A 55,154-nucleotide genomic window follows, 5' to 3' on the forward strand; every position below is an offset into this window, starting at 1 on the left:
ATGGTCACGGGTGCTGGTGGCTCGATCGGCGGCGAGTTATGCCGCCAGATTCTGCGCAACGAGCCTTCGAGCCTGATCCTCATCGATCAGAACGAGTTTGCGCTTTATAATATTCATGCCGAATTGCAGAAGCTGGCCGAACTGTACAAACACGAAAATACGCAGATCGTCCCGATTCTCTGTTCTGTCCGCGATCAGGATCGCATGGAACATGTCATGCAGAGCTGGCGACCTCAGACGCTCTATCATGCAGCCGCTTACAAGCATGTTCCCCTTGTCGAACATAATGCCGTGGAAGGCATCAAGAACAATGTGATGGGTACGCTGGTCGCGGCACGCGCGGCGAATAAATGCGGCGTCTCGAATTTCGTGCTGATCAGTACAGACAAGGCCGTGCGTCCGACAAATGTGATGGGGGCCAGCAAGAGGTTGGCAGAGATGGTTCTGCAGGCGCTCGCAGCAGAATCGGCGACTGACAGAATGCGAACGAATTTTTGCATGGTCCGCTTCGGAAACGTCCTCGGCTCCTCCGGATCTGTCGTGCCGCTTTTCAGGCAGCAGATCAAGGAAGGCGGCCCCGTTACGCTGACACATCCTGATATAACCCGCTATTTCATGACCATTTCGGAAGCCTCGCAGCTCGTCATACAGGCCGGCGCGATGGCCGACGGCGGCGATGTTTTCTTGCTCGACATGGGGGAGCCCGTCCGCATCGCCGATCTCGCCCGCAAGATGGTCGAGCTTTCCGGGCTGGCCGTCCGCGACGAGAACAATCCCGAAGGCGATATCGAGCTGTCCGTTACCGGTCTTCGGCCCGGCGAGAAGCTCTACGAAGAACTTTTGATCGGCGACAACCCAGAAACAACCGAACATCCTCGCATTATGAAGGCGCGCGAGGATTTCCTCTTCTGGTCGGAGCTTTCGAAAAAGCTCAACTCGCTCAATGCGGTAATGGATCGGAACGATATGGTCGCGGCACGTGCGATGTTGGCCGAACTCGTCTCCGGCTATTCCTCAACAGGTGAGGTCTCGGATCTGGCTTTCAGCGGCGCCGAGCCAATCCGGCTGCCTCAGCCAATTCAAAGCACGTCGTAGAGTCTGCAGGCTCAAGGGATGCCAGACGTCAGCTCCGGACGACGGGGGCAAAGCGTGTGCTGCCGCGATCCGCACAAATAAGGGCGACGAGGTAAGCGAAGATCGGATCCAAAGCTTTCTGATTGAACATGATGCCAAAGCTGCCCGTGATGACGTAGCTGCTGACGAGCAGAAGAGCGAGCGCAATCGCTAAATCCCGGCCCGGTCCCGCTTCTTTTCTCAACGCGCCTATCACCGGTGTCAGCAGCATCAGCGAAAGTGCCGCAATACCGAAAACGCCGGCGTCGATTCCTGCGGTCAGAAAGCCGTTGTGGACATGCGAGTAAGGCAGCTGCGGCCTTATGTTATCGGGCAGTTCTGCCAAAACCGAACTCATCCGGTTCTGCGGGCCATAACCCGTCAACGGGTCCTTGCCAATTGCCGATAGTGCGCCTTTGTACAAGGCGAACCGGGCACTCAGCGACGTGATCTCGCCGTCGGTGCGTTCGAGCGATGTCAGATTTTCCTGAAGCGCCTGGATGCGATGGAGGATCTGGCCGCTGCCCAGGGCGATAAGTCCCGCCAACAGCAAGGAGCTGGTAATAGCCAGGCTGCGCAAACTCAGATGGAAGCTGTGCTTGCGAAAATACCAGAGGAAGATGACGATATGGATGGGAATGACCAGCCAGGCCGAGCGCGTTCCGGAAAGCAGAACGCAGCCTAGACCGGCGGCATATCCCAATATCGCAATTCTTTGCTCCACGCTTCTGGGAGATTGAACGTTGAGAAGCGCAATGCCGCCGAACAGAATACCTATCACGCCCAGGAGGGCAGCGTTGGACGTTCCAGCCTCTGCTCTCTCCATCAGAAACATGATCTGCAGTAGACTGAAAACAAAGGTGACGATCATGCCGATGCCTGCGCCGAGGATAAAGAGCGGCACGAGACGGCCATCGGGAGATTGGCGCATCCGCGGCAATATCAGCCAGACCGAGAAGAAAGGCAGGAGGCGGAATATCCAGTCCGCTACGTCGGAGTAAGGCGGATTGATGAAGATGCTGGCGATCATCACCAGCGGGTAGATTGACATGAAAATGGCAACCAGCCGGTCGGATCTCGACAGGTTCAAGGCGAGGCGGCCCGTCGCCAGACAGTAGACGCCCCACACCATCGACGCGAGGAGGATGAAGGAGTTAAAGTTCGGCGAAAGCCCTGGAAGGATTGCAAAGAGAAAGACGGCAATGCGGTTGTTTCGGTCGAGTGCGCTTCCGGCCTCATCCCCCTGACAAAGCACTGCCATCTTGAGTTGTCTAAGATAATTCACTTTGCCGGTCCTGACCGTGTCGATGCTGCCTCGCTAAGGATCGCGATCACAGCTGTCAAGCTGTGATGAGGGTGCAATCTATGGCTTTATTCGACGTGGTATTCCAGCAACAGGCGTCCGGACAGACGTGGTTCCATTCGATGATCAGTGGAAAATGGCTGCGACGGTAAGTCCGGCCTCAACAGAAAACACGTTTGAAGTGCGGGCTTGAAGGTTGATAGCAAGCAGCCGACGGGCGTTGCCGAGAGAAGAGGAGGCGGCGACATCCAGATCGGCACGGCTGGTCGAAGAACCGATGCATGCGCCTCGTTGAAGTGAAGCGGCGGCCGCTATCGCCAATATGGGCGTGTCGAACCTTCCGCCGATGATCGACCAAGGAGATATCCAAGCCCGAATGCGACAATGCCGGTGGTGAGCAGCAATGCGCTTGCAGTGCGCGGGTGCTCTCTGGCACCGAAGGCGACGGCATAAGCCTCACGCTTCATCTCTTTGGCCGCTGACTTTGCCACCTTGGTCAATCCCTCCGGCTGCTCAGTGGGCGTTCCGGTAAATCCGGCGTTCAAGTTCTGTTTGTCGACCATGTCGGGTACCTTTCTGAAATTGGCAAGAGGTCTGAGATTGGCGCGAGCCGGAAAGTTCAATCCTGCTCGCGTGTGCCGGGGGAGGCTTCGCGTTGATCGGCGTCCTCGAGATCGGTCTTGACGAGAAATGTATCCGTATGTTGGCGCGAAGCTTCTCGCAATGCTGCGAGGTTTGGAGGATTGTCGGCTTCACCCTGCTGTGCATCGAGTTCATGTTCAGCCAGGCTCCAGTGATGCCCGTGCTTGCCTTCCGGCCTCCCTTCCTTCTCCCACAGGGAATATGCCCTTTTTCGGATCTCTTCCTCGCGGCCTGCTGCCGGCGATCCGCCGCTCTGGCGGCTGACTTCCTTTGAGGCTCGCGGAGTCGCTTTCCGTCTGCCTGCCTCCGCGGCGGGTCGAACTCCCGGTCGGGCGCCATCGGTTGTATTTTCGCTCGTTTCGGGTCGTGCTGGCTTTTTCATAAAAGTCTCCTTGCGGATCTCAACCAACTTGGCCGATCTAAGTTCCAAATAAAGAGCGCCTTGGTGCAGAGATCGGGTGTCCATTTTCTGCGAGGTCTGCCGTTCACCCGGGCTTCGCACCGTAATTGCCGTTCCATGTTCTTGCCTCGAGCCTACGGCACGCGGGTGGACTTGCTCAATTCGCGAGGCGCCGAACCTTGAGTGGCATGTCTTGGCACGGCAACAAAACTGATATACTAGTATGCCACAGAAATTCAGCGTCCTGGTATATCCATGCGGCAAGCATCAGAAACTGAAGTTTTGGTCGCCCCGGCTTTGCGGGAGGTCGGGGGCAGGCTGCGCCGGATCACCACAGCCGGCGCCATCTACGATCGCCTCTATGCAGACATCGTGTCGCTGCGGGTGCCGCCCGGTATGCTGCTGCAGGAAAAGCGGATCGCCGATGATTTCGGCGTTAGCCGCACGCCGGTGCGCGAGGCGCTGCTCCGGCTTTCCGAAGGCGGACTGATCGATATCTACCCACAATCGGGCACCGTCGTGTCGCGGGTGCCGGTCTCGGCGATCCCTGAGGCAGTTGTCGTGCGCAAGGCGCTTGAAGGCACGACGGTCGAGGCTGCGGCGCTGACCGCCTCCGCCACCGATATCGCCCGTCTCGACGCCATCATTGCCCGCCAGCAGGCCCATGCCGCGACTGGCAATGCCTCGAGCTTCCATGAGGAGGATGAGGCCTTCCACGAGGCGATTGCGCAGATATCAGGTTATCCCGGCATTTGGGCAATTCTGAAAACGGTCAAGGTGCAGATCGACCGGGCACGGCGGCTGACGTTGCCGGTGCTCGGGCGTATGGATACCGTAGTGCAGGAACACATGATCATCCGCGATGCACTCGCCGCTCATGATGCGGCGGCTGCGCGCAACGCGATGATCCATCACCTAAGCGCCGTCATTCCCGATGTCGACGAACTGCGCGCGCGTTACCCCGATTATTTCTGCTGACGGCAGGCCAACACGAAACGAAAGACCACGGAAGGAAGAGAGATGCGACAGGGTTGGAGATGGTTCGGACCGGAAGCACCGGTGACGCTGGATGACGTCCGCCAGACGGGTGCGACGAATATCGTCTCTTCGCTGCATCAGGTGCCGATCGGCAGGGCCTGGACAGAGAAGGAGGTGCGCGAACGCCAGTCTCTGATCGAGACGACGCCGGGCGACCGTTCGCCGCTCGTCTGGTCGGTCGTTGAGAGCATCCCGATCCCCGACGCGGTCAAGCGCAAGGGCGGGGAGGCGAAGGCCGAAATCGAGGCGTGGATCGCCAGCCTCGAAGCGGTGGCTGCCTGCGGCATTCCGATCGTCTGCTATAATTTCATGCCTGTCGTCGACTGGACCCGCACCGACCTCGATTACGTGACGCCGACAGGCGCCACCGCCATGCGCTTCGATCACGAGCGTTTCGCAGCCTTCGATCTCTTCATCCTGGAGCGGCCGGATGCGGCCCAGCACTATTCCAGCGAAGACCGCGAACGGGCGCGTATCGTCTTCGAGGCGATGACGGACGACGAGATCGCCGACATTACCCGCATCATCACCTCGGCTCTGCCGGGGTCGACCACCGAACCGCTGACCATTCCGGCCTTCCGGGAAAAGCTGGTCGCCTATAGTGGCATCGATGCTGCTAGACTGCGCCGGCACCTGATCGAATTCCTGGAGGCGGTGACGCCGGCTGCCGAAGCGCGCGGCGTCAAGCTGACGCTGCATCCAGACGATCCCCCGCGTTCGCTGTTCGGTCTGCCGCGCATTGCCTCGACGGCGGACGACTATGCCGCTCTCTTCGATGCGGTGCCATCGGCGGCGAACGGCATGTGTTATTGCACCGGCAGCCTCGGCGTCCGCGCCGAAAACGACCTGCCGGCGATCGCCCGACGCTTTGCCTCGCGCATCCATTTCGCCCATCTGCGTGCCACGACGCGCGAGGGTGACGGCCGGACATTCCATGAAAGCGCGCACCTGGAAGGCGACGTCGATATGGTCGCGGTTCTCAGCGAACTGGTCGCGGAAGACCGCCGCCGCAGTCCCGAAGACACCATCGTGTTCCGATCGGACCATGGCCATCGCATGCTCGACGACCTCGACAAGGTCGTCACACCCGGCTACCCGGCGATCGGCCGCATGCGCGGCCTCGCCGAACTGCGCGGTATCCTGCATGCGCTCGGTGCGCCGCCGAACTGAGGTGTTGTCTCTGGCCGAGGAGGGGGCAAGACGTTGCCACTTGTCTCTTCTCCCCAGCGGGGAGAAGTGCCGGAGCGATAGCGAGGCGATGAGGGGGCTTCACGGCACACCGCTCAATATTGCCCTTCGCTTGCGCTCAGTGCACGCGCCCCCTCATCTGCCCTTCGGGCATCTTCTCCCCGCTGGGGAGAAGGGAGAGCAACTGCTCGCCCGTAAACAAAAACCATCGCGCTCTGAAGCCCGAGCGATGCTTCAGAGCGCGCAACCTTTCAGGAAAAGATCGGCGCACATCTTCGCCCGCGCCTGGATCGCCTCGATCTTCGGCGGCGGCTCCTGGCGCAGGATCGCCGCGCGCTGCGGCTCCATGGCCATCATGCCACGCAGCATGCCGCAGGCCAGATGCGGATCGTCGAGTGCAATGAGGCCGCGGTCGACCTGTAGGCGCAGCCAGTCTTCCATCAGCGCATTGGTGCGCAGGATCGCCCGTTCGTAGAAGGATGTGGCAATTTCAGGAAAACGGTCCGACTCGGCGATAACGAGGCGCATGATGGTGACCGTATCTTCCGAAAGCGTCAGCATGCCGTAAGCCATCAGCATGCGCTCCAGACCATCTCTCAGATCGGCAGCGGCAAGCATCGGGGGATCGAGCGCCAGTAGGAAGCGGCTGATACGCTCGGAGACCACGCTGGCGAAGAGATCGGCCTTGGTCGGAAACAGCCGGTAGAGCGTCTTTGTGGAAACACCAGCCTCCTGGGCGATCGTGGCGATGCTTGCCGCCGCGTAGCCGTTATCGTGAAACTGGGTGTCTGCCGCTTCGACGATCAGGTTCCTGGTGTCGTCGTCACAGCGTATCTGCGGCCGGCCTCTCGGCCTCTTCTCGATTTGTTGATTTTGGACCATGACGATTTTCCAAATTCATGTTGACATCCATTTTATAGTGCATATTTTAGAAAACATCAAGTTTCCTAAATTGTATTCACCCCATTAGAGGCCGCAGCCCTCGTGACAGCGACCGTCATCAGGAGAGAGACAATGACCATCAAGACGCTGCACGCCTTGAACAACAATACTGCCGTCGAAAACACTGCCGAAGCCGCACCGGCAAGCCTGGACGCCGGCCAGCCGCCGCGCGTCGCGGAAGCTGCCGCCACCGTTGCCGAGGAAAAGCCCGCCGGCAGGCGCGGCGGCCGCTCCCTGCTTCTCGGCGCCACCGCGCTCGTGCTGATCGCCGCCGGCGCCTATTACGGCCATGATTACTGGACGGTCGGTCGCTTCCATATATCGACCGACGATGCCTATGTGAAGGCCGACAACAGCACCATTGCCCCCAAGGTATCAGGCTATCTCGCCGAGGTCCTCGTCATGGATAACGAGACCGTCAAGGCCGGTCAGCCGCTCGCCCGTATCGACGATCGCGACTTCAAGGCAGCCCTCGATCAGGCCAGCGCCGATGTCGCTGCCGCCGAAGCCACCGTCAACGCCAAGCAGGCTTCTCTCGATATCCAGCAGTCGACGATTGCCGCCGCCCGCGCGACCGTCGATGTCGACCGCGCCAATGAGACCTTTGCCGAGCAGAACAACAAGCGTTATTCGAACCTCGCCACCAGCGGCTATGCCCCGGTTCAGACGGCGCAGCAGGCCGCCTCGCAGATCGCTGCCGCCCAGGCCTCGATCGTCCGCGACACCGCCTCGCTCGATGCCGCCGTCAAGCAGGTCGATCTGCTGAACGCCGAGCTGGCCCAGGCAAAGGCCGCCCTTGCCCGCAGCCAGGCTGTCCAGCACCAGGCCGAGCTCAACCTTTCCTATGCAACGATCACAGCCCCCGTCGACGGCACCGTCGGCAACCGGACGCTGCGCGTCGGCCAATATGTCCAGGCCGGCACCCAGCTGATGTCGGTCGTGCCGACGACGGCCGCCTATGTCATCGCCAACTACAAGGAAACCCAGCTCACCGACGTCAAGGCCGGCCAGCCTGTCGACATCGAGGTCGATATGTTCCCGGGCCGCACCTATCACGGCCATGTCGACAGCCTCGCTCCGGCAAGCGGCCAGGAATTCGCGCTGCTGCCGCCTGACAACGCCACCGGCAACTTCACCAAGGTCGTCCAGCGCATTCCCGTGAAGATCGTGCTCGACGGTGACGCCGCCGCCAACGGCGACCTGCGCCCCGGCATGTCCGTCCAGCCTGATATCAATACCAAGAACGACCGCAGCTAGGGCCGGGGGACAAGGAGTTCGTGTCATGTCCACCATCGCAGCAACATCAATCGCCGTTCCGCAGCCGAAAACCGGCGCCAGTACCAGGGAATGGATCGCCGTTCTCGCCGGCATGATCGGCGCCTTCATGGCGATCCTCAACATCCAGATCACCAATGCCTCGCTTCTCGACATCGAGGGAGGCATCGGAACAGGCGTCGACAACGGCGCCTGGATCTCCACCTCCTATCTGATTGGCGAGATCGTCGTTATCCCGCTGACGGCCTATTTCAGCAACGTCTTCTCTTTCCGCCGCTACATCCTCGTCAACTCAGTCCTCTTCCCGCTGTTTTCGATTGGCTGTGCCTTCGCCCATGATCTCGGCACGATGATCGTGCTGCGCGGCCTGCAGGGTTTTGCCGGCGGCGTGCTGATCCCCATGGCCTTCACCATGGTGCTGACCAAGCTGCCGAAGCACCAGCAGCCGCTCGGCCTTGCGGCCTTCGCGCTCTCGGTCACCTTCGCGCCGGCGATCGGCCCGACCATCGGCGGTTATCTCACCGAAAACTATGGCTGGCAGACGATCTTCTTCATCAACGCCATCCCCAGCGCCATCATGGCGGTCGCCCTTGCCCTGACGCTCGACAAGCAGCCGATGCAGCTCGGCCTGCTCAGGGAAGGTGACTGGGCGGGGATCATCAGCATGGCGATCGGCCTCTCGGCGCTGCAGACGGTGCTCGAAGAAGGCAACAAGGAGGACTGGTTCTCCTCGCCCTTCATCGTCAAGCTGAGCATCCTCGCCTTCGTCTTCCTCGTCGCCTTCATCTGGATCGAGCTGACGGTGGAGAAGCCGCTGGTCAAGCTGCGCCTGCTTAAGCAGCGCAATTTCGGCATCGGCGTTGCCGTCAACGTGCTGGTCGGCGTCGCCCTTTTCGGCACCGTCTATATCCTGCCGCAATATCTCGGCCAGGTGCAGCGCTATAATGCCGAGCAGATCGGCAACGTGCTGGCATGGACCGGCCTGCCGCAGCTGCTTTTGATCCCGCTCGTGCCGATGATGATGAAGCGCTTCGATGCGCGTTACATCGGCTTCCTCGGCATCTCGATCTTCGCGATCAGCTGCTTCATGAACATCACCTTGTCAGCCGATACCGCAGGCGACCAGTTCTGGATCCCGAACATCGTCCGCGCCATCGGCCAGGCGCTGGTGCTGACGCCGATCACCGCGATCACCACTGCCGGCATCGCGCCTTCGGATGCGGCCGCCGCCTCGGGCCTGACCAACATGCTGCGCAATCTCGGCGGCGCCGTCGGCACGGCAACGCTCGGCACGGTGCTGACCAAACGCGAGCAGTTTCACTCGAACATCATCGGCCAGTCGGTGACGCTCGGCCGTGACGAAGTGCGCAACCGCCTCGACCAGTTGACAGGCTACTTCCTGCAGCATGGTGTTTCCGACCATGCCGTAGCAACCCAGAAGGCTATCGTGGCGCTTGGGCAGGTCGTCAAACGCCAGGCCCTGATCCTCGGTTTTGCCGATACCTTCGCCGTCATCGGCGTGGTTCTTGCCATTGCAGCCATCGCCCTTCTGCTCACCCAAAAACCGCGGGCCGGTGGTGGCGCCGGCGCTCATTGAAGACCCCTGGCGCTCGCCCGGCTTCCCGGCGAGCGCTTCTGTCTGTCCCTATTCCGAAATTTTGACGGTGAAGGCGAAGCTCGCCACGGCGCCCGGCGCCAGGATCGTGGTCGACGGCCTCTTCGAAAGCTCGCTCGAGCCCCCCGCTTCCGCAGCCGTTCCGTGCCAGGGCTCGATGCAGAGGAAGGGCGCGCCCGGTTTGGTCCATAACGCAAGGTTGGGCGGGTTTTCGAAATGGAACTGCATGGTCGGCCCGTCTTCGGCGCCATAAGTCAGCCCTTCGCCCGCACCATCAGGGAAAATCATCGCATCCTGCTCGAACATCGAATGATCGAGCACCAGCCGGCCGGCTTTGAATGGGGAGGGCAGGGCCGCAGGGTTGATGAGGCCGCCTTCCAGCCGCACAAGCGCCGGCTCGCCTTCATTGTCGAGCGTGACGACGTGGTCGCGGCCGGAAGTACCGGGCAATGGCCAGGCGAAGGCCGAATGGAAGCCGAGACCGAAGGGCATTGCTTTCCGGTCGCGATTGGTAACCTCCGCCGTGACAGTCAACGCGTGACCCTCCACCGCATGCACGACGGCCAGCTGAAAATCGAAAGGATACACCGCCCGGGTCGCATCCGAGGCGACCAGTTCGAACCGGCACATCGTCTCGGTGGAGGCCGCAAGGGTGAATTCGCTGCGACGGGCAAAACCATGCTGGGCCATCGGATAAACCGTGCCGTCGATCGTTACCTTGTCATCCGGGGCCTTGCCGACGATCGGAAACAGGATCGGTGACCGCCCGGTCCAGAAGGCTGCGTCGCCGGTCCATAACCAAGAGCGCCCGTCGCTTGACGTGAGCGACTGCATCTCGGCGCCGAGGGAGGAGACATCGACGGTGAGATCCTGATTCCCGATCCGGATTGAGATTGGCATCGCGTTTCCTTTCGCATTGGTTCCGCATCAAGCCATACCGTTCCGCCCCGGCGATTTCCACCCAATAGCGAGGCTGGACGGCTGCCACACCAGCCGTCGCCGCGCTATTTTCGCACTGCGCCCAATCTCGCGATTACTTCGTTGGGGATGCCGTAACGCTGGATGGCGTCGCGGTTGTTGCGCAAGCCGCAGATCTCACGCTGGATGAAGAATGCCCAGACGGCGTCTGATGCTTCATTGAGAAGCCTCTCGCGTTCCTCAGCGCTCTGGCGATCGGGAGCCCAGGCCTTCAGGGCGGCAAGCGTCGCCTCCACCTTCAGTCCGTGACGTCCAAGCGAATCCGCGCGTTCCGACATCAGCTCGTATTCGAGGACGTTGAAACCGTTTTTATTCTGCTCGGATGGTCTGAAGGACTGCGGCGGACGAACGCTCATTGGCGCGAGTTCCCGTTGGTGTGAGCCGCGATATTATCCAATCCTGTTGCAAATTAAAGAAGGTGAGCATGATGTGGTTCGAAAACCGCTCAGGCTTTTCGGCATCATATTCTTGATCGAGAGGGTGGGAAACAGGGCTATCCTGCGCTTTCCCCGCATGGCATAAGCGCGCCAAAATCTCCTTCTCCAGGCGCCGCGTAAATCATGATCCGTATCGAAAATATCAGCAAGCAGCTCAGCCACCGTATCCTCTTCATCGAGGCATCCGCGGCTCTTAACAGAGGCGAGAAGATCGGCCTTGTTGGTCCGAACGGCGCCGGCAAGACAACGGTCTTCCGGATGATCAACGGCGAGGAGCAGCCCGACGAGGGGCAGGTCTCCGTCGAGAGGGGCGTCACCATCGGCTATTTCAACCAGGATGTCGGCGAGATGGCCGGCCACAGCGCCGTCGCCGAGGTGATGAACGGCGCCGGTCCGGTCAGCATCGTTGCCGGCGAATTGCGCGATCTGGAGGCGGCCATGGCCGATCCCGAACAAGCCGACAACATGGAAGAGATCATCGAGCGTTACGGCGAGGTGCAGGCGCGTTACGAGGAACTGGACGGTTATGCGCTCGAAGGCCGCGCCCGCGAAGTGCTCGCGGGGCTGAGCTTCAGCCAGGAGATGATGGACGGCGATGTCGGTGCGCTGTCGGGCGGCTGGAAGATGCGCGTGGCGCTTGCCCGCATTCTCCTCATGCGTCCCGATGTCATGCTGCTCGACGAACCGAGCAACCATCTGGATCTCGAAAGCCTGATCTGGTTGGAGGAATTCCTGAAAGGTTATGAGGGCGCGCTGCTGATGACCTCGCACGACCGCGAGTTCATGAACCGCATCGTCACCAAGATCATCGAGATCGATGCGGGCACGCTGACGGCCTATTCCGGCGACTATGAATTCTACGAGCAGCAGCGGGCGCAGAACGAGAAGCAGCAGCAGGCCCAGTTCGAACGCCAGCAGGCGATGCTCGCCAAGGAAATCAAGTTCATCGAGCGGTTCAAGGCGCGCGCCTCGCATGCCTCGCAGGTGCAGAGCCGGGTGAAGAAGCTGGAGAAGATCGACCGGGTGGAGCCGCCCAAGCGCCGCCAAATCGTTTCCTTCGAGTTCCAGCCGGCGCCGCGCTCCGGCGAAGACGTGGTCAACCTGAAGAACGTTCACAAGAAATACGGCAGCCGAAGCATCTATGAGGGGTTCGACTTCGTCGTGCGGCGCCGGGAGCGCTGGTGCATCATGGGCATCAACGGCGCCGGCAAGTCGACGCTGCTGAAGCTGGTAACGGGCTCGACCGCGCCTGATCAGGGCAGCGTTGCGCTGGGCGCCAGCGTCAAGATGGGTTATTTCGCCCAGCACGCCATGGATATTCTCGACGGCGAGCGGACCGTCTTCCAGATGCTGGAAGACCAGTTTCCCCAGGCCGGGCAGGGGCCTTTGCGCGCGCTGGCCGGATGCTTCGGTTTCTCCGGCGACGATGTCGAGAAGCGGTGCCGGGTCCTGTCAGGCGGCGAGAAGGCGCGGCTGGTCATGGCGATCATGCTGTTCGACCCGCCGAACCTGCTCGTGCTCGACGAACCGACGAACCATCTCGACCTCGACACCAAGGAGATGCTGATCAAGGCACTGTCGCAATATGAGGGCACGATGCTGTTCGTTTCGCACGATCGGCATTTCCTGGCAGCACTCTCCAACCGGGTGCTGGAACTGACGCCCGAGGGTGTCCACCAATATGGCGGCGGCTACACCGAATATGTAGCGCGCACCGGCCACGAGGCGCCCGGCCTGCGAAGCTGACGGTTTTTTGCGCAGCATGTCGAAACCGTCAGCGTCGAATCGACAAGCGGAGAGCAGGCCAGCGATATCGGTTGGCCGCTCGAAGCAACGGAGGAGAAAATGCGCATGCTGTTGGATCGGATCGAGGTCGTCACCCTGTTCGTCGATGATATCGACGAGGCCAAAGCGTTCTACCAAAAGGTCTTTGCGCTCGACGTCGTTTATGAAGACGCGGTATCCTCTGTCCTGAAATTCTCGGGAACGATGATCAACTTGCTCGATGCAGCGCAGGCGCCTCAGCTGGTCGAGCCATCCGCCGTGTCAGCCCCCGGTTCGGGCGCACGCATCCTGCTGACGATCAAGGTCGATGACGTCGATTCGGTTTGCGCGGAGCTGCAGAAACTCGGGGTTGCGCTGCTCAATGGTCCGATCGATCGTCCATGGGGCCGCCGCACCGCGGCCTTTGCGGATCCGTCAGGCCATGTCTGGGAGGTCGCGCACGAATTGCGCTAACCCCTCTCGTGCGATTTAAGTTTTGCCGTCATCGGCCTTACGGACGGGCCGCTTCTTCCAAGCGAAGAGCGGATTCGACGGCTATTGCCACGATGATGACCAAATTCCGTGGTGTTCGGAGGCCTCTTCATGCAATCGGGGACGGGCGCATCGGCATGGACTGGATCAATCGTTATATCGATCAGCCGCTACTGCACGGCGCGGCGGGTTTGTTGCGGAGTTGGCATCTCCGCACGCGGCAACCGCCGGAGCTGCTGGAGCCGACATGGAATCTCGTCGTGCTCTCCTTTCTGCTGATCGCGAGCGGGCAGGTTATGGCCGGCAAACCTTTTGCGCTCAGTGTCGCCGCGCTGATCATGCTGGCGCTGCCGTCTGCGCGAAAGCTGCTTTCGGCTGTGAAGGCAGGGCAAGGCGGGTACGGCGCCCGGGAGTACAAGTCGCTGAGAGCGCGCGCCATCGCCAAACGTGAGGCGGAGTGGTCGGTGCGGATCATCGTCCTCTTTGCATCGGCCTGCCTTCCGTTCATCGCCCGCATCGACGATCCGGTGGGAGCCTGTTTCATGTTGGGAGCCAGCATCTGGTTCGTGCTGACCGGGCCGCTCAAGGCCTATCTCGATGCAGCCGAACCTCCCGAGCCGAATGAAGGCGACCGGACGTACAGCGGCGCCTTTCATTTCGGCTGAAGGGAGCCGATGCGACGCCGCATGTCCCGGCCATCAGACGGACGGGAACCAAATGCGGCCGTCTCCGTTATCTCCGCAGCAACGTACAAGGAGATTGCGATGCTTTACTACGCTCTGGTGTTTCTCGTGGTGGCCTTGATTGCCGGCGTCCTCGGATTTGGCGGCATCGCAGGGGCGTCAGCTTCCATTGCCCAGGTTCTGTTCTTCATTTTCCTGGTGCTGTTCGTCGTATCGCTCGTCATGCGACTGATGCGAAAAGTATAACGCGGACAGATTAAAGTATAAAAACCCGGCGAAGCACATCGCCGGGTTTTTCTTTATTGCCACATTCGGTTTCATGTCTCCGTCACTGAAGGCTTCCGTCCCGGTCGTGGTCGGCTGTCGCGAAATCCGCCATCACCCGCTGCATGAATTCGCTTCGGCTGATCCGGCCGTTATGGTTCGCGTCGGTCAAAGTGAATTGCTCGACCGTCAGGATCTGCACCGTCTCGTCGGACTGCAGGCTGCCGTCCTTGTTCTTGTCGAGACTTCCGAAAGCTGAGCCCATGAAGGTCTCGTATTCCGATCGGTCGACGGTCTTGCTGGTATTTGCGTCAAGCCGATCCATCTGGCCCTGATACATCGATCCGGGCTGTTGCTGTTGTTGCGCAACTGCCCCAACGCATTGGCACAGTATGAATGTGGTCACCAAAGCCAAAGTTTTCATCGCTTGATATCCCTCCCCAATTATCGGCAAGCCAGGCGGTTACCCACGAAGCCGCCGCCGCCTATGCCGGCGCCGACAGCAAGCACCTGCCCGGTTCCGGCGCCGATCGTGCTGCCGATCAAGCCACCGACAATCGCGCCGCCGACGGTTCCGGCGATGCAGCCGAATTCGGAATTACGATCCGAGACGGCCTGCGACGTCGGGCCGGACTGGCAGGCGGAGACGGCAAGGCATCCCGCCAGTATGATGTTTATCCTGCGTATGCGCATCTTTCCCTCCCGATAAAATTACCCGTTATCTCCAATAGAGATCGGCGGGCGTACGATTGTCCGGCCCCCGCGAAAATATCGCCTGATTATATTTCTTAAATTCAGACTTAGTTTCTGTTCGAGCAGAAGCAGAAATCCGGAAAACAAGCGGAAATGCTGCGGCAATGCCAAGCAATCATGCTGTTTTCTCTCCAGTTGCACTGCTGCATGGAGAGTATCTTCGATACAGTACAGCTATCTATACGGCATGGCAACCTGCGCGATCATCGATGCTTATCCAAATAGGGGCGCCTGCGATGTGCATGATACCGCTCGTCGAGAGTTGACGGCGACCAGGATCGTGCCTTTCCGGCAACCATCCCTGACAACATCGTGAAATAACCGGATGACGCGAAAAGATGCCTTCGAAATGTCCCAATGGGAGCTGAACCGTAAGCGTGTTTATCGCTTGCGCCCTCCCAGGCGCTTTGACATGCGATGCGTAAATGATGCCGGTTCGGGATCGTTTTGCGGTTCCGTCCGTTATCTGTTGCCGAATCTGGTGGCGAGTAGCCGGGTATGCTCCCGTCACGATTTGAGAAGGAGAGACTTATGAACAAAATTCTTGCGACGGCTTTTGCCGCGGTATCGTTGACGTTTGTCGGCGCTGGGGCGGTCAATGCCGCCGATCTCGGCACCAGGACATATGAGGAGCCGGACCTCCGCAATGGCGTGAAGATCGGTTACCTCACCTGCGATATCGGTGGCGGCACGGGTTACGTGCTCGGTTCCTCCAAAGAGGCCGACTGCATCTTCCAGTCGACCGTCGGCAACGAACTTTCGGATCGTTATACGGGTGAAATGAGAAAGCTGGGCATCGACCTTGGCTTCACCACGCGCAGCCGCCTGATCTGGGCCGTGTTCGCGCCGACGGCCGGCTATCACCGCGGATCGCTCGCCGGCCTCTACGTCGGCGCCACCGCCGAAGCGACGCTCGGCGCCGGTGTCGGCGCCAATCTCCTGGTTGGCGGCACCTCCGGCTCGATCCATCTGCAGACGGTCAGCCTGACCGGTCAGCTCGGCCTCAACGTTGCGGCCGGCAGCGCCTCGATGACGCTTACACCAGCGAATTGATATGGCCTTGTGACGTCCCCTGCCGCGTCGCAGCAGGGGACGTCATCTCGTCCGAGGCACGATTTTGCACCCTCGCATGCCCAAGCCGGATCACGACATGATGGATATTCGAATGTCAACGCCCAGCGAGGACGAGATCCTGGTTGGGCACTATCTGAAGATCTGGGACAGCTACGGCACACCACCGGAACATTACAGGCCTGATGCGGCGGCGCGGATTTTATCTTTCATCAGAAGCGGTCGCGAAGAGCGCCGCCTGACCTCGTTCCTTGCCATCGTCGACGGCGACATCGCCGGTTCCGCATCCTGCCAGCTGCACCAATCGCCGTTTCCGGAGGTTATTCAGCCGGAACAGCGGCTGCACGGTTACATCTGGTCCGTCTATGTTGCCGACGCCTTCCGCCGGCGCGGCATCGCACTGGCGTTGACCAACAAGGCTGTCGACTATCTAAAATCGATCGGCTGCACGACCGCTGTCATCCATGCCTCGGATGCCGGCGAGCACGTCTATCGGGCCACTGGTTTCGAACTGGCTAAGGAAATGCGCCTGAAGTTTTCGGCGGAATAGCGACCGGCGATCGCCGGGGCCGCCGCCAGCTTTCCGCCTACGCTTTCGCTCGGCCGGGTGCGATAAAAGTAGCGATCGTCGCCTCGTCGTGGCGGGCCTCGCGCAGGAAGCGGCTGGCGAATTCGATAGCAGGGCTTCTCAGTGCCTCGTCCGGTCTAATCAGATGAAAGGCCACATGATAGTCGAGCGTCCGCTCCGATACAGCGACGACGCGTCCGGTGGCCATCGCGGCATCCGATAGCGGTGGCCGCGCGAGCGCGATCCCGAGGCCTTGCGCGCAGGCATCGATCACAAGATTGTAGTCCTCGAAGCGCCGATCGTGGCCGCGCGGTATATAGTCGACGCCCTCACGAGAGAGCCAGCGCCGCCAGCCTTCAATATTCGAATCGTGCAGGATCGGCAGATCGAGCAGCGCCGAGGCATCGGAGCGCTGCCCGAGCCGCTCCGCCAACGCCGGGGCGGCGATCGGAAACGATTTCTCCTGCCAGAGCGGTAGGGCGCGCACGCCGGCCCACGGTCCCTTGCCGCAGCGAATGGCAAGATCCGTGCCTTCGCCGAAATCCGCCAGCCGGTGTTCGAGCGTCAGCTCGACATGCAGCTCGTTTCCTTCGAGCTTCGGCAGGCGCTGAAACAACCATAGAGAGGCGACAGAGGGCGTCACCGAAAGGCGAACCACCGCCTTGTTGCGGCGAGGCAGCCAGCGTTCGCCGCTATTGCCGAGCAGCGTAAGTGCTTCTTCGGCCCGCGCGAAAAACCGCATGCCTTCCGGCGTCAGGCGCACGCCCCGGGCTTCGCGCGCAAACAGGCGCACGCCCATCCAGCGTTCCAGGCGCGAGACCTGCCGCGACACCGCGCCGTGGGTGATGCCGCTTTCCTCAGCGGCGGCCGAAAACGATCCGAGCCGGGCGGCGCGGGCAAAGGTCTCGAGCGTATCGAGCGGCGGAAGCACTGGCGAGCTGTGAACCATACGCACATTTGATCATCGATTGCGATGCTTTTCAAGCACGCATCGAAGGCCTACTCACTGTCGCAGGAACATATGGAGGTGAAAATGAGCATGGCGGCAAGCGCACCGGTTTCGACGAAACAGCAAGGCGGGTTCGATCTGGTGGCCTTTGCGGCGATCGTGGTCACCATCCTCTCCTGGGCTTCCTCCTTCGTGGTGATCCGCATCTGTCTTGGACCACTGACGCCGATCGAACTGGCGACGGCGCGTTATGTGGCAGCCGGCGCCATCGCCCTCGTCTATCTCGTCATCTATCGGCCGACGCCGGAAAAACGCGATTTTTTCCGCCTCTCCGTTGCCGCCGTGCTCTTCATCGCCGCCTATGCGGTTCTGCTGAACACCGGCGAGCAGACCGTTGCGGCAGGACCGGCGAGCTTCATCATCAACACCATGCCCGTCTTCACCGCCCTCATCGCCACATTCGCGCTCGGCGAGCGCTTCGGCCGCTGGGGCTGGGCGGGCACCGCGGTTTCGTTCGGCGGCGTGGCGCTGATTGCGGTCGCCTCCGACGGCGGCTTCAAGCTCGATCCGAACGCTGTCCTCATCCTTGGCGCAGCGCTCTGCTCGGCGATTGCCAGCGTGCTGCAGAAGCCGCTGCTCGGACGGTTGCCGGCACTTGCTGTCACTGCCTGGATCTTGCTCATCGGTTCCGTGCCACTGTTTCCGGCCGTCCCGGCGACGATTCAGGCGCTGGCCGCCGCACCGGCGGAGGTGAACTGGGGCGTTGCCTATCTCGTTATCTTCCCCACCGCGATCGGCTACCTCACCTGGGCGATCGCCCTGAAGCGGCTGACGGCGGCCCGCGCCTCGAATTTTCTTTACGGCGTTCCGCCGGTCGCCACGCTGATCGGGTTTGTCTGGCTGGGCGAAACGCCGACGGCGCTCGGCGCGGTTGGTGGCGTCATGGCAATCCTCGGCGTGCTGATCGTCAACGTGATGCGGAAGCGGTAGCGGCAAATTCGGGCCGTGAAGGCGGCCCGGCAAACAGTTAGGCATTGCGCCGCCGTTCGCTTTCTTTAAAACGAAAGCAGATCGAAAGGCACACGCTCATGTTCTTGACCGACCGGCAAACCGAAATCGTCGCGATTGCGAAAACGAGCGGAAGGGTGCTGGTCGAAGAGCTCGCCTCCCGCTTTTCGGTGACGCCGCAGACGATCCGCAAGGACCTGAACGATCTCTGCGATGCGCAGGTGCTGACCCGCATCCATGGCGGCGCCACCTTCCCGAGCGGGACAGAGAACGTCAAATACGAGGCGCGGCGGCAGATCGCCGCTTCCGAGAAACAGGCGATCGGCATTGCCGCGGTCGAACTGATCCCGAGCGGGGCCTCACTCTTCATCAATATCGGAACGACGACCGAGGCGGTAGGCGAGGCGCTCGCCGACCATCACGAGCTGATGGTGATCACCAACAATATCACTGTTGCCAATCGCTTGCGTCTTTTTCCGGCGATCGAGGTCGTCATTGCCGGCGGGGTGGTGCGCGGCTCGGACGGCGGGATCGTCGGTGAGGCGGCCGTCGATTTCATCCGCCAGTTCAAGGTCGATTACGCCGTGATCGGCGCTTCGGCGATCGATATCGACGGCGCGCTTCTCGACTATGATTTTCGCGAAGTGAAGGTTGCCCAAGCCATCATCGCCAATGCCCGACATGTCATTCTCGTTGCCGATTCGACGAAATTCGAACGCACCGCACCGGTCAGGATCGGCCAGCTTTCCCAGGTTCATACCTTCATCACCGATCACTGTCCGGTGCCCTCGATCCGCAATCTATGCCTCGAAAACAATGTGAAACTGATCGAAACGAACGGCAGATTTCGCTAGACAACGACCCTCACAAACATTCGTTTGACATTCGTATTCCTTTCGTTTTAACTGATGTTACTTTCGCAATTGCGCAAGTTTTGTGCGATGCGAAATCAATGGCAGTCTCGGAGGGGGAATGAGCCGGGAGATTCACGACATATTCGTCATCGGCGGCGGCATCAACGGCTGCGGGATCGCGCGTGATGCTGTGGGGCGGGGTTATTCCGTCGCATTGGCCGAGATGAACGATTTTGCTTCGGGTACCTCGTCGGGCGCCACCAAGTTGATCCATGGCGGCCTGCGTTACCTCGAGCATTACGAATTTCGCCTGGTGCGTGAATCGCTGATGGAGCGCGAGATTCTCTGGGCGATGGCGCCGCACATCATCTGGCCGCTGCGTTTCGTGCTGCCCTACCACAAGGGCGGCATCCGTCCGGCCTGGCTGATCCGGCTCGGCCTCTTCCTCTACGACCATCTCGGCGGCCGTAAGCTGCTGCCGCCGACATCCGTTCTCGACATGCGCAGCGATCCGGCCGGCAGGCCGCTGAAGGCGCTGTTTTCCAAGGCCTTCGAATATTCCGACGGCTGGGTCGACGATGCCCGCATGGTTGTGCTGAACGCCCGCGACGCCGCCGACAAAGGCGCGACCATCATGCCGCGCACCAAGGTGGTGTCGGCAAGGCGCGAGAATGGCCTGTGGCATATAGAGACCACCGATACCGTCACTAGCCGCAATGACAGCCATCAGGCCCGCATGCTGGTCAATGCCGCCGGTCCTTGGGTCGACCATGTCATCCGTTCCGCCTTCGGCCAGAACGAAGCCCACCACGTCCGCCTCGTCCAGGGCAGCCATATCGTCGTGAAGAAGAAGTTCGACGATGCGAGAGCCTATTTCTTCCAGAATCCTGACAACCGCATCATCTTCGCCATCCCCTACGAGGGCGACTTTACCCTGATCGGTACCACCGACCGCGACTACACCGCCGATCCGAGGGATGTCAGGATTTCGGAGGAGGAGACGGTCTACCTCTGCAATGCGGCGTCGGAATATTTCAAGGAGTCCGTCAGGCCGGAGGATATCGTCTGGACCTATTCGGCCGTCAGGCCGCTGTATGACGACGGCGCCTCGAAGGCGCAGGAGGCGACGCGCGACTATGTGCTGAAGCTGGAAGGCGAAGGTGCCGCGGCGCCGCTGCTCAACGTCTTCGGCGGCAAGCTCACCACCTATCGCCGGCTTTCCGAACATGCGCTGGAGAAGATCGGCGCTGCGATCGGCGCCAAAGGCGCCCCGTGGACGGCCAAAAGCCATCTGCCGGGTGGCGACTTCGCGGTCAAGGGTTACGAGGCGGAGGTCGCCAAGCTGAAGCGGCGTTATTCGTTCCTCGCCGATCGGCATGCCCGCAGGCTGGTGCGCCGCTATGGCACCAGGGCCGAGGCGCTGCTTGGCGATGCCAGCGGCATCGATGATCTCGGACGGCTGTTCGGTGGCGATCTCTACGAGGCAGAGGTCACCTATCTCGTCGAACATGAATGGGCCCGGCACGCCGAAGACGTGCTGTGGAGGAGAACAAAGGATGGTCTGCGCCTTTCGAAAGAGCAGGCCCAGTCACTGGAGGAGTACATGGCTGCCATGCCGGCGATGGCCGGGTAGGAGCCATGTGGTCCCCGCTGCGTGGAGGCACGGGAATCGGAATGCTGGAATTGCGAAACGCCGCCAAGATGGTGGGCGCGGATTATCATATCTATCCGACCGATCTGGTTCTCGAGCGGGGCACGCTGAACGTCCTGCTCGGGCCGACGCTCGCGGGTAAAACGTCGCTGATGCGACTGATGGCGGGGCTTGACCGTCCCACAGGCGGCTCCATCCATTTCGACGGCACTGACGTCACCGGCATGCCGGTGCAGAAGCGCAACGTCGCCATGGTCTACCAACAGTTCATCAATTATCCGGCATTGACGGTCTACGAGAATATTGCCTCGCCGCTGCGGATTGCCGGCAAGGATGCCAAGATCATCGATCTGGAGGTACGCAAGGCTGCCGAACTTCTGAAACTCGGGCCTTATCTCGATCGCACGCCGCTTAACCTCTCGGGCGGCCAGCAGCAGCGCACGGCGCTTGCCCGTGCACTCGTGAAGAATGCGAGCCTTGTTTTGATGGACGAGCCGCTGGCCAACCTCGACTACAAGCTGCGCGAGGAACTGCGGCAGGAATTGCCGCGCATTTTCGCCCAGTCCGGCGCGATCTTCGTTTATGCCACGACGGAACCCTCCGAAGCCTTGTTGCTGGGCGGCAATACGGCAACGCTCAGCGAGGGCCGGATCACCCAGTTTGGCCCGACGGTCGAGGTCTATCGCAATCCGCTCGATCTGACGACGGCGAAAACCTTTGCCGATCCGCCGCTGAATTTTATTGATCTAATCAAATCGGCAGGCAATTTCCTGCGCGACGGCGCTGTGATTTTTGCCGTGCCGCGGCATCTTCAGAATGTGCCAGACGGGCCGGCAACGATCGCGTTTCACCCCCATCATCTTGCACCAACCGCCCAGACGGCTGATTCGGCGCGGCTGACAGCACGGACACAGATTTCGGAGATCACCGGGTCGGAAAGTTTCGTGCATCTGCAATTTGCCGACACCCGCTGGGTGATGCTTGCGCACGGCATCCTCAATGTCGACCCGGACACGGATCTCTCCGTTTTCATCGATACGCGCCACCTTATGGCGTTCGGCGCGGACGGCCGGGCGATCACCACTGCTAGGCAGAGGGGCTAGGAGAAGATCATGGCACGTATCACCCTCGATCATATTCGACATGCCTATGGGCCGAACCCGAAGAGCGAGAAGGACTACGCTCTCAAGGAAGTGCACCACGAGTGGAACGATGGCGGTGCCTATGCGCTGCTCGGACCTTCAGGCTGCGGAAAGACCTCGCTGCTCAATATCATTTCGGGCCTTATTCAGCCCTCCGAAGGGCGAATTCTCTTTGACGGACAGGATGTTACGAACCTGCCGACGCAGCAGCGAAATATTGCGCAGGTATTCCAGTTTCCGGTCATCTACGACACGATGACTGTCTATGACAATCTGGCTTTCCCCTTGCGAAACCGCGGAGTCGCGGAGCCTGATGTTGATCGTCGTGTCCGCGAAATATTGGAGATGATTGATCTTGCAGACTGGGCCAAGCGTCGCGCGCGCGGTTTGACGGCGGACCAAAAGCAGAAGATTTCGCTCGGCCGCGGCCTCGTGCGCTCGGATGTGAACGCGATTCTCTTCGACGAGCCGCTCACTGTTATCGATCCGCATATGAAATGGGTACTGCGATCGCAGCTGAAGCGGCTGCATAAGCAGTTCGGTTTTACCATGGTCTATGTCACGCATGACCAGACGGAGGCGCTGACCTTCGCCGACAAAGTCGTGGTGATGTACGATGGCGAGATCGTGCAGATCGGCACGCCGGCCGAGCTCTTCGAGCGTCCGAGTCATACCTTCGTCGGCTACTTCATCGGTTCTCCGGGCATGAACTTCATGCCAGCCAAGGTGGAAGGCCGCACGGTTCGGGTCGGCGAGCATGCGCTGACGCTCGACTATGCGCCAAAGACTTCGGCAGCGGCCAAGGTAGAGCTTGGAATCCGGCCCGAGTTTATTCGGGTCGGCCGCGAGGGCATGCCTGTGACCGTCAGCAAGGTGGAAGATATCGGCCGGCAGAAGATCGTCCGCGCGCAGTTTGCCGGCCAGCCGATCGCGATCGTCGTCCCTGAGGACGAGGACATTCCGGCTGATCCGCGGGTGACCTTCGAGCCATCGGGTATCAGTATCTATGCCGACTCTTGGCGCGCCGGACCGGAGGCTTGATGATGGAAAAAACCTGGAACAACAAAGCGTGGTTTCTGGTCCTGCCGGTCCTCGTGCTGGTGGCATTCTCGGCCGTCATTCCCTTGATGACGGTTGTGAACTATTCCGTTCAGGACACTTTCGGAAACAACCAGTTCTTCTGGAACGGAACTGACTGGTTTACCGAAATCCTGCATTCCGACCGATTCTGGGCCGCTCTACAGCGAAACCTGATTTTTTCGTTGATCATTCTCGCTCTTGAGATCCCGCTTGGTATCTTCATTGCGCTCAACATGCCGAAATCGGGCATCGGCGTGCCGGTATGCCTGGTTCTGATGGCGCTACCACTGCTGATCCCGTGGAACGTTGTCGGCACGATCTGGCAGGTGTTCGGCCGCAACGACATTGGTTTGTTTGGCTATTACATCAATGCCATCGGCATCGATTACAACTATGTGCAGGATCCGTTCGACGCCTGGGTGACGATCATCATCATGGATGTCTGGCACTGGACGAGCCTGGTCGTCTTGCTTTGCTATGCAGGCCTCGTTTCCATTCCGGACGCTTTCTATCAGGCAGCCAAGATCGACGGTGCGTCTCGTTGGGCTGTGTTCCGCTATATCCAGCTGCCAAAGATGAAGCGCGTTCTTCTGATCGCCGTGCTGCTGCGTTTCATGGATAGTTTCATGATCTACACCGAGCCTTTTGTCGTCACTGGTGGCGGTCCCGGCAACGCGACCACTTTCCTGTCGATCGATCTGGTCAAGACCGCCCTCGGACAGTTTGACCTCGGTCCGGCCGCTGCCATGTCGCTGGTCTATTTCCTGATCATCCTGCTGCTTTCGTGGGTGTTCTACACCGTCATGACAAGCCACGACGCGGAGAATTGAAATGAGCGCCTCCAACGAAACGACAGCGAGCCGAAAAATCTCTGGCGCTACCAGTGTCGCAAGCGGTCTCTCCTCCGATGAAGTCAGCCGTCTGATGCGCCGGCGCGGCGAGGAATCGCGCTGGTGGTGGGTGGTTCCGACGATCTATATCATTGTGCTCCTGCTGCCGATCTATTGGCTCGTCAATATGAGCTTCAAGACCAACGCGGAAATCGTCAATTCTCTGACGCTTTATCCTCATAACCCGACGATCGCCAATTACGTGACGATCTTCACGGAGAAGGCGTGGTATTCCGGCTACATCAATTCAATCACCTATGTCGTGATCAACATGGTGATCTCGGTGGCAGCCGCGCTGCCGGCGGCCTATGCCTTTTCCCGTTATCGGTTCCTTGGTGACAAGCATCTTTTCTTCTGGTTGCTGACGAACCGGATGGCGCCGCCGGCGGTCTTTGCCCTGCCGTTCTTCCAGCTCTACTCAGCCTTTGGGCTGATCGATACGCACATCGCCGTGGCATTGGCGCATTGCCTCTTCAACGTGCCGCTTGCGGTCTGGATCCTTGAAGGCTTCATGTCCGGCGTGCCGAAGGAAATCGACGAAACGGCCTATATCGATGGCTATTCGTTCCCGCGCTTTTTCCTGAAGATCTTCACGCCGCTGATTGCGAGCGGCATAGGTGTCGCCTGCTTCTTCTGTTTCATGTTCTCTTGGGTCGAGTTGCTGATCGCACGAACGCTGACGACGACCGACGCCAAGCCGATCGCTGCCACCATGACCCGTACCGTCTCTGCATCCGGCATGGATTGGGGCTTGCTCGCCGCCGCGGGTGTTCTGACCTTGATCCCAGGGGCGCTGGTGATCTGGTTTGTGCGCAATTACATCGCCAAGGGCTTCGCCCTGGGGAGGGTTTGATGAGCTTTTCGCTTCCCGATTTTTCATGGATGGCGTGGACCTGGCCGACGGCCACTTTCTTCGTCGTTATCGCATTGCTGCTGATCGGCATGGGGGTCTGGGAATACGCCGCTCCGGGCGGCAATCCCCGGATCGGAATCCTGCGCTTCGAGACGACGCGCGGTGACCGGCTTTTCCTTTCGCTGCTCGGCAGCGCCTTTATCCATCTTGCCTGGCTTGGTCTCGCTGGATCAAGCCTCTGGTGGGCTCTCGCTCTCTCCGTTGTCTACGCCGTTGGCGTATTCCGTTACGTGTGAGGCAAACTGATGCAGATGGCCGGGGTTTTTCTGGCCGCCTGAGACGTGAAGACTGCAATCGCAAAACCCTGGGAGGATATCATGCGAAGGCATTTATTGACGACGACAGCAGCCGTGCTGCTGGCCATGACCGGGTCGGCCTATGCCGGCATGGACGAGGCAAAGACTTTTCTGGATAAAGAGATCGGCGACGTGTCGACGCTCTCTCGCGCCGACCAGGAAAAGGAAATGCAATGGTTCATCGATGCTGCGAAGCCTTTCCAGGGGATGGACATCAAGGTTGTTTCGGAAACCTTGACCACCCACAAGTATGAGTCCGAGGTTCTGGCTCCGGCCTTTACTGCGATTACCGGGATAAAGGTCACGCACGACGTCATTCAAGAGGGTGACGTTGTCGAGAAGATCCAGACGCAGATGCAGACCGGGCAGAACCTGTATGACGGCTGGGTCAACGACTCCGACTTGATCGGCACCCACTGGCGCTATCAGCAGGTGCGCAACCTGACCGACTGGATGGCCGGCGAAGGCAAGGACGTTACCAACCCCGGCCTCGATATCGACGACTTCATCGGCACCAAGTTCACGACAGCGCCGGACAAGAAGCTCTACCAGCTTCCCGACCAGCAGTTCGCCAACCTCTACTGGTTCCGTTACGACTGGTTCAACGACGAGAAGAACAAGGCCGATTTCAAGGCGAAATACGGCTACGATCTCGGCGTTCCGGTCAACTGGTCGGCCTATGAGGACATTGCCGAATTCTTTACCGGCCGTGACGTCAACGGCAAGAAGGTCTTCGGCCATATGGATTACGGCAAGAAGGACCCGTCGCTCGGCTGGCGCTTCACCGACGCCTGGCTGTCGATGGCCGGCAATGGTGACAAGGGTCTGCCGAACGGTCTTCCGGTCGATGAGTGGGGCATCAAGGTCGACGAGAATTCGCGTCCCGTCGGTTCGTGCGTCGCGCGTGGCGGCGATACCAACGGCCCTGCATCGGTCTATTCGATCCAGAAGTATCTCGATTGGTTGAAGGCTTACGCACCGCCGGAAGCTCAGGGCATGACCTTCTCGGAATCCGGTCCGGTGCCGGCGCAGGGTAACGTCGCGCAGCAGATCTTCTGGTACACCGCGTTCACCGCAGACATGGTCAAGCCTGGCCTGCCTGTCATGAACGAAGACGGTACGCCGAAATGGCGTATGGCACCGAGCCCGCATGGCGTTTACTGGAAAGACGGCATGAAGCTTGGCTATCAGGACGTCGGTTCCTGGACGCTGATGAAATCGACCCCGACGGACCGTGCAAAAGCCGCGTGGCTCTATGCACAGTTCGTGACCTCGAAGACGATTGACGTGAAGAAGAGCCAGCTCGGTCTCACCTTCATCCGCGAATCCACCATTCGCGACAAGAGCTTTACGGAGCGCGCTCCGAAGCTCGGCGGTCTGATCGAGTTCTATCGTTCGCCTGCGCGTGTTCAGTGGTCGCCAACCGGCACCAACGTCCCCGACTATCCGAAGCTGGCTCAGCTTTGGTGGCAGGCTATCGGTGACGCCGCTGCCGGCGCCAAGACGCCGCAGGAAGCCATGGATTCTCTTTGCGGCGAGCAGGAGAAGGTCATGGGACGTATCGAGAAATCGGGCGTCCAGGGCGATATCGGCCCGAAACTCGCTGAAGAGCAAGACCTCGCTTATTGGAACGCGGATGCGGTGAAGAAGGGCAACCTTGCGCCGCAGCTGAAAATCGAGAACGAGAAGGAAAAGCCGGTCACGGTCAACTACGACGAACTCGTCAAGAGCTGGCAGTCGAAGTAAGGCGGACCCGGCCGGAAGCGACGGGGCTTCCGGCCATCACTTCCTGCCACCGGCAACAAGCCGGTGGCACCCACAATCTTTCTCTCATGAAACGTCCGCGTCCTGCTGTCCTCGGCAGGAGCGGTTTCGCGCGAGCCGGAGACGGATATGAGCGGCTATATTCTTTCAATCGACCAGGGCACGACCTCCTCGCGCGCGATCGTCTTCGACAGCGACATGAAAATGGCCGGCTCGGCGCAGGCGGAGATCACTCAATATTATCCGCAGCCCGGATGGGTGGAGCACGACGCTGCCGAAATCTGGCAGTCCGTCGTCGATACTGTGCGCAAGGCGATCGCCGATGCCGGACTTGATGCCGCCGACATTGCCGCGATCGGCATTACTAATCAGCGCGAGACTGCGGTCGTCTGGGATCGCAGGTCCGGGACACCGCTTCACCACGCGATCGTCTGGCAGGACAGGCGCACGGCCGAAATGTGCGAGAGCCTGAAGGCCGATGGATACGAGAAGCTGTTCAGCGCCAAGACCGGGCTGCTGCTCGACCCTTATTTCTCCGGAACGAAGCTGCGCTGGCTGCTCGACAATGTCGATGGCCTACGTGAGAAGGCGGAAGTGGGCGATGTCTGCTTCGGCACGATCGACAGCTGGCTGATCTACAATTTGACTGATGGACGCGTGCATGCCACCGATGCGACCAATGCATCGAGGACGCTGCTCTACAATATCGATGACGGCGCCTGGGATGAGGAGCTTCTCGGCATTCTTCGCATTCCGGCCGCCATGCTTCCTGACGTCAGGGAATGTGCCGATGATTTCGGCCGCGTCGACAAGGCGCTGTTCGGTGCGGAGCTTCCGATCCTGGGTGTCGCCGGCGACCAGCAGGCGGCGGCGATGGGCAATGCCTGCTTCGAGCCCGGCATGATGAAATCCACCTATGGCACCGGCTGCTTTGCCCTGCTGAACACCGGCCGGGATCGTGTTTCCTCTTCCAACCGGATGCTGACGACGATCGCCTGCCGGCTCGACGGCGAGACGACCTATGCGCTCGAAGGCTCGATCTTCATCGCCGGTGCCGCCGTGCAATGGCTGCGCGACGGCCTCGGCATCATCGGCCAGGCATCCGAGGCGGGGGTGCTTGCCGCCAAGGCCGATCCCGGACAGCAGGTCTACATCGTTCCGGCCTTCACCGGTCTCGGCGCGCCCTATTGGGATCCGGCCGCGCGTGGCGCGATCTTCGGTCTGACACGAAACAGCGGGCCGGCGGAATTTGCCCGCGCCGTGCTTGAATCCGTCGCCTACCAGACGCTCGATCTGCTGGTGGCGATGAAGAAGGACTGGGGCGTCAACCAGCTGGAAACGGTGCTGCGCGTCGATGGCGGCATGGCGGCTTCGGATTGGACGATGCAGTGCCTGGCCGACATGACCGGAAATCCTGTCGACCGCTCGGCGATCCGCGAGACGACGGCGCTGGGCGCAGCCTGGCTCGCCGGTTCGAAAGCCGGCATCTGGCCAGGCAAGCGGGATTTTGCGCAGGCCTGGGCCTGCGACCGCCGCTTCAGCCCTTCGATGGATGAGACCGAGCGGCAGGGCAAGATCATCGGCTGGAAGAATGCCGTCTCCAGAATGATTTCGGACGCCTCCGCGGGATAGAGCCGCTTCCCGCTCTTACGCGCCGGCGGGCTTTCTATTGATGAAGCTCAGGGCGAGCACGGCGAAGATCAGCGTTCCCGTGCCGACCTGCTGCCAGTAGAAATTCAGATCGGTCAGCAGCAAGCCATTGGCGACGATGCTGAGCAGCAGCGCGCCGAGAACGGTCCCGCCGACATTCGGCCGTCCGAGTGGGCTGAGCGTGGTGCCGATGAAGGTCGCGCCGATCGCATTCAGCAGGAAGGCATTGCCCGAGGAGGGGATGTAGGTGGTGACGGTTGCGGTCAGGATCAGGCCGGCGATTGCCGCGATCAACCCGACCAGGATGAAAGTCACCGCGACATGGGCCGGCGCGGCGATGCCGGAATAGCGCACGACGCCCGGCTGGATGCCGATCGACAGGATGACGCGGCCGAAACGCGTGCGGGCAAAGACAACGGCAGCGGCCGCGATGACGACGATGGCGGCGGCAAGCGGCACCGGAATGCCGGCGATCGTGCCGTGGCCGAGAAAACGGAAGGCTTCCGGCACGCCGTTCGGCGGCAAATAGACCGGATTGCCGCCATTGGTCAGCAACTGCTGAACGCTGCGGCCGATGAACAGGGTGCCGAGCGTGGCGAGGAACGGCGACACGCCGATCCCGGAAATCAAGAGCGCGTTGAAGGCGCCTACGAACGCTCCGGCGGCCAGTCCCGCGAGGGCGGCGACTGCCACCGGCTGCCCGGCGACGACGAGCGAAACGAAGGCGAAGCTGGCAAAATCCATCGCCGTTCCCACCGAAAGATCGATGCCACCCGATGCGACGGCGAAGGTCATGGCGACCGAGACGATAGCCAGCAGCGTGAAATTGTTGACCAGAATGCTCTGCAGGTTGGCAGGCGTCAGGAAAGTCGGGGTTGCCACGGAGAAGGCGGCAAACACCGCAACCAGGGCGAGGATCAGCCCATAGCGCACCAGGCCGCCGGCGATGAGACGCGGCAAGTCGATGCTGGCGGGGGGAGGGGTCTGGAGCGACATGGTCAGGCCTCCTGCCGGCGCAGCAGCGTGGTCGCAGAAACGACGATGAGAATGAGCACGCCCTGGACGCCGCTGACCAGCGTGCTCGAAATGTTCAGCAGCTGGAAACCATTGACCAGGAAGCCGACCAAAAGGGCCGAAAGCAGCGTCCCGGTGATCGTCGGAACCAGCCGGCGCGAAAAGACCGAGCCGAGGAGGGCCGTCACGACGACGGGCAATAGCATCTCGCCGGCGCCGGTCGTGCTGCCGCTCAGATAGGAAACCGACAGGATGCCTGCGATGCCGCCCGAGACGCCGCTGGCGAGGAAGGCGCCGGCCAGCAGCCGGCGAAGCGGCAGACCGGCGGCACGCGCCGCATCCGGAAACTCACCGACGGCGTAGAGACGCAGGCCGAGCGGACTATATTGAACGATCGCCGTGGTGATGGCCGTGAAGCCGAGGAGCACATAGGCAAGAACCGGGATGCCGAAAGGATCCGAGGCGGAAAGCGCCGACAGGAATGGTGTCGAGGCGGGCAGGACGGTATTGCCGGTCAGCACCAACTCCAGGCCGGCGACGACGTTCATGACGGCAAGCGTGGCCAGCAGCGGCACGATGCCGGCATAGACAACGGCAATGGCATTGACCGTGCCGATCAGGGCACCGGTCAAGATTGTCGCGGCAATTGCCGCCGCATCGCCGTAGCCGAGCTGCGTCAGGCTCGCATAGACGGCGGCGCTGAGACCCATATTGGCAGCCAGCGACAGGTCGATGCCACCGGTGACGACATTGGAGCCGCCGGCGATCAGCACGATCGTCAGACCGATGGCAAGCACACCTGAGATGGCCGATTGGCCAAGCACATTGCCGATATTGCCGATGCTGAGGAAATAGGGTGCGGTCAGCGAGAAGATGATCAGGATGGCGGCGAATGCGATCGGCGATCCGAAGCGCAACGCGGTCGCTGCAATATTGCCGGCCCGTCGGGGAGGCCGTTCCGCAGCGGAAAAACCGGAAGGCGCGAATTCCACTTCAGCCGACATGGCGATGTCCCTCGGATGATCCGGTCGATTGAGCGAGCACCGCATCCGCCGTGGTCTCCGACGAGATGAATTCCCGCGCCACGCGGCCGCGGAAGAGCACGAGGATGCGATCTGTGATGCCGACGAGTTCGGGCAGGTCCGAAGACAGCACGATGACGCCGGCGCCGCGCGACGCGAGTTCGCCGATCAGCGTATAGATCTCGACCTTGGAGCCGATATCGACTCCAACAGTCGGCTCGTCGAGGAGATAGACCTCGGAACGGCGGCTCAGCCACTTGGCGATGGCCACCTTCTGCTGGTTGCCGCCCGAAAGCGTGCGCAGCAGGGCGTCCCGCCCATTGGTCTTCACCTGAAGCCGCGTAATCAGAGCGTCCACTTCTTGCTGTTCGCGTCTGCGATCGAGAAAGCCAAAACGCGTGAAGCGGCCAAGGCTGGAAAGACTGATATTTTCCGCGACGCTGAGGTCGAGCGCGACGCCGTGGCGACGCCGATCTTCCGGCACCAGGGCGATCTCGCGGCCGGCCGCCTGGGTGGGATTGGTGAAACGGGCAGCCTTGCCACTGATTTCGATATGGCCGGAAGCCGGGGTCTCCAGACCGAAGAGAGTGCGGACCAGCTCCTTTGCGCCGGAGCCGAGCAGGCCGGTGAGGCCAAGCACCTCGCCGCGGCGAAGCGTGAAACTGATGTCGCTATATTTCCCCGGCGCCGACAGCTGCTCGACCTTGAGGATTTCCGCGCCGGGCGTCACCTGCGGCTTCGGAAACATCTCCTTGATGTCGCGTTCGACCATCAGCCGCGCAATCGCGCCAGCCGAGGTCTCCCCGATCGGCAGGGAGGCGACGTCCAGCCCATTGCGCAGCACGGTGACGTGGTCGCAGAGCTCTTCGATTTCGTTCAGGTAATGCGAGATATAGATGATGGTGACGCCTTCGTCGCGCAGACGGCGGATCAACCGGAAGAGGATATCGGCCTCGCGGCGCACCAGTGCGGCCGTCGGCTCATCGAAGACGAGCACCTTCGGCTGATTGAGGAGCGCGCGGGTGATTTGCACGATCTGCTTTTCGGCAGTCGACAATTCGCTGATCAAGGCGGCGTTCGGCAACCGGATACCGAAATAGTCGTTGAGAATATCAGACGCGCGACGTTGCATCAGTCGCCGGTCGAGGAACGGTGTGCCCGATATCCGCGGTTCCCGGCCAAGGAACAGAGCTTCGCCGACGGTGAAGGTCGGCACCAACAGCCGGTCCTGGTGAATGAAATGGATACCGAGCTCTTCGGCAAGATGCGGTGTCAGCCTGTCGAATGTTTGCCCTTCGATCTCGATCCGGCCGCCATCCGGCTGATGAAGACCGGCCAGCAGTTTGATCAGCGTCGACTTGCCGGCGCCGTTCTGGCCGACGAGACCGTGGATGGTGCCGCGCCTGACGATCAGCGACGCACCGGCAAGCGCCTGCGCACCGCCGAAATGCTTGACGATGCCTTCAAAGCGGATGATGTCGTCGCGGGCCGTCACCGGCGGCTTCAACGAAATGGCCGTCATATCGATCTCTCCGGGCGGGCAGATTGCGAGCGATCCGGCGATGACCGGACCGCTCGTGTTCAGTGTCAGCCGATGCCGAGCTTCTTGGTGACTTCGCCGACATTGGCCTTGTTGGCGAGCAGTGCCGGAACATAGGTCTCGCGCGGCAGCGTCTGGCCGGCGAGCAGCTTGGCGACGTTGCGGATGGCGGTGCGGCCGATTTCCGCCGGCTGCTGGGCGACATCGGCACCGGCTGGCGAATTCGGATCGGCGATGAGCTGGAGCACTTCCGGGCTGCCATCGACACCGTAGGTGCGGATCTCGGTCCGCCCGGCGGCCGCCAAGGCCTGGGTCGCGCCAAGCTGCGGAATGTCCCAGGCCGACCAGATCGCCTTGATCGAACCCTTTTCCGGATACTTGTTGAGGATCGCCGTGATCTGCGTGAAGGCGTCCTGCACGGTATTCGGGATGACGTCGCGCAGTTCCGGCTGGAGGATTTTGACCTTCGGGAAATATTTGACGACATTGACCAGCTGGTCGTAGCGGATCGCGCAGGGGGTTACGCCGTAGAAGCCGTTGAAGACGACGATATTGCCTTCGCCGCCAATATCGGAGACGAGCTGCAGCGCCAGGTCCTTGCCGATGCCCCAGTTATCGGAGGTGGTGTTGTTGATCGAATTGGTCGAACCGACGTCGACGGTCAGAACCGGGATCCCGGCATCGCGCGCCTTCTTCAGCCAGGGATCGATGACGCTGAGCGTTCCAAGGATCTGAACGATCGCATCCGGCTTCTGGGCAATCAGCGTCTGCAGCTGCGAGACGAGCTTGCCGTCATTGCGTCCGGCATCGACGGCGATCGGCTCGCCACCGAGGCGCTTTACCTCCTCGATCTGGGCATTATAGGCCTGCAGGTCGAAGAAGTGATCGGTGCCGGTTGCGCTGATGGCGATGCGCTTGCCTTTCAGCGACAGTTCTTCGCCCGCGGCAAAAGCCGACTTCTGTCCGATGAGCGATGCACCGGCGACGGCGACCCCGGCCGCGGCGGACAGTTTCAGCAGCTCTCGTCTTCCGAGACCGTTTTCAGACTTTTCGATATTCATCGCAATTTCTCTCCAATTAATTATGTCTATAGATTAAATGGATTAATGCGGATGGATAGGAACGAATTTCCAAAAGAACGATCTCCGGGGGAAAGAGTGGACAAAACGAAAGCTCTTCCCTGGCCGCGGTTTCCCGCGACCAGGGATGATTCCGGAGGCCTCGGCGGTTTTCAGAGCGGTCGATGAGTCTGCAGCCACCGATCAAGAAGAACATGCACTGCATAATTCTTGCGCATGCGAGCAAATTTGCCGAAGGCGAACTCCTGCCGGGCCGCGGTGCCGTGTGGCGCGACAGCAGGCGTAAAATCACGATTTAACGGGGCACCGTCGGGTTTTATGCTGCGACGTTGATATCCAGCGCGAAGCTTCGCTCCACTTGGCGCGCAACTTGCCTCTCCCCTGCCAGGGAGAATGAAACAATGCCCGATATCGACCCGCAGATTTTCTCAATAAGCCGGCCATCCCTTGGAGGCTACAAGGCTTTCGTTCAACGCGACATGATTGTCGAGACCTATCGTAGCGCCGCGGGGCAAATGGTTTCGAGGGGCTCCCTTCATCGAATTTCGATCAACCGCACGGCGCACGGCAAATATGCCTATCGGCTTGGAAGCGGGGCATTCCGCAAAGTTGAGAGGCCGCCGTTCACCCTCGGATTTCAACCGGCCGCCACCGTCCTTGAAGTCGATGGCGATGCGGCGGATTATATCTCGATCTTCCAGTCACCTGCGCTCTACAGCAGCATTGGCGGCTCTCGCTTCGATTCCGAGCATTGGGATAGTGATGCGCTCAGCGCGACGACTGATCCGACAACGCTGCAGGTCGCGCTCTCCCTTGCATGTGCCGCCGAGAAGACCAGGCGCGACGACCCGCTTTTGATGCAGCATCTGGGGATGGCGCTCGCCTGTTGCGTTGTAAAACTGCTGGGCGCCAAACCTGAAGCCGGCGATCGTCCGCTGACATCGGAGAACCTTCGACGGGTGATCGACTACATCGAAAACCTGCTTGGCAAATCCGATCTGAGTGTGGAGGAACTGGCCGGGGTGGCCCATATGAGCCCCTTTCACTTCAGCCGGGAATTCAAACGGGCGGCTGGCATGGCGCCGCATCGCTTCGTTCTCGAACGCAGGATCGAACGAGCACGGCTTTACCTCGCCGATGGCAAGGAGACGCTCGCAAACATCGCTTATGCCACAGGCTTTTCCAGCCAGGCGCATTTCTCCAGCGTCTTTCGCCGTCTGATGGGGGCGACACCGAAGGAATACCAGCGTTCGGTCCGTCTTTGAGCCGGCTCTTGCCGATGACAGATCAGCAGCTTTGCGAAAGACAACCGCACGAATTTGAAATCTCTTGAGGCTGCGGTCTGCGAGGCTTTTCCCATCAGGAGGCCCATATGACCGCTTTTGCCCAAACCAATCCGATTACCGACATCTGCTTTTTAGTCGAGGACATCGACAAAGCATCGGCCTTCTATGTCGAGCGGCTTGGCTTCAAGCCGCGCCGCCGGGCTCCGGGCTTTGCCGATTTCAAAGGGGCGGGCGTGACGCTGGCGCTCTGGGAGATCGAGCATATCGCCGAGAATACCGGTGTCTCAAGCCGCCGTGCCCCGCAAGGTGCGCACAAGGCCTGCGCGGCCATCGAGCTCGCCTCGCCAGAGCAGGTCGATGCTGCCTATGCGGAGCTGAAAGCTGCGGGCGTGCTCTTCCACGCGCCGCCGCAGGATTATGTCTGGAACGCGCGATGCGTCTATTTCGCCGATCCTGACGACAATCTCTGGGAAATCTATGCGTGGTCCGCAGGTGGCCCGATCGGTGACATCGGCCCGCAATAGCGAGCGCAATCGGTCGGTCGTCCAACAATCCAACAAGGGGAAAGGCAAACAAATGAACGGGGAAGACAAACAAATCGTGGTCGGCAGGCGTACCGTCCTGAAGGGCGGAGCCTTTGCCCTTGCTGCAGCGACGGCAGGGATCAGCGTGTTCGTGCCGCGTCACTCCAAAGCCGCCGCATCCAAGGTCGTCATCAAATATGACTGGCTGATGAGCAACGGACAGATCGGCGATATCGTCGCAGTCAAGCGTGGGCTGTTCGAGGCCGAGGGTCTCGACGTCGAGTTTTCCCCTGGCGGTCCCAATTCGGCAACGGTGCCGCCCGTGATCACGGGTGATGCGCAGCTCGGCCAGTTCTCGGATTCGGCACAGCTTCTTCTTGCCAGGTCATCCGGCGTGCCGATCAAGATCTTCGCCTGCGGTTTCCGCATGGCGCCTTTCGCCTTCTATTCGCTGCCCAAGGCGCCGATCCGCACCGTCAAGGACATGATCGGCAAGCGCATCGGCATCCAGCCGACGGCTCGTTATGTCCTTGATGCCATCCTGCTGAAGAACAATATCGATCCCTCGAGCCTGACCATCACCAATATCGGCTTCGACATGACGCCGCTGATGACCGGTCAGGTCGATGCAGTGACCGGATGGATCACTAACACGCAAGCCCTTTCCATCATCGGCCCCGACCGCATTGATCTGATAATGAAGGACACGGGCCTGCCGTCCTACGCCAACGTCTATTTTGCCACCGACGATGCCGTGACCGGCCATGCTGAGACATTGGCAAAGGTGTTGCGTGCGGTCGCCAAGGGTTGGGCCTGGACGCATGACCATCCCGAAGAGGCGGTCAAATTGACGGTGGAGGCCTATCCGCAGCTCGACCTTGCCGTGGAGCTGAAGACGATACCGCGCATATTGTCGCTGAGCTTCGACGCAGCAACCGGTAAGGATGGCTGGGGCAGTTTCGATCCGGCGGCGCTTGCCGAACAGATTTCCGTCTACGACAAGATCGGCCAGTTCAAGAGCGGCGCGCCGAAGCTGGAGGACTGCTATACGGCCAAAATCCTGGACATGACGGCGGACGACCGCCCGAAGATTGCGTGAGAGCGGATTTGCCTGAAGCAGCGGCCATCGAAACCAAGGATCTGGCTGTCGGTTATGCCGGCGCTGTCGAGACGACCCGCATTCTGTCCGGCGTCGACCTCAGCGTCGGCAGGGGCGAGTTTCTGACCATTCTCGGTCCCTCTGGCTGCGGCAAGTCGACCTTGCTGCGTGCCGTGGCGGATCTTCTCCCGCCGCTTGACGGGCGGCTGTCGGTGCTCGGCAGGACAGCGTCGGAGGCGCGCCGGCGGCGCGAGGTCGCCTTCGTCTTTCAGGACGCAACGCTGCTGCCGTGGCGGACCGTGAAAGAGAATGTCGCGCTGCCGCTGCAGGTGGGGAAGAACAGCGTCTCGCGATCGGTCGATCCGCGGCCCGACCACTGGATCGAACTGGTCGGCCTGTCGCATCTGGCCGACCGCTATCCGCATCAACTGTCCGGGGGCCAGCGCCAGCGTGTCGCCATTGCGCGCGCGCTTCAATGCCAGCCGGATATCCTGCTCATGGACGAACCCTTCGGTGCGCTCGACGAGATCACCCGCGAACGACTGAACGACGAGCTTCTGGACGTCTGGCGCCGGACCGGCACGACCATCCTGTTCGTCACCCACAGCGTCGTCGAGGCGATCTATCTCGGCGGACGCGTGCTGGTGCTGGCGGCCAATCCGGGCCGCGTCCAGGCGTTGATCGATCTTGCGCCCCTGAAAGACGAGCGCGGCCTCTGTCGGCGCGAGAGTCTCGATGTCCAGGAGACAGCCGCCCATCTGCGCCATTTGTTGCAGCAGGGGAGTTCGGCTGCATGATGCATCGTCCGTTGTCATTCGCCGAGGCAATCGGCCTTCCTGTTATCGGCGCCCTTTCGCTGATTCTCGCTTGGCAGTGGCTGGTGCCGGCGCTCGGTATTCCGGCCTATATCGTTCCAACGCCGCTGGCGATCCTGCGCACGCTTGGCATCGAATGGCGCTTCCTTCTGTCGAATGCCGTTCCGACATGGGGTGAGGCGGGCCTCGGCTTCCTCTTGGGCAATAGTCTCGCCGTGATCCTGGCGGTTGCCTTTGTTTATAATCCGCGGTTCCAGGCCGCCTATTTTCCCGTCGTCCTGCTCTTCAACACCATCCCCGTGCTGGCGCTCGCGCCGATCATCATCCTCATCTTCGGCCTCGGCATGCTTCCGAAGGTCATCATTGCTGCTCTGATCTGCTTCTTCCCAACCCTGGTGAATACCGCCCGCGGCCTCAATCTGGCGACTGCGAGCGAGCTTGACCTGATGCATGTGCTTTCGGCGAGCCGGTGGGAGACGTTCTGGCGCCTGCGCGCCCCACGGTCTGTCCCCTTGCTCTTTGCGTCGCTGCGCATTTCGGCAACCACCTGTGTGATCGGCGCCATCGTCGGGGAGTGGATCGGCTCGAACCAGGGGCTGGGCGCAGTGATCATCCAGTCGACATTCAACTATCAGGCGGAAAGGCTTTTTGCCGCCGTCGTGCTCGCCTCTTTCTCCGGCATCGTCTTTTTTGCCGCTGTTGCCCAGATCGAGCGGATTTTCCGTCGGCTGCAGCCGGCGCGCAACTGAAAGCGTTCAATGCGGGCAGCACATCTCCATGACTGGCTCATCGCCTGGGCAAACAGGGGATGGCCAAAACGCTGACACTTTCCAGCATATGGCAAGGCCTCCCGCTTTGTCTGCGGGAGGCCTTGCTTCCGCTATTCGTCCATCGTCTCCCCGATGTCGGAGAGATCGATGCCATGGGTGTCGAACCACCAGTCGGGACTCATCTCGGAATGGCGGTCACGCAAACGCAGATATTTGGCGCGCAGTCGCTTCTGGCGTTCGACCTCTTCCGCGAAGAAGGGATGATCGAGCGTGCCGCCCATCTTGTGGATGCGGCGGAGCAGTTTTCGCAAGACGTATCCCTGCTCCTTATTGCCCGGCCGGTAGCCGCTTTCCACGATGGTCATGACCGTCTCGCACAGTGTCCCGAGCGCATCGTCTTGCGGCGCGCCGCTGACGATCATGTCGAGGCGTTCCGCGCCGAAGCCGACGTCGATGCAGGTTCCGAGCGGATTGACGATGTTTCCGATCTCGACGCCATCCTTGTAGAACTCGGTGCAGTATCCGCTGATGCCGCCATCGCTCCATATGCATTCGGGATCCGGCACGATGGGCACGCGCCCGCCATAGAGCGGCGTCCATTCCACCAGGCGGTCGGGATGGATCGTCACATGATCCGGCACGAGCCCTACCGTTTCCAGAAACTCGAGCCAGAAATCGATGGCGTTGCCGACGGTCATTTCCCTGAAGGAGAAAAGGCCGAGCATGGAGAAATGGAGAAGATGAGTTCCGTCGCCGATCTCGTCGAGGTCGCCCATGCGCAGGCAAGCCTGGCTGTTTGCGACGGTTCCACTATGGGAGGGATCGGAGAAGAGGGGCTTGTACTGCTGCATTCCAGCGCTGCAGAAGAGCGTGGTATCGTCATGCGGCCGTACGGATTCGATGCGTATGAAATTGATGCCCTTGGAAAGGCAGAAGTCTTGATATTGCTGGATCAGGCGTCCCGCGGTGACATAGGCAACCTCCTTCATTGTTCGTATGCCTTTGGTAAAGATAGCGGTCTCTCGCGCGCACGGCAATCCGCCGCTATCGAAGATAAGCCGGGATGGCACCCTTGAACATTGTTTCACTTGAGACTAAGTATAGCCTCAAGTGAAAAGGAGCCGTTGCCATGATGGGATTTGCCGGTATCGCCGATGTTCTCGGGCTGCCCGCCAGGGAGCCGGTATCGCGTTCGGCCTTCGGCCTGCTCTCCAGCATCGAGGAAGGATTGCCGGTCAAGGCGCTTGACCGCATGGCGCTGCTTCTGGCGCCTGATGATGCGCAGTTCAAATACCGGCTGGTTCCGAAGGCCACCTATGAACGGCGCAAATCCAAGCATCGGCTCTCCTCGGATGAAGGCATAAAGCTTGCCCGTCTCGCGCGTGTCTGGGGCCAGGCGCTCGATGTCTGGCAGACCGAGATCGAGGCCCGCGACTTCCTGTTTCGGCCGCATGCAATGCTTGAGGACAGGCGGCCGATCGACGTGGTCATCCAGAGCGAGATCGGCGGCGAGCTCGTGCTCGATATTCTCGGAAGCCTGAAATACGGCAGCGCTGCGTGAGCGCACAGGTTCTTGATCGTACGCTGACATCCGTCCGCATCGGAGATCCCAGTGGAACCTATCCGATCTTCGACGCCACCGGCTCGACCATTGCGCCGGGGAGGTGGAACACGTCGGGCAGCCCGATCATCTATACGAGCGAGCATTATTCGACGGCACTGCTCGAAAAGCTCGTCCATGGCAGCGGGCGGCTGCCACCCAACCAGCACTATGTCACGATCACCCTACCGCGTGGGCTAAGCTACGAGGTCTTCTCCGAGCCCGCGCTGCCCGGCTGGGACAGCATGCCGGCAAACGTCAGCAAGGCTTTCGGCGAACGCTGGTGCCAGGAAAAGCGCAGCGCCATCCTACTGGTCCCAAGTGTCGTCGCCCGCGTCGACCGCAACATGCTGATAAACCCGGCCCACCCGGAATTCCGATTGATCACAGTAAGCCTCCACCAACCGGTCTTCTGGGATCGCCGCTTGTTCGGCATGTGACGGGTTGGCGGTGCAATCAACGTTGCCGCAGAGCAGATCAAAACGCCGGACAGATGAGGCTTGGTCAGCAGATCATGAGGCTGCCACCAAACGCACCGACAAGAGCTCTCGGCCCGACGTAGCCAAGGCCTTTATCCAAAGGCACAGGAGGCCATTTTAAACGAGGAAGTGGCTGCCTCGACTGCTCACGCGTCCGTCTCCCATGGATTTATCACCGCTGCGCCGGTGTCGTCGAAATCGCCGATATTGCGAGTGACGACAATCAGATCATGGACGATTGCGGTTGCAGCGATCAGCCCGTCGATATCGCCACGCGGCCGGATGGCGGCGATGCGGCCCCATTCGACGGCGATCTCGTCGGTCACCGGCAGGATCCGGTCGCCATGATCATAACGCAGCTTGCGCAGCCATTCGGTGAGATGCGCCGAGGTCTTCGGATCCGACTTCTGTTTGAGGGCAATACCGCGCATGATCTCGCCAAGCGTCAGCGCGCTCAGGTGGATGGTGAGCGGGTCGATGGAGCACAGCCAGGAGACCGCCTGCGGCGTGCCGCGTCGCGCCTCCGAGACGATGTTGGTGTCGACCAGATACATCAGAAGGCGACGTCGCGGCTTGGCGTCTTGTTGCGTGCTTCGACCGCATCGGCGAACTCATCGTCCCAGGCGGGGCCACCGAGCAGGTCGTCGACGAGCGTCGGCCTGCCGGCGCGCAGGGCGTCGTAGTCGCGGGCGGACAGAACGACGGCCGCGCGTTCGCCGCGCACGGTAACCACCTGCGGCCCTTCTTGTCGGGCCTTCTGCACGACCTTCGAAAATTGGTTCTTGGCGTCCTGCAACTGCCATTCCATCGATTCTGCTCCTAGCTAGACTGTCTAGCTATGTAGTCTTGGAATGTCGACGCGTCAACGGCGGGACGCTCCTGAACGACAGAGTCCGGCTCTGCTATTGGATGTCATAACGAAGTTCAAAATCGTTGTGTCGGCGATGGGCGCTTGTTGGTCCTCATGGAAGCCGCGATCACGCTCTCTGCCGCGGCGAGCGGGCCATCAGCCTGGCATAGGCGATGGCCGACAGCATGTTGACGTGGTTTGCCTTGCCGGTGCCGGCGATGTCGAAGGCGGTGCCGTGATCGACCGAGACGCGGTCGATCGGCAGGCCGAGCGAGACGTTGACCGCCGTGTCGAAGGCAACGAGCTTGATCGGGATATGGCCCTGGTCGTGATACTGGGCGATGACGAGATCGAAGGCGCCGTTATAGGCGCGGGCAAACACCGTATCGGCGGAGATCGGACCGACGACGTCGATGCCCTTTGCCTGCGCCTGTTCGACGGCGGGCGCCAGGAATTCCGTATCCTCGGTGCCGAACAGGCCGTTTTCGCCGCAATGGGGATTGAGTCCGGCAACGGCGATGCGCGCTGTCTTGCCGAGCCGCAGGAAGTGCCTGTGGCCGGCTTCGATTGTCGCCAGCACCCGCTCAGTCTTGGCGCGCTCGATCGCGCCCTTCAGCGAGATATGGGTGGAGACGTGGATGGTGTTCAGCCGCTCGGAGGCAAGCAGCATGAAGGAGCTCTTCGAGCCGGTGAGATGCGCGAGCAGCCCGGTGTGGCCGTCATGGTGATGGCCGGCGAGGTTCATCGCCTCCTTGTTGATCGGCGCGGTGACGATGACGTCGGCTTGTCCCGACATGGCGAGATCGACGGCGCGGGTGATATAGCGCACCGAGGCATCGCCGGCGACGGGGCTGACCTTGCCGATCTCGGGCAGGGCGGCGGCGAGCGCGACTTCGTCGACGGCAATCCTGTCGTCACCGGGCGCATCGGCAGGCCCGAACCGCAGTCCGGTGCCGCTGACGCGGTCGGCGCGTTCCAGCGCTTCGACATTGCCGACAATGACGAAATCGCGGCGCTCTTCCCTGGGCAGAGCTGCCAAGGCCTTGACGATTACCTCGGGGCCGACGCCGGCCGGATCGCCGAGCGTCACGGCGACTTTCGCATTCCTGTCCATCGATCGAATTCCTTCTGAAAACTTTGTCGCCTAGAACGCGGCCGCGTAAATCGCGCGAATGTCGGCCCGAGAGAGATCTCGCGGATTGTTATCGAGCAGACGGCGAATGGCAAAGGCGTCGTCGGCCATGGCGTCGAGATCACTTTCCGGCACGCCGAGGCCTGAGAGCTTCATCTCGATGCCGAGTTCGGCGCAGAAAGCATAAGCCGCATCGAAGACGGAGGTGACGTTGCCGGAGGTTTCACACCCAAGCGCCTCCATCACCGCCTTGGTTTTCTCAGGCGCGGACGGTGTATTGAAGGCGAGAACATGCGGAAAGATCAGCGCATTTGCCGCGCCATGGGCCACATGCCAGCGCGTTCCGAGGGGATAGGCGAGCGCATGGCCGCCGGCGGTGTTGACCGGGCCGAGGCAGAAGCCACCGTAAAGCGAGGCGAGCGAGAGGCCGGCGCGCGCCTCGGCGTCGTTGCCGTCCTTGACGGCGCGGGCGAGATATTTGCCGACGAGCCGCGTCCCCTCGATCGCATAGATGTCGACCATCGGATGCGCCTTGCGGTTGGTGAAGGCCTCGACGCAATGGGCCATGGCATCGACGCCGGTGGCGGCCGTCGTGCGAGCCGGGACGCTGAAGGTCAAAGCAGGATCGATGACGGCGATATCGGCCAGCATATGCAGGCTTTCGACGGCAAGCTTTGCCATCGTCGCCGGATCGGTGACAAGCGCACGGATGCCGGCCTCGCTGCCGGTGCCCGATGTCGTCGGCACCTGGGCAAGCGCTACCTTGCGCGGCCCATGCACCTTGTTCGGACCGACGACCTCGTGCAGCGTCTGGGCAGAGCCGGCAAGCACGGCGGCAAGTTTTGCTAGATCCATGGCGCTGCCACCGCCGAAGCCGACAATCAGCTCGGCATCGGCGGCGTTTGCCGCCGCCAGCACCTTTGCGAGATTGGCCGTATCCGGTTCGGGCGTCACTTCGGCAAAGACGGTTACCTCGCCCTTCAGCTCCAGTACGTCAATGCGCGAGGCATTGAAGGCATCGGAGATGACGAGCGTGCGACGATAGCCCTTTTCGGCGGCCCATTTGCCGAGCTTTCCCGCCGTGCCGACGCCGAATTCGATCAGATGCGGCCGAACTATCGTGATCGGCGAATCCAAGCTGGCCATGAACCAGTCCTCCCTGCAAGATCTTGCGGCAATATCATCGTCCTCTTTAATGTAAAGTTGTAAGGTCAATGTCAAGCCAGCATTCCAGAGAGCAGAAGTTTTTATCATCTGACGTGCGCTCGAGCGCGCTTCAACGCGGCGTTGCTGTGCCAATATCGATAAAGATATCAGTGTGTTATGAAATTCGTCATGGTTATGCCGGCATTTCATGCACCGCTGGCCCATCATCTTTGCGACGGCGGTGAATAATCTGAGCCTGTTGTCAATTTCCCCGTCCGTCAACCCGCAGCCGTTGCCATCCTGCATCCTTGCGATCGGATGCAGGTTTACTATTTTCCGGCTGCCGCTTTGCTCACGGCAGGGATTGCGGGGCGAGGCGCACATATTTGATGGCGCGCCGGTAGTAGGTGTAGGCGATATGCAGCGTGCCGTCGCCGCCCTGGACGATCGAGGGGTAGGAGAACTCGCGGTTCAGCGACTCTTTCGAATTGTTGCTGAGGCAGAAGCCGTCGCCGGTATCGAGATCGATGCGATGCGGAAAGCTCTTGCCGCCATCCCTTGATATCGCCAGGCTCAGCGGCGCACGCGGAACACCCCAGACGGCCTTGCGTGCGCTGGTATCGGCAACGACGGCGGTCTCTCCAGCTTCGCCACCCTCGATTTCGTCATAGAGAGACTGGCGACGTGCATCCGACATGCCGGCATTCGAATGGTTGTAAACCATTGCGATTGCTCCATCATTCAGGATCGTGGCCTGGATCGAGGAGTTGTTGTTCGGCAGTTCGGCGGGCTCGGGCGCACTCCATGTCTCGCCGCCATCGGGTGATCGGCTGGAAAGGATGTTTTCGGCAAAACGATTGCGGTAGAAGGCGATCATCTCGTCGCCGCCAAGCGGCAGGATGTTCATGTGCACCGCGCCGATACTGTCTGGAATATCGCGCATCTGCCAACTCGCGCCGCCATCACGTGACATCAGCACCGCAGCCGTATCGGCATCGCCGCTCCAGCGCTGGCCATTCAGGCCGACGCAACGGAAGACCGGAAGCAGCCAATCGCCCCTGCCGTTGACGACGATCTGCTGGCGAACGAAAGTGCCGGGACTGTCGCAGAGAATTTGGACCGGGCCGAAAGTCTGGCCGCCATCACCTGAAATCCGGCATTTGACAACAGAACCGTCCTGATTGCCGGAAGTCTGCGAGGTATAGAGCAGCCATACGTTTCCATCTGGAGCCTTGAAAATTAACGGATTTTGTTCGGATTTCTCCGGGTCGTCGCTCATCTTTTCCGGCACGGACCATCGCCCGGAGCCCGGCGCCAGCCGCGACATGTAAATCGAGATATCGCCCATGCCCTCCATCGTGCCGCCGAACCAGACGCAGGTCAGCGTGCCGTCGGGCAGAAAGGCGAGATTTGCGGCATGGTTCTGGATGCAGGGGGAGGGCAGATAGGCATCCGCACGACCCTCGATTGTGGGGTGAGGGGCGATGGCCCCGGTCATCAGGGCCGGAATGGCTTCCGGAGGCAGGCCGGTAAAACTCATGACGGATCTCCTCAAGGCAGCTTGGCGTAGCTTTCGGCGAGTGCGGCATAGTCGGCATCGCCGAGCGGCATCAACGGCGCGCGCGTACGCTTCCAGGCGGGATTGCCGGTCTTCAGCCCAACCATCGCCTTGATGGTCGGGATCTGGACGTAGGAATTGGAAAGCGTTCGATAGGCGTTGATGCGGGCCTGCGCCGCCTCGACATCGGCGGCGCGCGCCTCGTCATGGACATGCTCGTAGACGGTGCGGAGCGAATTCGCCACGAGATTGGAGGTGGCGGTGATGCAGCCGGCGCCGCCCGCCTTCAGCAGCGGCAACAACAGCGGATCGGCGCCTGCGAGCACTGAGAAGCCGGGATAGGCGGCGATGATCGCCTGCATGTTGTTGAAATCTCCCGCAGATTCCTTGATGCCGACGACCGTCTCTGGGAAGGCCGCAATCAACCGCCCGATCAGCGGAATGGATAGCGGAACGCCTGAGACCTGCGGAATATGATAGAGGATGACCTGCAAGCGCGTGTCGGCGACCTTCTCCAGCACCTGCGAATAGGCGGCGAAGAGACCATCGTCGGAGACGCCTTTGTAGTAGAAAGGCGGCAGCATCACCACCTTGGTGACGCCAAGCGACAGCGCGTGCCGGGTCAATTCCGCAGTCTCGGGAATGGCGACGACGCCAGTGCCCGGCAAAAGCCTGTCGGCGGGAATGCCGGCCTTCAGTGCCGCTTCCAGAATGGCGCGGCGCTCGGCGCCGGAGAAGGAATTGGCCTCGCCCGTCGTGCCGAGCAGCGCCACGCCATGGCACCCCTCGGCCAGCAACTGCCGGCAATGGTCGGTGAAAAGGCCGAAATCCGGCCTGTTGTCCGCCGTCAGCGGCGTTGCGGAGGCGCTGAAAACGCCGGTAATCCTGTGATGGCTCATTCCGCCCTCCTCGGCGCGTCCTGTCTTGCCGATCCGTGTTCGAACCGGGAGGCTGCGCATTGCAATTGTCATCGGTCTGTCGCGATGGAGTGCAAAGAACTTTTATATTGCCGCGATTTTGTCAAGAAGACAAAATGCCGTGAAGCCGCCGCGAAAAGTTATCTATCTGTTATAACTTATATATTTTCAGGAGAAAATTTTGTTCGGATTGAAATCGCGATTTTTTGTTGACATATTTACAATAACGAGAGAACGATACGGAACGGATTGTGCTGCGCCTGGCAGGTGCAGGGAGAGCGCTGCCGAATTCACTCTGGGAGGAATGCCATGTCTGATCAATCGGATAAAACCAAAATATCACGTCGTAACGCGCTGAAGCTCGGCCTTGCAGCCGGTGTCGGCCTCACCGTATTCGGGATGAATGCCCGCATCGTTATGGCCGATGAAGGCCAGGTCCTGAAGGTCGCAAATCCGGCCTTCGACCAGGACTGGTCGCCGCTGCGCGGCGGCGGCAGGACGTTCCGCTGGAATTCGATCTGGTGGGCATCGCCGATGTATTTCGACAGCGAAGGCAATATCAAGCCCTACGTCTTCACCAGCTGGGAATCGGCCGACAACACAGTCTGGACCTTCAAGCTCGACCCGAAGGCCGTCTTTTCCGACGGCAGCAAGATCACCTCGGCGGATGTCAAGGGATCGTGGGAAGTCTCCTCGATGCCCAACACCAAGAACCAGCGCGCCGACCAGGTGCTGAGCAGGGTCAAGGGTTACGCCGAAATCGCCGCCGGCTCCGGCAAGGAGTTGACTGGTGTCGCGACACCCGACGAAGGGACGGTCGTGGTGACGCTTGGTGCCGCAGACCCGATCTTCTTCATGCGCCTGGCAAACCACATCGCGCCGATCACCAAGGCATCGCAGTCGCGCGGCAGCGACGGCGAGGAGATCATCGATTGGTATAAGCCCGATAGCAAGCCGGTCTTCTCCGGTCCGTTCAAGCTGACGAGCATCGACATCGACGCCGGCAAACTCTCGTTCGAGCCGAATGAGAACTTCTTCGGACCGAAGCCGAAGCTTGCCCGTATTGATATCACCTCGATCGAGGATAATGTCACTGCAACGTCGCTGATCAAATCGGGCGAGTTCAACGCCCATACCGAACTTGTCACCTCGACCATCATCCAGGATCTTGGTCCGGAATTCTCGGCCGGCCCGCTGATCCCGACCAGCCAGCATTTCTGGTTCAACATCTCCCGCGCGCCGATGGACGATCCGAAGGTCCGCCAGGCGCTGATCATGGCCGTCGATCGCGACGGCCTGTTCAAGGCGTCCTATCCCGACGGCCCGCACAAGAAAGCCGACCAGATCCTCAACTCGGTTCCGGGTGCGGAGAATTCCGGTTTCGAGCCTTATCCCTATGATCCGGCTGCTGCCAAGAAGCTGCTTGCGGAATCGACCTACGGCGGTCCGGAGCGCCTGCCGAAGATCCTGTTCGTCGGCATTTCGGCGCCGGCCATTCAGGCCGCCGCCCAGTTCATCGCCGAGCAGTGGCGTCAGAATCTCGGCATCACAGCCGTCGACATGAAGCCGCAGCAGGATTCCTATGCGGGTCCGGATCAGAATTCGGTCCAGATCTTCCGCGACGACGTCGGCACCCGCGTTCCCGATGCCGTCTCCTATCTGGCGGGCTGCATCGCCTCGACCTCGTCGAATGCGCAGAACAAGCTCGGTGGATACAAGAACGACAAGGTCGACAGTGCCCTTGCCGAGGCCACGACCAAGGCTGCGGACGATCCGAAGCGCATCGCTCTCGCCCAGGAAGCCCAGAAGGCGTTCCGCGAGGATTGGGCCTTCATTCCATGGTATTCTCAGGCGATGTCGCGCTGGGCTACCAAAGAGGTCAAGGGCCTGGAAAAGAACCTTGACTGGCAGGTCGTCGAACCCTGGAACATTTCCATCGGTTGATCCGGCGGAAACCGTTCCAATCGGCAATAACCCGCGCGAAGGCCGCAAGGCCTTCGCGCACGTATCAAAAAGAAGAGATGCGATCGCAGCCAAAAGCGGGAACGCGTCGAACAACAGGTGGGAGGTGGCCTTGCTGCGCTACGTGCTAACCCGATTTGCCATCTGGATTCCGTCCGTTTTGGTGGTGATGCTGGCGGTCTACGCGCTGGCCTTCTATGGTGCAGGCGATCCGATCAAGCTGATCTTCCTGCGCGCGCCAGGCGACGTCGCCTATAATCCGCAGCGCATCGAAGCCATTCGCGAAAGTGCCGGTCTCAACAAACCCTTCATCGTCCAGTTCGGCCTTTACATCTGGAACCTGCTGCACGGCCAGTTCGGCAATTCGTTGACCTCGGGCCGCTCCGTCTGGGCAATGGTCTCGGCCGCAGCCCCCGTCTCCTTCCAGCTTGCGATCTGTTCCATCATCCTGACCGCCGTCGTCGCGATCCCGCTCGGCATGATCGCTGCGCTCAACCAGAATTCGCGCATCGACTATGCCATTCTGGGCTCCGCACTCTTCCTCTGGGCGATCCCGGCCTATGTCGCCGGTCCGATGCTGATGGTCGGCCTCATCGTGCTGCTGCCGGGTGCAAGCGTGCCCTATGGCTGGGGCGGCATCTTCGATGTCCGTATCCTGCTGCCGTTGCTCGTCCTTTCCTTCCAGCCGATCGCGCTGATCGTGAGGCAGACGCGTGCCGCCGTCATCGAGGTACTGTCGGAGGATTTCGTCCGCACCGCCCGCGCCAAGGGCGTGCCCGAGATCATCGTGGCATTGCGCCATATCCTGCGGCCGGTGCTGACGCCCGTCGTCACGCAGCTCGGCCTGATCATGATCACCATCGTCAACGGCGCGATCTTCGTCGAACTCGTCTTCGGCCTGCCGGGCCTCGGCCGGTTGACTGTGCAGGCGCTGATCAATTCCGATTATCCGGTCATTCTGGCGATCACGCTGATCGGCTCATTCCTGGTGATGGTCTCGAACCTCCTGGTGGATGTGCTCTATCCGCTGCTCGACCCGCGCGCCAATGATTCAAGAAGGAGCCGCTGACCATGTCCGCCATCCCTCTTTCCACCACCGAAACCGTCGAAGAGCCGGTCAGCCTGTGGCGCGATGCCTGGTATCGGCTGAAGCGCAACAGGCTCGCCATCTTCGGCCTCGTCATCGTCCTGATCCTCGGCTTCACGGCGATCTTCGGCCCCTACCTCACGCCTTATGATTATTTGAGCCAGGACCTCAACGCCCGCAACGTCCTGCCGTCGATGAGCCACCTCTTCGGAACCGACGATCTCGGCCGCGACGTCTTCAGCCGCGTGGTCTTCGGCACACGCACCGCCTTCCTCGTCGCCATCATCGTCACCGTCTTCGCGGTGCTGATTGGCCTGGTGCTCGGGGCCGTCGCTGGTTTCTTCGGCAATCCATTCGATCGCGCCATCATGTGGCTGACCGACGTGACGATGTCGGTTCCCAACCTGCTGCTCGTCGTCGTCATCAACGCCTCGCTGAAATCGCCGATCAGCAAATGGATGGAGGCGCGTTATCTCGCGACCCTCAATCCCTTCTACCGCGAAACCATGTGGGTGGATTTCATTCTCGTCTTCGGCTCGATGGCGCTGATCTCCTGGCCGCCTTACGCCCGTCTCGTGCGCGCCCAGGTACTGTCGATCCGCAGCCGGCCCTATATCACCGCGGCCCAGGCGCTCGGCCTGTCGAACTGGATCATCATCAAGCGTTATGTCATTCCGAATGCGCTCGGCCCCCTGATCGTCTCGGTCAGCGCCGGCCTCGGCACGGCGATGGTGCTGGAAAGCGCCTTCAGCTTCCTCGGCGTCGGGGTCAATCCGCCAACGCCGAGCTGGGGCAACATGATCTCGGACGGCCTGCGCGTCTGGCAGCATTATCCCCACCTTCTCGCCGCTCCGGCGGCCGTGCTCGGCCTTGCCTCGGTTGCCTTCAGCTTCCTTGGCGACGGACTCAACGACGCGCTCAATCCGCGGGGCAGCAAATGATGGATACGAAAAGCACCGACCGCCTGCTCGATGTCAGGGGCCTCACCGTCGAGATCGACGGCCGCAACGGCCCGGCCGTGGTCGTCGATGGCATCGATCTCCATGTCAACAAGGGCGAGACCCTTGGCGTCGTCGGCGAATCCGGCTGCGGCAAGAGCCTGACCATGCTGAGCCTGATGCGGCTGCTGCCGAACAAGATCAAGGTCACCAAGGGATCGGCGACATTCGACGGCCGCGACCTGCAGACGATGTCGAATCGCGAGCTGCGCAAGGTGCGCGGCGGCGATATCGGCTTCGTCTTTCAGGATCCGATGACTTCGCTCAATCCGGTGATGCGCGTCGGCGACCAGATCTGTGAGCCGCTGGTCTACCATCGCGGAATGAAAAAGGCGGCGGCCCGCGCCCGCGCTGTCGAACTTCTGCGGCTTGTCGGCATCCCCGGCCCGGAAGAGCGCCTGCAGGCCTATCCGCACGAGCTCTCCGGCGGCATGCGCCAGCGCGTGATGATCGCGATCGGTCTTGCCTGCAATCCGAAGCTTTTGATTGCCGATGAGCCGACGACGGCGCTCGACGTCACCATCCAGGCTCAGATCGTCGATCTGGTGAAGGATCTCAGAGCCAAGCTCGGCATGTCGGTCGTCTGGATCACCCATGATCTGGCGCTGATCGCCGGCCTGGTCGATCGCGTCGCCGTGCTCTATGCCGGCACGGTGGTCGAGGATGCGCCGGTCGACGAGCTCTATGCCCGCCCGAGCCATCCCTATACGCGCGGCCTGCTGTCTTCTATCCCGAAGCTTTCGGACCCGCCGGCAAGCCGGCTGAGCTCGATCGGCGGCACGCCGCCGGAGCCTGGCCGCCGGCCGAAGGGTTGCCCATTTGCGCCGCGCTGCCCGCTTGCCGAAGCCATATGCCACGAGAAGGTGCCGCAGCTCGAACCGTTGAGCGGCAGCGCCAATCACCGCGCCGCCTGTTTCGTCGTCCAGAGAATGCAGGAGGCCGCGTGATGGGCGCTCAACCGCTGCTCAAGATCGAAAACCTGGTCAAGCATTTCCACGTCAAGCTCGGCGCCTTCGGCGAACGCTCGGCAACCGTCTATGCCCTCGACAATGTCAATCTCGACATCATGGAAGGCGAGACGCTGAGCCTGGTCGGCGAATCCGGCTGCGGCAAGTCGACGACCGGTTTCACCATCCTCAACCTCTACAAGGCGACCAGCGGCAAGGTCGTCTACAAGGGCCAGGATCTCGCGACGCTCGACGAGAAGCAGATGCGGCCGTTTCGCCGCGACCTGCAGATCGTCTTCCAGGATCCCTATTCGACACTCAATCCGCGCATGACGGTGGGCGAGGCGATCGGCGAGCCGATCCTCTTCCACAAGCTCTGCACCAAGGCCGAGCTGAAGGACAGGGTGACGACACTGCTCACCGATGTCGGCCTGCCGACGCGGTTTGCCCAGCGCTACCCGCACGAGCTTTCCGGCGGTCAGCGCCAGCGCGTCGTCATTGCCCGCGCGCTCGCCTGCCAGCCGAAATTCATCGTCTGCGACGAGGCGATTTCGGCGCTCGACGTGTCGATCCAGGCGCAAATCATCAACCTGCTGCTCGATCTGCAGGAAAAATACGGGCTGACCTATCTCTTCATCGCCCATGATCTCGCGGTCGTGCGCCATATCAGCACCCGTGTCGGCGTCATGTATCTCGGGCGGCTGGCCGAACTTGCCAGCCGCGAGGAACTCTTCGACAATCCGCTGCATCCCTATACCAGAGCGCTGCTGTCGGCCGTTCCGGAGACCGATCCGGAGCATGAGCGCACGCGCCAGCGCCAGATCCTGCAGGGTGATGTGCCGAGCCCGCTGAACCCGCCGACCGGCTGCCGTTTCCACACGCGCTGCCCGATCGCCATGGATGTCTGCAGCAAGGTCATCCCCGCGTGGCAGGAAGCAAAACCCGGCCATCTCGTCGCCTGTCACGCCGTCAACACCGGACAGACCGCATGACGCTGAAGGCCGTCATCATTGCCGATGACCTGACCGGCGCGCTCGATACAGGCACGCCCTTCGTCGAAGCCGGCCTTTCGATTTCGGTCGCCGTTGATGTCGAGGCCGCAGAGGATGCCATCGCCACTGGCTGTGACGTGGTCGTTATCAACACGGCCTCGCGCGCGCTCGGCGAGCGCGAAGCTGCCGAAAGGGTGCGCTTCGCGACCGAGGCACTTCGTGGCGTGAAGCCCGCAGTCGTGATGAAGAAGATCGACTCCCGTCTGAAGGGCAATGTCGCGGCGGAGAGCCTGGCGCTGGCAGATGCGCTCGGCCTGGAGACTATCCTCGTGGCGCCCGCTATTCCCGATCAGGAGCGCGTGACCTACAGAGGCTGTGTTGTCGGCCGCGGCGTCGACAAGCCGCTCCCGATCGCCGATCTGTTCGAGAGCCACGCAGGCAGCGTCACCGTTGCCGATGCGGAGAATGACAGTGATCTCGACCAGATCGTGGTTGATCAGGACTGGCGGCTGGCACTTGCGGTCGGCGCACGGGGTCTGGGTGCTGCTCTTGCCCGCCAGCTCGGCGAAACGGGGCGGCAGCCGGTGCCGGAATTTGCAGCGACCCGACGCACCCTTTTCGCTTTTGGCTCGCGCGATCCGATTACCGCTACCCAGATGGACCGGCTCGAAGCCTCGGGTGTCCTGCGCATGGTGGTAGACGCGCCGATGGGGCAGGTCGAAGTCGGGGAGGGCATGGCGCTGCCGGCGCTGCTGCGCTGCACCGGCGATATGACAGCCGATGCAGCAGAGGTCGCCCGCTGTTTTGCTGCAGGCGTTAGATCGGTCATCGACGATACCAGGCCTGACATGCTGATGGTCGGCGGCGGCGATACGGCGCTTGCCGTTTTCCAGGCGCTTGGGGTCAGAGTGCTGGCGCCGCAGGGCGAAATCGAAGCCGGTGTGCCGTGGTTCGATGTCACGGCAGCCGACGGGCGGCATTTTCGGTGCGCCGTGAAGTCGGGGGGCTTCGGCAAGCCCGATAGTTTGTTAAGACTGGTCCTTTGGAATCGGGCGGCATAGTAAGATACCGTCGGGGAGAATGACGTGGCTGAAGTGAATGGCGAATCTTTGAACGCGGAAGCCGGCCCGCCGGGCAAGCCCGAACGCGGCAAGGGCGTCAAGCTGGTCGATCGCGTCTTCGACCAGTTGCTCGAGCGTATCCGCGGCGGAAACTATCCGCCCGATTCACGCCTTCCCGGCGAGCATGAGCTTGCCTCGATGCTGGGTGTGTCGCGGCCGATCGTCCGCGATGCGCTGGCGCGCCTGCGCGATCAGGGCATGGTCTATGCCCGGCAGGGCGCCGGCACCTTTGTCAGTGCGCATGGATCGCCGACGACGCAGCTTGCCTATTCGCCGGTCAAGACGATCGCCGACATTCAGCGCTGCTACGAATTCCGCCTGACGATCGAGCCGGCGGCGGCCTATTTCGCCGCCAAGCGCCGCAATGAATCGGCCATTCAGAAGATCGCCAGCGCGCTTGCGGATCTGCGTGAGGCGACCAGCCATCAGCTTCACCGCACCGATGCCGATTTTCTCTTCCACCGCGCGGTGACGGAGGCTGCCAACAATCACTATTACACGGCCTCGATCGATGCGCTGAAGGCTCATATCGCCGTCGGCATGCATCTCCACGGCCTCTCTTTGCTCGGCCCTCGCCAAGGGTTGGAACAGGTCTATGAAGAGCATAACGCCATCTACAAGGCGATCGCCGATGGCCGGCCTGACGATGCACAAAGACTGATGAAGGCGCATCTCGAAGGCTCTCGGGACCGTCTGTTCGAGGGCAGGGTGCTCGACCTATCCTTCTGACGCGCATTCCCAAGCGGCTATCAACTCAAAAATGGCAGCGAGTTCATGCCCTCGAGGTGTTTCCTTCGTCGTCAGTTGTCAGCCGGATTTCTGCTTCTTGATGATGCTGATGCGGCAGCGCGGGCAATTTGTCTATCTTTCCCATACCCCTCCCTGTGCGTCTTGCGGAGAGCTTGGCTCGGAGGCAACCACTTTCGGCAATGAGGGGGCCGTGGCCGTATACATCGGATGGGTAGCAGTCCAGGCGTCTTCACCGATCAAGGGAACGAAGCGCACCCCGCCAAGATCTTCTTCCTCGAATACGGTGGCGCCGGTGCGCGTGAGCCGTTTCAGCCGCTGCCCTTCACCGCCGCCGACCGGGATGATCAGTCGCCCTCCGAGCCCCAGCTGTTCTTTCAAGGCGGTTGGTACCTCGGGTGCGCCCGCGGAAACGATAATGGCATCGAACGGAGCGGCTTTCGCCCAGCCCTTGCTGCCATCGCCGACGCGAACGTCGATGTTGCGGTATCCTAGCTTCTCGAACCGTTCCTTAGCCTCAAGCGCCAGCTTTTCATGGCGCTCGATAGAATAGACATACCTTGCTATCCGGCTGATGAGGGCGGAAGCATAGCCAGAGCCCGTTCCGACCTCGAGCACTTTGTCACCGGCATTCAGATTGGCCTTTTCGAGCATCAGAGCCACGATGAATGGCTGCGAAATCGTCTGGCCCTCGCCGATCGACAGCGGCGCATCCTCATAGGCGAATTCCTCGGAGCCTGGAGGAACGAATTTTTCGCGCGCCACCATGCGCATCGCCTCGATGACGTTTTGATCGCGAATGCCACGACACGTCACGTGGTGCTCCACCATGCGATCTCGAATGCGCGTCATATCCATGGATCAGCTCCACTGCCGCCGATTGCATCTGGGGGCAATTTCTGGGCGGTGCAGAATGTAAAACAAATGGGCGACCGGAGAGTTCCTGAGATGCGCAGGCGCACGTGGATGTATCCGGAAGAGCTCGCAGTCGAGATCGACCGTCGATGCGCGGTCTATGACCCGCCGCGCGTCCTCAACTCGGTAGCAACGAGTTGCGCCTGCAGTGCGGTCGCTTCGTCGCAAATCAGCACGTTTCCAAGCCCGGACAACAAAACCGCGGCAATTGCGTGAACCTTGTTCAAGCCGCCCGATGCGAAGACGACATTGGGAATGGCTCGTAACACCTCAAATTCCGGAGCAATCGCGCACCTGTTGATCGGATGCTCGATCGGGCGCCCGGTCTTATCGACAAACTGGCCAAGCACGTCACCACAGGCGCCGGCTGCGACAAGCTCTTCTATGTTGATGTTGCTCGGCAGGCCGTAGCGCATCAGCAGTGAGCGTTCGGTCATGTCGCCGATGCTGAGCACGATGACGTCATTGGCCTCGATCTGCCGGAAGGCCGCTTCAAAGACGTCTTGTCTGACGATCGCTTCGCGCGACTCGGGGCTGCCGGCGTAAATGGGCGCGGCAAGATAGGAACATTCGGCATTGAGCTGGCGGGCAAGGTCGCTTGCGATATCAAACGTGTTGATTTCGATGCCATGCGTCAGTCCGCCCATGACCGAGTTGACACAGATTTCGGGTCGCCGCTGTGAAGGCATATGACGCACCATTTCGCGCAGAGTGGCTCCCCATCCGACGCCGATGCCGCGAATGTTGCCGCCGTTCAGCAACTGAACGAGATAATCGGCTGCCGCTTGACCGAGCAGGACGGGGATGAGGTCCTCATCCTCTGGAGTCGGT

At 61.0% G+C, this 55,154-nt stretch carries 56 protein-coding genes and 1 pseudogene (1 of these 57 running past the window's edge); 35 read left to right on the forward strand and 22 right to left on the reverse strand.

The features are described from left to right. Positions 1-1,095: UDP-N-acetylglucosamine 4,6-dehydratase family protein (locus ACM5SV_RS32185; RefSeq protein WP_419425475.1), on the forward strand; the 1,095-nt coding region annotated here is incomplete at its 5' end. A gap of 28 nt (positions 1,096-1,123) precedes the next feature. Here ACM5SV_RS32185 and ACM5SV_RS32190 read toward each other — a convergent pair. The 3 genes from ACM5SV_RS32190 to ACM5SV_RS32200 form a co-directional block, all read right to left on the reverse strand. Further along, positions 1,124-2,398 carry an O-antigen ligase family protein gene (locus ACM5SV_RS32190; protein ID WP_128449621.1) on the reverse strand — a complete coding sequence of 425 codons (1,275 nt, stop codon included), beginning with the start codon at positions 2,396-2,398 and terminating at the stop codon, positions 1,124-1,126. Between the two features lie 329 nt (positions 2,399-2,727). Beyond that, positions 2,728-2,979: a hypothetical protein gene (locus ACM5SV_RS32195; RefSeq protein WP_128406053.1), complete on the reverse strand. Its 252-nt coding sequence runs from the start codon at positions 2,977-2,979 to the stop codon at positions 2,728-2,730. Between the two features lie 56 nt (positions 2,980-3,035). Continuing rightward, positions 3,036-3,440 (reverse strand): DUF2934 domain-containing protein, encoded by a 405-nt coding sequence (locus ACM5SV_RS32200; protein ID WP_113546821.1) that lies wholly within the window; start codon positions 3,438-3,440, stop codon positions 3,036-3,038. Positions 3,441-3,713: 273 nt separating this feature from the next. Between ACM5SV_RS32200 and ACM5SV_RS32205 the strand changes: the two genes are divergently transcribed. Both ACM5SV_RS32205 and uxuA read left to right on the forward strand, forming a co-directional pair. Further along, entirely contained in the window at positions 3,714-4,436 is a 723-nt protein-coding gene (locus tag ACM5SV_RS32205; RefSeq protein ID WP_222018065.1) for a GntR family transcriptional regulator, read from the forward strand. A 42-nt stretch (positions 4,437-4,478) separates the two neighbouring features. Then, on the forward strand, positions 4,479-5,666 hold the full coding sequence (gene uxuA, locus ACM5SV_RS32210) for a mannonate dehydratase (protein ID WP_128449619.1): 1,188 nt from the start codon (positions 4,479-4,481) through the stop codon (positions 5,664-5,666). 252 nt (positions 5,667-5,918) lie between these two features. Here the strand turns inward: uxuA and ACM5SV_RS32215 are convergent, their stop codons facing one another. Continuing rightward, complete coding sequence (locus ACM5SV_RS32215) at positions 5,919-6,566, reverse strand: TetR/AcrR family transcriptional regulator (protein WP_128406051.1); 648 nt, start codon at positions 6,564-6,566, stop codon at positions 5,919-5,921. Positions 6,567-6,698: 132 nt separating this feature from the next. Between ACM5SV_RS32215 and ACM5SV_RS32220 the strand changes: the two genes are divergently transcribed. Then, positions 6,699-7,883 (forward strand): HlyD family secretion protein, encoded by a 1,185-nt coding sequence (locus ACM5SV_RS32220; protein WP_012759910.1) that lies wholly within the window; start codon positions 6,699-6,701, stop codon positions 7,881-7,883. A gap of 25 nt (positions 7,884-7,908) precedes the next feature. Continuing rightward, on the forward strand, positions 7,909-9,498 hold the full coding sequence (locus tag ACM5SV_RS32225; protein WP_128449618.1) for a DHA2 family efflux MFS transporter permease subunit: 1,590 nt from the start codon (positions 7,909-7,911) through the stop codon (positions 9,496-9,498). A gap of 48 nt (positions 9,499-9,546) precedes the next feature. Here the strand turns inward: ACM5SV_RS32225 and ACM5SV_RS32230 are convergent, their stop codons facing one another. Continuing rightward, a complete protein-coding gene (locus ACM5SV_RS32230) occupies positions 9,547-10,416 on the reverse strand; it encodes an aldose 1-epimerase family protein (RefSeq protein ID WP_419425476.1) in 870 nt (289 codons plus the stop codon). 104 nt (positions 10,417-10,520) lie between these two features. After that, entirely contained in the window at positions 10,521-10,850 is a 330-nt protein-coding gene (locus ACM5SV_RS32235; protein ID WP_012759907.1) for a DUF6665 family protein, read from the reverse strand. Between the two features lie 204 nt (positions 10,851-11,054). Between ACM5SV_RS32235 and ACM5SV_RS32240 the strand changes: the two genes are divergently transcribed. The 4 genes from ACM5SV_RS32240 (at position 11,055) to ACM5SV_RS32255 (ending at position 14,116) form a co-directional block, all read left to right on the forward strand. Then, positions 11,055-12,677, forward strand: a complete 1,623-nt coding sequence (locus tag ACM5SV_RS32240; RefSeq protein WP_012759906.1) for an ABC-F family ATP-binding cassette domain-containing protein — start codon at positions 11,055-11,057, stop codon at positions 12,675-12,677. Between the two features lie 99 nt (positions 12,678-12,776). Then, a complete protein-coding gene (locus ACM5SV_RS32245) occupies positions 12,777-13,169 on the forward strand; it encodes a VOC family protein (protein WP_128406048.1) in 393 nt (130 codons plus the stop codon). Between the two features lie 92 nt (positions 13,170-13,261). Continuing rightward, entirely contained in the window at positions 13,262-13,852 is a 591-nt protein-coding gene (locus ACM5SV_RS32250; RefSeq protein WP_012759904.1) for a hypothetical protein, read from the forward strand. A 99-nt stretch (positions 13,853-13,951) separates the two neighbouring features. Further along, complete coding sequence (locus ACM5SV_RS32255) at positions 13,952-14,116, forward strand: DUF1328 domain-containing protein (protein WP_003549551.1); 165 nt, start codon at positions 13,952-13,954, stop codon at positions 14,114-14,116. 82 nt (positions 14,117-14,198) lie between these two features. Here ACM5SV_RS32255 and ACM5SV_RS32260 read toward each other — a convergent pair whose 3' ends face one another. Further along, positions 14,199-14,558: a hypothetical protein gene (locus ACM5SV_RS32260; protein WP_017997076.1), complete on the reverse strand. Its 360-nt coding sequence runs from the start codon at positions 14,556-14,558 to the stop codon at positions 14,199-14,201. 20 nt (positions 14,559-14,578) lie between these two features. Next, on the reverse strand, positions 14,579-14,827 hold the full coding sequence (locus ACM5SV_RS32265) for a hypothetical protein (RefSeq protein ID WP_128449616.1): 249 nt from the start codon (positions 14,825-14,827) through the stop codon (positions 14,579-14,581). Positions 14,828-15,418: 591 nt separating this feature from the next. Between ACM5SV_RS32265 and ACM5SV_RS32270 the strand changes: the two genes are divergently transcribed. Then, entirely contained in the window at positions 15,419-15,940 is a 522-nt protein-coding gene (locus tag ACM5SV_RS32270; protein ID WP_017957594.1) for a DUF992 domain-containing protein, read from the forward strand. 76 nt (positions 15,941-16,016) lie between these two features. Further along, positions 16,017-16,508: a GNAT family N-acetyltransferase gene (locus tag ACM5SV_RS32275; protein ID WP_128449615.1), complete on the forward strand. Its 492-nt coding sequence runs from the start codon at positions 16,017-16,019 to the stop codon at positions 16,506-16,508. A 37-nt stretch (positions 16,509-16,545) separates the two neighbouring features. Here ACM5SV_RS32275 and ACM5SV_RS32280 read toward each other — a convergent pair whose 3' ends face one another. Next, positions 16,546-17,475: a LysR family transcriptional regulator gene (locus ACM5SV_RS32280; protein ID WP_128449614.1), complete on the reverse strand. Its 930-nt coding sequence runs from the start codon at positions 17,473-17,475 to the stop codon at positions 16,546-16,548. A 72-nt stretch (positions 17,476-17,547) separates the two neighbouring features. Between ACM5SV_RS32280 and ACM5SV_RS32285 the strand changes: the two genes are divergently transcribed. The 10 genes from ACM5SV_RS32285 (at position 17,548) to glpK (ending at position 28,705) form a co-directional block, all read left to right on the forward strand. Further along, positions 17,548-18,465 carry a DMT family transporter gene (locus ACM5SV_RS32285; RefSeq protein WP_206615931.1) on the forward strand — a complete coding sequence of 306 codons (918 nt, stop codon included), beginning with the start codon at positions 17,548-17,550 and terminating at the stop codon, positions 18,463-18,465. Between the two features lie 98 nt (positions 18,466-18,563). Further along, positions 18,564-19,337, forward strand: a complete 774-nt coding sequence (locus tag ACM5SV_RS32290; RefSeq protein ID WP_128449612.1) for a DeoR/GlpR family DNA-binding transcription regulator — start codon at positions 18,564-18,566, stop codon at positions 19,335-19,337. Positions 19,338-19,455: 118 nt separating this feature from the next. Then, positions 19,456-20,970 carry a glycerol-3-phosphate dehydrogenase gene (glpD, locus tag ACM5SV_RS32295; RefSeq protein WP_419425477.1) on the forward strand — a complete coding sequence of 505 codons (1,515 nt, stop codon included), beginning with the start codon at positions 19,456-19,458 and terminating at the stop codon, positions 20,968-20,970. A 41-nt stretch (positions 20,971-21,011) separates the two neighbouring features. Then, on the forward strand, positions 21,012-22,091 hold the full coding sequence (locus ACM5SV_RS32300; RefSeq protein ID WP_017997083.1) for an ABC transporter ATP-binding protein: 1,080 nt from the start codon (positions 21,012-21,014) through the stop codon (positions 22,089-22,091). Between the two features lie 9 nt (positions 22,092-22,100). Continuing rightward, the gene (locus ACM5SV_RS32305; protein ID WP_017997084.1) at positions 22,101-23,171 is read left to right on the forward strand and encodes an ABC transporter ATP-binding protein; all 1,071 of its coding nucleotides are present in this window, start codon (positions 22,101-22,103) and stop codon (positions 23,169-23,171) included. Positions 23,172-23,173: 2 nt separating this feature from the next. Then, positions 23,174-24,040 carry a carbohydrate ABC transporter permease gene (locus ACM5SV_RS32310; RefSeq protein ID WP_012759894.1) on the forward strand — a complete coding sequence of 289 codons (867 nt, stop codon included), beginning with the start codon at positions 23,174-23,176 and terminating at the stop codon, positions 24,038-24,040. A gap of 1 nt (position 24,041) precedes the next feature. Continuing rightward, positions 24,042-24,953 carry a carbohydrate ABC transporter permease gene (locus tag ACM5SV_RS32315; RefSeq protein ID WP_012759893.1) on the forward strand — a complete coding sequence of 304 codons (912 nt, stop codon included), beginning with the start codon at positions 24,042-24,044 and terminating at the stop codon, positions 24,951-24,953. After that, a complete protein-coding gene (locus ACM5SV_RS32320) occupies positions 24,953-25,249 on the forward strand; it encodes a DUF2160 domain-containing protein (protein WP_003552210.1) in 297 nt (98 codons plus the stop codon). Before ACM5SV_RS32315 ends, ACM5SV_RS32320 begins: the two co-directional genes overlap by 1 nt. 81 nt (positions 25,250-25,330) lie before the next feature. Continuing rightward, positions 25,331-27,055, forward strand: a complete 1,725-nt coding sequence (locus tag ACM5SV_RS32325) for an ABC transporter substrate-binding protein (RefSeq protein WP_012759892.1) — start codon at positions 25,331-25,333, stop codon at positions 27,053-27,055. Positions 27,056-27,202: 147 nt separating this feature from the next. Further along, positions 27,203-28,705: a glycerol kinase GlpK gene (glpK, locus tag ACM5SV_RS32330; RefSeq protein ID WP_012759891.1), complete on the forward strand. Its 1,503-nt coding sequence runs from the start codon at positions 27,203-27,205 to the stop codon at positions 28,703-28,705. A gap of 15 nt (positions 28,706-28,720) precedes the next feature. Here glpK and ACM5SV_RS32335 read toward each other — a convergent pair whose 3' ends face one another. The 4 genes from ACM5SV_RS32335 to ACM5SV_RS32350 form a co-directional block, all read right to left on the reverse strand. After that, the gene (locus ACM5SV_RS32335; RefSeq protein WP_128449611.1) at positions 28,721-29,719 is read right to left on the reverse strand and encodes an ABC transporter permease; all 999 of its coding nucleotides are present in this window, start codon (positions 29,717-29,719) and stop codon (positions 28,721-28,723) included. Positions 29,720-29,721: 2 nt separating this feature from the next. After that, positions 29,722-30,741: an ABC transporter permease gene (locus tag ACM5SV_RS32340; protein ID WP_222018063.1), complete on the reverse strand. Its 1,020-nt coding sequence runs from the start codon at positions 30,739-30,741 to the stop codon at positions 29,722-29,724. After that, positions 30,731-32,281 carry a sugar ABC transporter ATP-binding protein gene (locus ACM5SV_RS32345; protein WP_017997090.1) on the reverse strand — a complete coding sequence of 517 codons (1,551 nt, stop codon included), beginning with the start codon at positions 32,279-32,281 and terminating at the stop codon, positions 30,731-30,733. The genes ACM5SV_RS32340 and ACM5SV_RS32345 overlap by 11 nt, the downstream gene beginning before the upstream one ends. Before the next feature lie 65 nt (positions 32,282-32,346). Then, entirely contained in the window at positions 32,347-33,360 is a 1,014-nt protein-coding gene (locus ACM5SV_RS32350; protein ID WP_017997091.1) for a sugar ABC transporter substrate-binding protein, read from the reverse strand. Positions 33,361-33,779: 419 nt separating this feature from the next. On the opposite strand from ACM5SV_RS32350, the gene ACM5SV_RS32355 reads away from it, so the two are divergent. The 5 genes from ACM5SV_RS32355 (at position 33,780) to ACM5SV_RS32375 (ending at position 37,851) form a co-directional block, all read left to right on the forward strand. Next, positions 33,780-34,643: a helix-turn-helix transcriptional regulator gene (locus tag ACM5SV_RS32355; RefSeq protein WP_222018061.1), complete on the forward strand. Its 864-nt coding sequence runs from the start codon at positions 33,780-33,782 to the stop codon at positions 34,641-34,643. Positions 34,644-34,750: 107 nt separating this feature from the next. Next, entirely contained in the window at positions 34,751-35,188 is a 438-nt protein-coding gene (locus ACM5SV_RS32360; RefSeq protein WP_012760175.1) for a VOC family protein, read from the forward strand. Between the two features lie 52 nt (positions 35,189-35,240). Beyond that, positions 35,241-36,287, forward strand: a complete 1,047-nt coding sequence (locus ACM5SV_RS32365) for an ABC transporter substrate-binding protein (protein ID WP_041935946.1) — start codon at positions 35,241-35,243, stop codon at positions 36,285-36,287. An 8-nt stretch (positions 36,288-36,295) separates the two neighbouring features. Further along, a complete protein-coding gene (locus ACM5SV_RS32370; RefSeq protein WP_020487141.1) occupies positions 36,296-37,084 on the forward strand; it encodes an ABC transporter ATP-binding protein in 789 nt (262 codons plus the stop codon). After that, positions 37,081-37,851 carry an ABC transporter permease gene (locus ACM5SV_RS32375; protein ID WP_222005471.1) on the forward strand — a complete coding sequence of 257 codons (771 nt, stop codon included), beginning with the start codon at positions 37,081-37,083 and terminating at the stop codon, positions 37,849-37,851. The genes ACM5SV_RS32370 and ACM5SV_RS32375 overlap by 4 nt, the downstream gene beginning before the upstream one ends. Positions 37,852-37,982: 131 nt before the next feature. On the opposite strand, the gene ACM5SV_RS32380 is transcribed toward ACM5SV_RS32375, so the two are convergent. Further along, positions 37,983-38,861, reverse strand: coding sequence for an alanine--tRNA ligase-related protein (locus tag ACM5SV_RS32380; RefSeq protein WP_012760171.1), 879 nt, complete (start codon positions 38,859-38,861; stop codon positions 37,983-37,985). Positions 38,862-39,001: 140 nt separating this feature from the next. On the opposite strand from ACM5SV_RS32380, the gene ACM5SV_RS32385 reads away from it, so the two are divergent. Together ACM5SV_RS32385 and ACM5SV_RS32390 are read left to right on the forward strand one after the other, a co-directional pair. After that, positions 39,002-39,433, forward strand: a complete 432-nt coding sequence (locus ACM5SV_RS32385; protein ID WP_003552236.1) for an antitoxin Xre-like helix-turn-helix domain-containing protein — start codon at positions 39,002-39,004, stop codon at positions 39,431-39,433. Continuing rightward, positions 39,430-39,912, forward strand: coding sequence for an RES family NAD+ phosphorylase (locus ACM5SV_RS32390; protein ID WP_011649624.1), 483 nt, complete (start codon positions 39,430-39,432; stop codon positions 39,910-39,912). The genes ACM5SV_RS32385 and ACM5SV_RS32390 overlap by 4 nt, the downstream gene beginning before the upstream one ends. A 185-nt stretch (positions 39,913-40,097) precedes the next feature. Here the strand turns inward: ACM5SV_RS32390 and ACM5SV_RS32395 are convergent, their stop codons facing one another. The 6 genes from ACM5SV_RS32395 to ACM5SV_RS32420 all read right to left on the reverse strand — a co-directional run bounded on the left by ACM5SV_RS32395 (position 40,098) and on the right by ACM5SV_RS32420 (position 45,536). Continuing rightward, the gene (locus tag ACM5SV_RS32395; protein WP_164024516.1) at positions 40,098-40,505 is read right to left on the reverse strand and encodes a type II toxin-antitoxin system VapC family toxin; all 408 of its coding nucleotides are present in this window, start codon (positions 40,503-40,505) and stop codon (positions 40,098-40,100) included. Further along, positions 40,505-40,759, reverse strand: a complete 255-nt coding sequence (locus ACM5SV_RS32400; protein ID WP_164024517.1) for a type II toxin-antitoxin system Phd/YefM family antitoxin — start codon at positions 40,757-40,759, stop codon at positions 40,505-40,507. Before ACM5SV_RS32400 ends, ACM5SV_RS32395 begins: the two co-directional genes overlap by 1 nt. A 169-nt stretch (positions 40,760-40,928) precedes the next feature. Further along, positions 40,929-41,915 (reverse strand): 4-hydroxythreonine-4-phosphate dehydrogenase PdxA, encoded by a 987-nt coding sequence (gene pdxA / locus ACM5SV_RS32405; protein ID WP_128407270.1) that lies wholly within the window; start codon positions 41,913-41,915, stop codon positions 40,929-40,931. 30 nt (positions 41,916-41,945) lie between these two features. Continuing rightward, on the reverse strand, positions 41,946-43,079 hold the full coding sequence (locus tag ACM5SV_RS32410; protein WP_128439934.1) for an iron-containing alcohol dehydrogenase: 1,134 nt from the start codon (positions 43,077-43,079) through the stop codon (positions 41,946-41,948). Between the two features lie 352 nt (positions 43,080-43,431). Continuing rightward, positions 43,432-44,619: a sialidase family protein gene (locus ACM5SV_RS32415; RefSeq protein WP_128449604.1), complete on the reverse strand. Its 1,188-nt coding sequence runs from the start codon at positions 44,617-44,619 to the stop codon at positions 43,432-43,434. A gap of 11 nt (positions 44,620-44,630) precedes the next feature. Beyond that, positions 44,631-45,536 carry a dihydrodipicolinate synthase family protein gene (locus tag ACM5SV_RS32420; RefSeq protein WP_222018058.1) on the reverse strand — a complete coding sequence of 302 codons (906 nt, stop codon included), beginning with the start codon at positions 45,534-45,536 and terminating at the stop codon, positions 44,631-44,633. 327 nt (positions 45,537-45,863) lie between these two features. On the opposite strand from ACM5SV_RS32420, the gene ACM5SV_RS32425 reads away from it, so the two are divergent. From ACM5SV_RS32425 to ACM5SV_RS32455, 7 genes are all read left to right on the forward strand, one after another. Continuing rightward, a complete protein-coding gene (locus tag ACM5SV_RS32425) occupies positions 45,864-47,498 on the forward strand; it encodes an ABC transporter substrate-binding protein (protein WP_012760164.1) in 1,635 nt (544 codons plus the stop codon). 130 nt (positions 47,499-47,628) lie between these two features. Next, positions 47,629-48,585 (forward strand): ABC transporter permease, encoded by a 957-nt coding sequence (locus tag ACM5SV_RS32430; protein WP_012760163.1) that lies wholly within the window; start codon positions 47,629-47,631, stop codon positions 48,583-48,585. Positions 48,586-48,587: 2 nt separating this feature from the next. Further along, positions 48,588-49,544: an ABC transporter permease gene (locus tag ACM5SV_RS32435; RefSeq protein WP_012760162.1), complete on the forward strand. Its 957-nt coding sequence runs from the start codon at positions 48,588-48,590 to the stop codon at positions 49,542-49,544. Continuing rightward, positions 49,541-50,548, forward strand: coding sequence for an ABC transporter ATP-binding protein (locus ACM5SV_RS32440; protein ID WP_017997106.1), 1,008 nt, complete (start codon positions 49,541-49,543; stop codon positions 50,546-50,548). The genes ACM5SV_RS32435 and ACM5SV_RS32440 overlap by 4 nt, the downstream gene beginning before the upstream one ends. Continuing rightward, positions 50,548-51,540, forward strand: a complete 993-nt coding sequence (locus ACM5SV_RS32445) for an ABC transporter ATP-binding protein (protein ID WP_026157687.1) — start codon at positions 50,548-50,550, stop codon at positions 51,538-51,540. Before ACM5SV_RS32440 ends, ACM5SV_RS32445 begins: the two co-directional genes overlap by 1 nt. Next, on the forward strand, positions 51,537-52,601 hold the full coding sequence (locus tag ACM5SV_RS32450; RefSeq protein WP_222018056.1) for a four-carbon acid sugar kinase family protein: 1,065 nt from the start codon (positions 51,537-51,539) through the stop codon (positions 52,599-52,601). Before ACM5SV_RS32445 ends, ACM5SV_RS32450 begins: the two co-directional genes overlap by 4 nt. Positions 52,602-52,625: 24 nt before the next feature. Continuing rightward, entirely contained in the window at positions 52,626-53,390 is a 765-nt protein-coding gene (locus ACM5SV_RS32455) for a FadR/GntR family transcriptional regulator (protein ID WP_011649637.1), read from the forward strand. 112 nt (positions 53,391-53,502) lie between these two features. Here the strand turns inward: ACM5SV_RS32455 and ACM5SV_RS32460 are convergent. After that, positions 53,503-54,266 (reverse strand): annotated as a pseudogene (locus ACM5SV_RS32460) (protein-L-isoaspartate(D-aspartate) O-methyltransferase); the annotation flags it as partial. A gap of 155 nt (positions 54,267-54,421) precedes the next feature. After that, positions 54,422-55,154 carry the 3' portion of a sugar-binding transcriptional regulator gene (locus ACM5SV_RS32465; protein ID WP_012760157.1) on the reverse strand. It continues 272 nt past the right edge of the window, so 733 of the gene's 1,005 nt are visible here — the last part of the coding sequence; the start codon falls outside the window, past its right edge — the gene reads right to left on this strand; the stop codon is at positions 54,422-54,424.

It is taken from the genome of Rhizobium sp. CRRU65 (assembly GCF_048551595.1).
GTDB lineage: Bacteria > Pseudomonadota > Alphaproteobacteria > Rhizobiales > Rhizobiaceae > Rhizobium > Rhizobium leguminosarum_J.

What these genes read in the sequence shown, in the direction of transcription:
- ACM5SV_RS32235 (WP_012759907.1), bottom strand. Translation starts at nt 10,850, where the DNA reads ATGAGCGTTCGTCCGCCGCAGTCCTTCAGACCATCCGAGCAGAATAAA.
- ACM5SV_RS32350 (WP_017997091.1), bottom strand. Translation starts at nt 33,360, where the DNA reads ATGAATATCGAAAAGTCTGAAAACGGTCTCGGAAGACGAGAGCTGCTG.
- ACM5SV_RS32285 (WP_206615931.1), top strand. Translation starts at nt 17,548, where the DNA reads ATGGAGGTGAAAATGAGCATGGCGGCAAGCGCACCGGTTTCGACGAAA.
- ACM5SV_RS32260 (WP_017997076.1), bottom strand. Translation starts at nt 14,558, where the DNA reads ATGAAAACTTTGGCTTTGGTGACCACATTCATACTGTGCCAATGCGTT.
- ACM5SV_RS32355 (WP_222018061.1), top strand. Translation starts at nt 33,780, where the DNA reads ATGCCCGATATCGACCCGCAGATTTTCTCAATAAGCCGGCCATCCCTT.
- ACM5SV_RS32245 (WP_128406048.1), top strand. Translation starts at nt 12,777, where the DNA reads ATGCGCATGCTGTTGGATCGGATCGAGGTCGTCACCCTGTTCGTCGAT.
- ACM5SV_RS32255 (WP_003549551.1), top strand. Translation starts at nt 13,952, where the DNA reads ATGCTTTACTACGCTCTGGTGTTTCTCGTGGTGGCCTTGATTGCCGGC.
- ACM5SV_RS32200 (WP_113546821.1), bottom strand. Translation starts at nt 3,440, where the DNA reads ATGAAAAAGCCAGCACGACCCGAAACGAGCGAAAATACAACCGATGGC.
- ACM5SV_RS32450 (WP_222018056.1), top strand. Translation starts at nt 51,537, where the DNA reads ATGACGCTGAAGGCCGTCATCATTGCCGATGACCTGACCGGCGCGCTC.
- ACM5SV_RS32320 (WP_003552210.1), top strand. Translation starts at nt 24,953, where the DNA reads ATGAGCTTTTCGCTTCCCGATTTTTCATGGATGGCGTGGACCTGGCCG.
- ACM5SV_RS32230 (WP_419425476.1), bottom strand. Translation starts at nt 10,416, where the DNA reads ATGCCAATCTCAATCCGGATCGGGAATCAGGATCTCACCGTCGATGTC.
- ACM5SV_RS32435 (WP_012760162.1), top strand. Translation starts at nt 48,588, where the DNA reads ATGTCCGCCATCCCTCTTTCCACCACCGAAACCGTCGAAGAGCCGGTC.
- ACM5SV_RS32445 (WP_026157687.1), top strand. Translation starts at nt 50,548, where the DNA reads ATGGGCGCTCAACCGCTGCTCAAGATCGAAAACCTGGTCAAGCATTTC.
- ACM5SV_RS32195 (WP_128406053.1), bottom strand. Translation starts at nt 2,979, where the DNA reads ATGGTCGACAAACAGAACTTGAACGCCGGATTTACCGGAACGCCCACT.
- ACM5SV_RS32380 (WP_012760171.1), bottom strand. Translation starts at nt 38,861, where the DNA reads ATGAAGGAGGTTGCCTATGTCACCGCGGGACGCCTGATCCAGCAATAT.
- ACM5SV_RS32400 (WP_164024517.1), bottom strand. Translation starts at nt 40,759, where the DNA reads ATGGAATGGCAGTTGCAGGACGCCAAGAACCAATTTTCGAAGGTCGTG.
- ACM5SV_RS32420 (WP_222018058.1), bottom strand. Translation starts at nt 45,536, where the DNA reads ATGAGCCATCACAGGATTACCGGCGTTTTCAGCGCCTCCGCAACGCCG.
- ACM5SV_RS32225 (WP_128449618.1), top strand. Translation starts at nt 7,909, where the DNA reads ATGTCCACCATCGCAGCAACATCAATCGCCGTTCCGCAGCCGAAAACC.
- ACM5SV_RS32265 (WP_128449616.1), bottom strand. Translation starts at nt 14,827, where the DNA reads ATGCGCATACGCAGGATAAACATCATACTGGCGGGATGCCTTGCCGTC.
- ACM5SV_RS32250 (WP_012759904.1), top strand. Translation starts at nt 13,262, where the DNA reads ATGATGACCAAATTCCGTGGTGTTCGGAGGCCTCTTCATGCAATCGGG.
- ACM5SV_RS32340 (WP_222018063.1), bottom strand. Translation starts at nt 30,741, where the DNA reads ATGTCGGCTGAAGTGGAATTCGCGCCTTCCGGTTTTTCCGCTGCGGAA.
- ACM5SV_RS32300 (WP_017997083.1), top strand. Translation starts at nt 21,012, where the DNA reads ATGCTGGAATTGCGAAACGCCGCCAAGATGGTGGGCGCGGATTATCAT.
- ACM5SV_RS32280 (WP_128449614.1), bottom strand. Translation starts at nt 17,475, where the DNA reads ATGGTTCACAGCTCGCCAGTGCTTCCGCCGCTCGATACGCTCGAGACC.
- glpK (WP_012759891.1), top strand. Translation starts at nt 27,203, where the DNA reads ATGAGCGGCTATATTCTTTCAATCGACCAGGGCACGACCTCCTCGCGC.
- ACM5SV_RS32215 (WP_128406051.1), bottom strand. Translation starts at nt 6,566, where the DNA reads ATGGTCCAAAATCAACAAATCGAGAAGAGGCCGAGAGGCCGGCCGCAG.
- ACM5SV_RS32240 (WP_012759906.1), top strand. Translation starts at nt 11,055, where the DNA reads ATGATCCGTATCGAAAATATCAGCAAGCAGCTCAGCCACCGTATCCTC.
- ACM5SV_RS32425 (WP_012760164.1), top strand. Translation starts at nt 45,864, where the DNA reads ATGTCTGATCAATCGGATAAAACCAAAATATCACGTCGTAACGCGCTG.
- ACM5SV_RS32385 (WP_003552236.1), top strand. Translation starts at nt 39,002, where the DNA reads ATGATGGGATTTGCCGGTATCGCCGATGTTCTCGGGCTGCCCGCCAGG.
- ACM5SV_RS32275 (WP_128449615.1), top strand. Translation starts at nt 16,017, where the DNA reads ATGCCCAAGCCGGATCACGACATGATGGATATTCGAATGTCAACGCCC.
- ACM5SV_RS32375 (WP_222005471.1), top strand. Translation starts at nt 37,081, where the DNA reads ATGATGCATCGTCCGTTGTCATTCGCCGAGGCAATCGGCCTTCCTGTT.
- ACM5SV_RS32205 (WP_222018065.1), top strand. Translation starts at nt 3,714, where the DNA reads ATGCGGCAAGCATCAGAAACTGAAGTTTTGGTCGCCCCGGCTTTGCGG.
- ACM5SV_RS32270 (WP_017957594.1), top strand. Translation starts at nt 15,419, where the DNA reads ATGAACAAAATTCTTGCGACGGCTTTTGCCGCGGTATCGTTGACGTTT.
- ACM5SV_RS32290 (WP_128449612.1), top strand. Translation starts at nt 18,564, where the DNA reads ATGTTCTTGACCGACCGGCAAACCGAAATCGTCGCGATTGCGAAAACG.
- ACM5SV_RS32345 (WP_017997090.1), bottom strand. Translation starts at nt 32,281, where the DNA reads ATGACGGCCATTTCGTTGAAGCCGCCGGTGACGGCCCGCGACGACATC.
- ACM5SV_RS32335 (WP_128449611.1), bottom strand. Translation starts at nt 29,719, where the DNA reads ATGTCGCTCCAGACCCCTCCCCCCGCCAGCATCGACTTGCCGCGTCTC.
- ACM5SV_RS32365 (WP_041935946.1), top strand. Translation starts at nt 35,241, where the DNA reads ATGAACGGGGAAGACAAACAAATCGTGGTCGGCAGGCGTACCGTCCTG.
- pdxA (WP_128407270.1), bottom strand. Translation starts at nt 41,915, where the DNA reads ATGGACAGGAATGCGAAAGTCGCCGTGACGCTCGGCGATCCGGCCGGC.
- ACM5SV_RS32325 (WP_012759892.1), top strand. Translation starts at nt 25,331, where the DNA reads ATGCGAAGGCATTTATTGACGACGACAGCAGCCGTGCTGCTGGCCATG.
- ACM5SV_RS32220 (WP_012759910.1), top strand. Translation starts at nt 6,699, where the DNA reads ATGACCATCAAGACGCTGCACGCCTTGAACAACAATACTGCCGTCGAA.
- ACM5SV_RS32415 (WP_128449604.1), bottom strand. Translation starts at nt 44,619, where the DNA reads ATGAGTTTTACCGGCCTGCCTCCGGAAGCCATTCCGGCCCTGATGACC.
- uxuA (WP_128449619.1), top strand. Translation starts at nt 4,479, where the DNA reads ATGCGACAGGGTTGGAGATGGTTCGGACCGGAAGCACCGGTGACGCTG.
- ACM5SV_RS32310 (WP_012759894.1), top strand. Translation starts at nt 23,174, where the DNA reads ATGGAAAAAACCTGGAACAACAAAGCGTGGTTTCTGGTCCTGCCGGTC.
- ACM5SV_RS32360 (WP_012760175.1), top strand. Translation starts at nt 34,751, where the DNA reads ATGACCGCTTTTGCCCAAACCAATCCGATTACCGACATCTGCTTTTTA.
- glpD (WP_419425477.1), top strand. Translation starts at nt 19,456, where the DNA reads ATGAGCCGGGAGATTCACGACATATTCGTCATCGGCGGCGGCATCAAC.
- ACM5SV_RS32395 (WP_164024516.1), bottom strand. Translation starts at nt 40,505, where the DNA reads ATGTATCTGGTCGACACCAACATCGTCTCGGAGGCGCGACGCGGCACG.
- ACM5SV_RS32440 (WP_017997106.1), top strand. Translation starts at nt 49,541, where the DNA reads ATGATGGATACGAAAAGCACCGACCGCCTGCTCGATGTCAGGGGCCTC.
- ACM5SV_RS32305 (WP_017997084.1), top strand. Translation starts at nt 22,101, where the DNA reads ATGGCACGTATCACCCTCGATCATATTCGACATGCCTATGGGCCGAAC.
- ACM5SV_RS32315 (WP_012759893.1), top strand. Translation starts at nt 24,042, where the DNA reads ATGAGCGCCTCCAACGAAACGACAGCGAGCCGAAAAATCTCTGGCGCT.
- ACM5SV_RS32410 (WP_128439934.1), bottom strand. Translation starts at nt 43,079, where the DNA reads ATGGCCAGCTTGGATTCGCCGATCACGATAGTTCGGCCGCATCTGATC.